The following is a 49,946-nucleotide window of genomic DNA, read 5'->3' as shown; positions in this document are numbered from 1 at the left end:
ATTGAGAAATTTTGGGCAAGACTCAAACACTATTTGAGAAAAACTCTTGATCAATTTGATGGTTTACAGGATGCTATCGATAACGCTTTGCACTTTTTGTCCTAACCAACTCTTTCTCTGCTATATTTACAGCCTTTATGCACTGGGGTATGCAGAGGTTTCCGAGTGGAGCCCTTTGCAGCCCACGGGCATTCCAGGGCAAGTAATTAGTTTTGTAACCAAGTCTTCGACTTGGCGTTAATAGGTTAAATTTCTGGGGGGTTTCCCCCCCGGTCAAATCGGGTTTGTTCGGGTAGGATCACATCCGGATTGATTCGGAAACTGATAGACATGACATAGCGTTTGTAGCACTGAAATAGCCGTGGATAGTATTTCTACGGCTATTTTTTTTGTAAGCATATGCGCTACGGGCACGCTGGGCGAACAGTTATCAGCACTCAGCAGTCAGCTTCGGATTGGGGCTACTTATGGGCTGAAATTATTACCTAGTATTGCGCAACTTATTAGTTGAGCACTATTGAGAACTACTATCCTGCCCCCCGTCTTTAGACCGGAGAGTGTCAACATAGGCTTGTCTTAAAGTTGTCAGATTATAGTCGTGTTTTAAGATTGAGCTGTCACGAACGTTGTACTTAATCTCTTCTAAGAAGAGCAGTTCAACCACGGACGGAGCCAATTCGGGGTTTTCCATGGCAGTTTCAAACAGCCACTTGGTGTCGCGGATGAAAAAGAAGTCCAACATAGTAATTGACTAATCAGTAAGATGCACCTGTGTGATCAGCTGTGCGGGTATACACAGCTGCTAATGGTTTATCTCATATTTGTAAAAAATCAGGAAAGAATGTGCTGGATATACACAGCTACTATTGATTAGGTTCAGGTAAAGTGGTTGAAAATTTCTTTATCTCATTTAACCCGCCCTTGGATTGGGATGTTGGTTTTTGTTACTGATGGGATAGCGTAGCGTGGCCGTAGGCCAATCGCTTTTAGCGCAGCAAAGCTGATCGCAAGGGGGGGGACGGTAGCCTCATAAGGGTAGGTTTTTTACAATTAAGAAGAGTTAGGAGAGAATGAACAGTGAAAAGTCTTGAAGGAGGAAGGTTTCAGACAACCGATAGTAATGGGCAAATCATTGAGTATAGCGCTACGCGCAAGGGCAAGAGGCAAGAGGCAAGAGGCAAAAGTTTACTACAAAAGCGTTTCAGCTTGTATCAATGTCCTAACTTTAATGCGTAGTGCTATAAATGCACCAGTATTGTTAACAAACCATTAACGAAACTGGAAAGTTGACGAACAGGACGATGATTGACATTAGTTGAGGATACAGAGTTTTTTTGTGCTTCTTGTGTCTGTGTCTGAGAAATAGGCTGTTGTGAGTCCAATAATGCCTGCTCATCTTCTAGATCTTGACTCAGAGTCCATAGAAGAGCAACAGCCATGGCCAGCCATTGACGTTCTGCTCGCTCGGGATTAGCTAAGCGAGTCTTCTGCCACTGCCAACAATCACGCCTTAGGTCTCGGTAGGAACATTCAATCCAACCACGAAGACCATACCAACTCGCATCGCCCTCAGTTGGACTCAAATCAGTAATGAGTGAACCTTGGGTCTTGATAGCCATGATCCCATCGAGCAGACCCCCCAGCTTCCACACCGGCTTGATTGCCTTGAGAAACTACCACGAAGCGACCAAATGATGCCGCTTCGGCAATGGGTAGTCCAAATCCCTCCCGGTCAGACAGAAACACTACCGCTGTTGCCTCTCGATACCATTGAGCCAAAATGCGATGAAGCGTTTCGGCAAAGCCGACGCTACGCGAACGCAAAGCGTGGCCTACGGCCTCAGCTTCCGCGCTTATGCGATTGGCCTTTGGCCACGCTACGCGAACGCACTATGTGACCATGATACTGAACCCAAGGCAAGCTCTCAATTGACTTGAGGAACGCTTCACCCCTAGTTTGGGTCGAAGTATTAATGGCTCTTCCGTACTTGTTATGCTAAATAAACAGTCTGTAACAGGGAACAGGGAACAGGGAACAGGGAACAGTGGTCAGAGGCCGTCTTCAGAAAATTTTGTTAGTTGAATAGCGTAATTTTCCTTATACAGTAAGCTTTCTGAGTTTTTTAACTGGAAATTTAGCATAAGAGGTACTGAAGAACCGTATTAATCCCTGCTAGGGCTTACCAAGTTTAGTTGGTGATCAGTAATTAGTGTACGGCAATTTTCCTGGAGTCCAGTTTTGAGTAAGTCCTGTTCCCTTGATGAGACCTAGGTATGGAAATTGGTTTCAGCTCAAGTGGGGCAAGGCTTCCATGATCTTGTTCACCCAATCGTCTAGGTCAGTTTTGTAAAGTTTTGTAAAAATAATCGCTGCTCGGGCATAAAACTTAGGCTGACCCCCGATAAGTTTATAGAAGCTAACAATCAAGGATTTTTCAGTATGCACACCAAGACCTACACACTCTACAGATCAAATTCTGATCTTCGTCAAAACTAAGTTGATGTTAGATCAAGTCTGGTTAATCACTTCCCAAATCAGACAACCCAATCTCAACGGCTACTGGTAGGGTGCGTTACTAAATCAACTTACCACTTATAGGGTTTGGATTCCAGTTTTGAGTAAGTCCTGTTCCCTTGATGAGACCTAGGTATGGAAATTGGTTTCAGCTCAAGTGGGGCAAGGCTTCCATAATCTTGTTCACCCAATCGTCTAGGTCAGTTTTGATAAGTTTCGAAAAAAAAATCTTTCTTCGGCATAAAACTTAGACTGACCCCCGATAAGTTTATAGAAGCTAACAATCAAGGATTTTTCAGTATGCACACCAAGACCTACACACTCTACAGATCAAATTCTGATCTTCTTCAAAACTAAGTTGATGTTAGATCAAATCCGGTTAATCACGTCTCAAATCATATAACCCAATCTCAACGGAAATAAACCATGATAATTGTCCTCAAAGCAGCCACTCCGACAGTCGAAATTGAACACATTAAAGACGAACTGTCCCAATACAAAGTCAGCGTCGAAAAAATCATCGGCAAACACCGAGTGGTGATTGGTTTAGTCGGTGAAACCGCTGAACTCGATCCCTTAAAAATTCAGGCTGTCAGTCCTTTTATTGAAAAAGTCTCACGAGTTGAACATCCCTTTAAACGGGCAAGTCGAGACTTCCGACATGGTGAACCCAGTGAAATTATTGTTGAAACACCGAACGGTTCTGTTGCTTTTGGTGAACACAGTCCCATCGTTCAAACTGCCGGTCCTTGTTCGGTTGAAAATGAACAGATGATTGTCGAAACCGCCCAACAAGTTAAAGCAGCAGGTGCTCATTTCCTACGTGGTGGAGCCTACAAACCTCGGACTTCTCCTTATGCTTTTCAAGGGCATGGTGAGAGTGGTTTGGAATTGCTGGCCATTGCACGTCAAGAAACCGGCTTGGGAATTATCACCGAGGTAATGGATGCCGCCGACATTGAAAAGATAGCAGCTGTTGCAGATATTATCCAAGTTGGTGCTCGTAATATGCAGAACTTTTCTCTGTTAAAAAGAGTTGGTGCTCAAGAGAAACCGGTTCTGCTGAAGCGGGGAATGTCCGCAACCATTGAGGAATGGTTAATGGCGGCTGAATATATTTTAGCAGCGGGAAATTCTAATGTTATTTTGTGTGAACGGGGAATTCGCACCCATGACCGCAAATATACCCGCAATACCCTCGATTTATCCGTGATTCCTGTCTTGCGGACACTGACTCATCTTCCCATTATGATTGACCCCAGTCACGGGACTGGTAAAGCCGAATACGTCCCGGCAATGGCAATGGCCTCAATTGCAGCAGGAGCTGATGCTCTGATGATAGAAGTTCATCCCAACCCTTCCCAAGCCCTGTCTGATGGCCCTCAATCCTTGACGCCTCATCGCTATCAAGAACTGATGCAAGAAATGGCAGTTATTGGTGAAACAGTGGGTCGTTGGCCGGAAAAGTTAGCCTTCACCCCTTCATCCCATCAAGCTACCCAAAAATTCAGTGCCATTGTTTAAAATTTGTTGTGAGTTGAAATAAAAATTGAAGGCTAACATGGAATTGATTCAACTCACAATATCTCATCAAACAAGTCTTTTTGCCCAATTCTAGAGAAATAATGCAGATGAACGCTCAAACCCTAGTCTTAAGGCCAATTTTTTCCCAAAACTTTCCGAGAAAGCGGAATTACATCGAACCTGTATTACTCAGCCCATTTCAACGAATATTGCTCACGACAAACGGCACTGTTACAGATATGATTGAAGCATATTCGGGGGAAGCAATCAAAATCAAAAAGCTGTTTGAAGACCAGATTACAATCACAGAAGACATCCTGCCGATGAACCTCAAAAAAGGCACAGAAGTTATCGCTCGCAAAGTGTTACTTCAAGGTAAGATGAGTGACCGCACCTATGTCTATGCCGATTCAATTTTAGTTCTCGACAGACTGAATGAAAAAATGCGAACCCAACTGTTAGAGACCAAAACTCCCATTGGGAAACTCTGGGTCGAGAACAAAGTGGAAATCTTCAAAGAAAATGTCGAACTTGGCAAAGAACATGCAGGTGATTTAGCCGATTATTTCCAGATTCAACCCAAAGACAATCTCCTGTATAGAACCTACTGCGTCATCTCCAATAATCAGTACACCATGATGATTACAGAGAAGTTTCCGGAAAATAATTTTAGGCGAAAGCTCTAATAGTATCGGTTGTTCAGGTTCCATAGAGGTAAAGTTATGATTATTAAACAGTTGAAAGAAGCGGCTCATTCCTTTCCAAAACATACAGCGATTGTCTATAATGAGTCCCGAATTAGCTATGAAAAACTTGACTCCAAAGTTCAAGGATTAAGTGAGGGATTAAGTTCTCTAGAAATCGGTCAAGGTGATTGTGTCGCTTTCGTTTTACCCAACTGTCCTGAGTTTGTTTATAGCTTCTATGCTGTTGCTCAGTTACAGGGAATTGTTCTGCCTATTAATCATTTATTCAAAGCTGAAGAACTGAGTTATTGTATTAGTGATAGCCAGGCAAAAGCAGTAATTACTGACCTCAAACGTGCCAAAATTTGTCAGGATATTATTGCAAATATTGACCGAAAAATTGATTTAATTGTTGTGGATAGTGTTTATCCTAAAAGCCACTATCTCTACCATCTAATTCTACCAGTAAAATCTCAACATCAAGAGTATTCAGAAAACGCTCTTTCTTCTGAGCTTCTGTATCAATATTCATCCGGGTCAACGGGGAAACCAAAACGAATTGCACGGAGCCAAGGGAGTCTTTACCATGAGGTTAAAAACTTCGCAGAAACCACCCAACTTCAGCCCTCAGACAAGATTCTTTGTGCAGTTCCGATGTATCATGCCCATGGGTTAGGAAATTGTCTCCTCGCAGCAACTTGTAATGGTGCAACCTTAGTTATTTTAGAACAAGTTTTGCAGAAGGATGGTACACCTGTTGAGGTTCCCTTTGTCTTCCGGTGTCCGCGAGTTTTTGAACTGATTGAAACAGAGAAGATTACAATTTTTCCAGCAGTGCCTTATATCTTCAAGGCTTTAGCAGAAACTCGAACAAAAACCTCGGTGAACCTATCTAGTTTGAGATTATGCTTTTCAGCTGGAAACTTCTTGTCAAAAGACATTTTTGATCAGTTTTGGCAGCGATTTAGGATTCCTGTTCGACAGCTTTATGGCTGTACTGAAGCTGGATCTGTGGCAATTAATTTAGAGGAAAACATCAACAAAATTTATCACTCTGTTGGGTTTCCGCTCAATAATGTTGAACTCAAAATTGTTAATGAAAGTGGGAATGAACAACCCATGGGAATGAGTGGAGAAGTTGTGATAAAAAGTCGTTCTCTAACCCAAGGTTATATTAATCAGCCAGAACTCAATCAACAAGCCTTTAAGGAGGGATGTTTTTATACAGGTGATTTAGGTAAAAAAGATGAGTTGGGTCGAGTGTATATTACCGGTCGCAAGAAGCTGCTCATTGATACCGGAGGTCGCAAAGTTGACCCGATAGAAGTAGAGGATATTTTGATGAATCATCCTCACGTTAAAGAAGCTGTTGTGGTCGGTGTAAAAGGGTCTTATGCTGGCGAGTTGGTTAAAGCTGTAATTGTCAAAAAAAGTCGGAAAAATTGTGAGTATCAAGAGATTCTTTCATTTTGTAAGCAGCGTCTAGCGGAGTTTAAAGTTCCGAAAATCATTGAATTCCGCCCAGAGATTCCCAAAAGTCCACTTGGAAAAATTCTGAGAAAGGAATTAGTCTAAAACGATATCATCACAGTCCAAATACTGAAATTGTAAGGAGCATAACACCATGATGACTACTACAACAATTCAAGAACAAGTTCAAGGGTTAGTTTTGGAAGTTATACCCGATGTGACCCTAGAAGATTTGCAAGACGATGTAGATATCTTCAACTTGGGTCTAGATTCAATTAACACGATGACTCTAATTTCTAACTTGCAAGAGACTTTTGAAATTGAGTTAGATGTGAGTGAGATTAGTTTTGAGAACTTTCAAAATATCTCAACAATTGTGGAGATGATTGAAGAAAAGAAAAGTTGTTAAGTCTTTAAATTATATCTAGGCTGCGAGTATTTTTTACTCCAGCCGCCTCCTCACCAACTCTCTGGACAGTATCTAGGCTCTGATATGTCACTCGAAACATTGAACAAAAAACAACAGAAAACTTCTCCAGTTGCCAATAATTCAACTCAATCAGTGGCTGCTAAAAAGGAGCTATGGGAAGCAATTAGAACGGTCATTAGCTTACAAAATCAAGCTCCACCCTTAGTCTCTGTTTCCCGAGAAAATCCACTTCCTCTCTCTTTTCCTCAAGAGCGGTTATGGTTTTTACAACAGTTGGAACCAAGAAAAGCTGCTGCTTATAATATGCCGTTTGGGTTTCGCATTTCCGGCTCACTCAATCCATTGGCTTTAGAGCAAAGTCTGAATGAACTTATTCAACGTCACGAGGCTTTGCGAACGATTTTTACCTTAGTTGAAGGTCAACCCACTCAAGTAATTCACTCCTCGTTTTCCTTTCGTTTATCTGTAATTAATGTACAGAGATTCCCTCAAAAACAACGGGAAAATAAGGTAATGGAATTAGTGAAGGTAGATATTGAGCAACCGATTGAATTGACTCAACTGCCTCTGTTTCGAGGAAAACTTTTTAAACTTAATGAACAGGATTATTTTCTGTTACTGAATGTTCACCATATTATCATCGATGCCTGGTCAAAAGGAGTTTTATTTCAGGAGTTAGCAACACTATACGAAGCATTTTCTCTCGGTCAATCTTCACCCCTTTCAGAACTTCCAGTGCAGTATGCGGACTTTTCGGTTTGGCAACGTCAATGTATTCAAGGTGAGTTTAAAGAGACTTTGCTAAACTATTGGAAGCAACAACTTGGGGATAATTTACAAGCCTTAAAGCTGCCAACTGACCATCCTTATCCGACTAATCCTACCCATTCTAGTGGCTACAATAAACAGTTACTTTCTGTTGAACTCACGACTCAACTTAAAAGCTTCAGTCGAAAACAAGGAGCAACGTTATTTGCAACGTTATTAGCTGCATTTAAGGTGCTATTATATCGCTACACTGACCAAGACGATTTTTTTGTATGTAGTCCAATTGCGAATCGGAGTCGGAAAGAAACAAAGGGATTAATCGGTTACTTTGCGAACTTACTGATTCTACGGACACAGTTGAACGTAAACCAAACGTTTCGGGAGTTTTTGAGTCAAGTTCGTCAGGTTGTTTCCGGAGGTTACGCTTATCAAGATTTACCCATTCAAGAAATTATTAACGCTCTAAATTTGCTGCAAAGCCCTCTATCTAAGGTGATGTTTGCACTGCAAAATACAACAATTCATACCTTACAATTACCCGGTTTAAATGTCGAAACCTTCAATCTGGATAGCGGAACAGCGGATTTTGACCTCTATCTATATCTGATTCAAGAAGGTAATACTTTTGCTGCTATCTTCAAATACAATGCTGATTTATTTGAGGAAGCAACCATTTCTCAAATGCAGGAGCATTATCGTACTATTCTGGAAAACATTTTAATCAATCCAGAGCAGTCTATCTTGGAGGTACTCCCTTTAAGCGCAACTGAACAGCAACAATTAGAGGAGAAACGAGCCAATCAATCTACATTAAAACCATCCAGTAATTCGTCTAAACCTGCTTATATTGCACCCCGCAATTCAACTGAACTCAAACTCGTTCAATTATGGAGTAAAGTATTAGGAATTGAATCCATTGGAATTCGAGATAACTTCTTTGATTTAGGTGGACAGTCCTTAATGGCGATGAGTTTGTTTACTCAAATAGAACAAACCTTCGGTAAAACGTTACCTTTGGCAACACTACTAAAATCTCCAACCATTGAACAACTGGCCGAAATTCTTGCTGAAAACGAATCTTCTCTCCCTTGGTCTTCATTAGTTCCACTTCAACCTCGTGGCTCTAAACCGCCTTTCTTCTGCATTCATGGACAACAAGGAAATGTGTTGAACTTACGAGAATTAGCCAAATCTCTAGGTTCAGAGCAACCGTTTTATGGATTGCAAGCTAAAGGGTTAGATGGCAAACAAATGCCTGACTTTACAATCGAAGCAATGGCGGCTAATTATCTTAAAGAAATTCGCAGTGTTCAACCCCATGGCCCCTATTTTCTCGGGGGAAACTCTATGGGGGGTACCATTGCTTTTGAGATGGCACAACAACTTCAACAGCAAGGAGAAAAGGTGGCATTACTGGTGATGTTTGACACTTTCAATAAAAGTGCTTTTCCTCGCCTTGTATTCCGAAACCAACACTACTTCAAATACTTATCCCAATTGGGACTATCCAAGTCACTATTTGAGGAACTCAAAGAGGTTACTCAACGCCAACTGCAAGCTATGCTTTGCCAGCTTTATCTAGGTTTAGGAAAACCTCTACCTCATCATCTCAGTCGTGCTATCGTAGCTGAGGCTAATATGCAGGCAAAGTGGGCTTATTCACCACAAGTTTATTCCGGTAAAATTACCCTGTTTCGGGCTAAAAAACCTGCTAAATTCAACAAGTTTTATTTACCGAATCAAGCAGATTGGGAAACTCGTGATCCTGAACAGGGCTGGGGGAATTTAGCAAGCGATAAATTAGAAATTCACGATGTACCGGGAGACCATTATTCAATTTTTGATCAACCAAATGTACAGGTCTTAGCTGAGACTTTAAAGGCTTGCTTAGGTTAGTATCACTTTTTATTGAATTAAGGTTAACCGAAATAATGTTTACTCTCAATACAGCAGGAGATTTGACAATGAATACAATGACTTATGATGTAGCAATTTGCGGTGGTGGTTTAGCGGGTTCAACTTTAGCTAGACAGTTGAAGTTAACAATGCCTGATATTTCTATTATTGTCTTCGATCGTTTGGCTCGACCTCTACCTGAAGGTGCTTTTAAAGTTGGAGAATCAACGGTTGAAGTCGGTTCCTATTATCTGGCTGAAATACTTCAGTTTGGCGATAATTATTTCAAACTGAATCATATGCCAAAGTTGGGACTCCGTTTCTTCTTAGGTGATGCTCAAGGTAAATTTGAAGAACGTCCTGAACTCGGACTATCTAAATTTCATTCCCCTTCCTCCTATCAAATTGACCGAGGTAAGTTTGAAAATGATCTCCGAAACTTAAACATCGAAGCAGGAATTGAAGTTTTAGAAAGTTGCAAGGTTCTTGATATTATCCTATCGGAAAATAATCAAGACTTCCATGAAATTGTTTACACTCAAGATGACACAAAGGAAAAGAATACCATTCAAGCTAAATGGGTTATTGATGCGATGGGTCGTCGTCGATTTTTGCAGAAAAAACTGGGTTTAGCTCAACGGAATAGCTCTAAACATAGTGCGGTTTGGTTCTGGGTCAATGAACGGGTGGATGTCAGTGATTTTGTTCCCAAAAGTAACCAAAACTGGCATGAGCGTGTCCCGGGAAATCAACGATATTATTCAACCAATCACTTGTGTGGAAAAGGCTACTGGATTTGGATGATTCCGCTCCCCGGTAACTATACTAGTATTGGGATTGTCACTGATGAAACGGTTCATCCTTTCGGAGAACATAACACTGAGGAAAAAGCACTTAATTGGCTCCAAACCTATGAACCTACTCTAGCTAATCATCTTCAAGGGATTTCAACTCAAAAATTTATGAAGATGCCTCACTATAGCTATTCCTCTAAGCAAGTTTTCTCAAATAATCGTTGGGCTTGTGTTGGTGAAGCTGGAGTATTTCCCGATCCCTTCTATTCTCCTGGTACTGACCTAATTGGATTTGGAAATTCTCTCGTCACTCAGATGATTGAAGCAGATTTGCAAGGCAAGTTGACTTCAAAAATAGTAGCGGAAGCAAATCGCTTTTTACTCACATATGCCGAAGGTGTAAAAGAGAATATTCACAAAGTTTACTCCTGCTTTGATAAAGATTTGGTGATGACAATTAAGGTGATTTGGGATATCCTATCCGGCTGGGCATTTAGTGCGCCTCTGATGTTTAATTCGATTTTCCTTGACTCTGAAAAACGGGCAAAAATTTGTCAAGGTTCAGGTCAATTCTTTCTGTTAGCTCACCGGATGCAAAAGTTGTTTATAGACTGGGCAGAACTCTCCGAAAATCGGGGAACCTATGGGTATATTGATTACTTAGGAATGGATTTCATCAAGCAATGGCGATCGCGGAATTTACAATCCAATAAAACTGAACAGCAACTCATCGATGATCATATTGCTAGTTTGGAAATATTTGAGGAACTTGCCCAGGTTATTTTCCGCATGGCTCTTGAAGATACAATGCCTGAAAAATTAGCTGATTTTCCGGAGTCTGCCTGGTTAAATGCTTGGGCAATTAGCCTCAATGAACACCGATGGGAAAAGGATGGATTATTCCGCCCCAGAACTCAACCCCGTGACTTACATCCAATGACTCAACAGCTGCGACAAAAAATTCATTTCCATTCAGTTGTTAAGCAACTTGTCACGGTTTAAGTATTAACTTAATCTCAGCAATAAGGTGGGTATTTAACTCACCTTTAATTCAAAAAAAATGAAAAATTTTAGGAAGGAATTGACGATGAAAAATTCTACACAGTTAAAAACATCGGTCTGTATTCTCGGTTCTGGCCCTGCTGGTATTGTTCTCGGAAGTATTCTGCTGAGAAACGGGATAGACTGTATTATCATTGATAAATACAATCGTGAAGAAATTTATGCCAGAGGGCGAGCCGGAGTGATTGAAAGTACAACGGTTGAAATCCTCAGAAAAAATGACCTGGCGGATACCCTGCTCAAAAATGCTTATACTCACAGTTCTTGTGAGTTTCGCTATCCCGATAAAAGCCTAATTTTTGAATATGGAAGCTTAAGTGGAGGAGATGTTCATCATGTTTATCCTCAAAGCGATCTCAACGATGATTTGATTGAAAAATATATCAAAGATGGCGGTAAATTACTCTTTCATCATGAAGGCAAAAAGATTGTTCAAAGTGATGACAAAGTCGAAGTTGAATGTTCTGATTTAGATAGTCAAAAAACTGTAACCATCCAAGCAGATTTTGTAGCTGGATGTGATGGTTATCATGGGTTAGCTCGTCAATCTGTTCCCCCTGAAGCTGTAGACATTTACAGCAAACAATACAACTATCGCTGGTTAGCCATTTTAGCCTACGCTCCCCCTTCAGCCCAGCATACTCTTTATGGTGTAAATCCAGATGGTTTTGCGGGTCATATGCTTCGCAATAGCAAGATTTCTCGCTATTACCTTCAAATTCCCAGCATCGATACTTTAGAAGATTGGTCAGATGAACGCATCTGGGCTAATTTACAGCAGCGCCTTGCTAAAGAAGGATGCCCATTAAATGAAGGTGAAATCTTTCAAAAGCGTATTATGGAGCTGCGAAATTATGTGATGGAACCCATGGGTTATCAGCGATTATTATTAGCAGGAGATGCAGCTCATATTATTACCCCAATGGGTGGAAAAGGCTTAAATTTAGCGGTGCAAGATGCGGGAGTTTTAGCAGAAACATTAATTACCTACTATCTCGAAAACCATGATCTTTCTTATCTTGAGCGGTACTCCGAAATTCGCTTGCCCTACATCTGGCGTGCTCAAGAATTCTCTTACAGCTTGTTAACCATGCTGCACTCACCGGAAGGAGAAGATTTAGAAGATGTGCGTTTCCGACGCAAGTTAAGTGAATCCAAACTGTCTCAACTGACAACTTCATTAACTTTTGCTAAAAATTTTGCCCGGAACTACGTTGGTATTGTATAATTTTTAAAATTCCTTAGGAGAGCAGGGAATTTCAGACTATTACATTGTCAAAGTTTTTAGTAGGTATACCCATGAATCCCAAGACTAAGTCTACCGCATTTTACGTTGCTAGCTCATTTCTATTAACTTTGGGAATCAGTTTTCCTGCAGAAGCTCACTTGAGTTTTCATTCCCATCAGCATGGACAACAGGATTCTTCAAATGTTTCTTCTTTTACCATTCCGACCAATGCTACTGAAGCTTCAAATACTCTTGAAATAACAGCAAATGGTGACACTCCAGTTGTATTACCTGATGTAGATCGTCCAGGGTTTTGGCTATTCAGTGACAACGCAGAGTTTGTTGAAATCGGTGACAATACTGATGGGCAGTTAGCACTCTTTGATTTCACTACCTTACCGGGTGGCCCACTCCCTCACTATCACATCCTTGAAGATGAGTTTGTCTACGTTGTTGATGGAGAAATCACGTATCAACTGGAAGATCAAGTCTTTACTGCGACACCTGGAACCTTTATTTATAAACCGAAAGATGTTCTCCACGCTTTTGTTAATGCAGGTGAAAAACCTACCCGTCACCTAGAGTTTGTAATCCCAGGTGGAATTGATGGGCTATTTGAACAGCTGGGTCAACCGGGAACCTCTGATAATCCACCTTTTCCTCAACTTCCAACCCCTGAATTATTAGAGGGTGGCTTCCAAGTGTTCAGCGATTTTGGGGTGGTGGCACCTGACTCATTACTCATTACTCCCCCTCAATTTGGAATTACCCAAGAGGGTGATCCTGAACTTGTTGTAATTCGTCCGGGTGAAGCTGATGGAGAAGCGAGTGCGACACTGATTGTTAGTAATCCTGAAGATGACTCAACTGTTGCTGAAATTCCTGTTACCTTTGGGGATGGAGAACGCATTCAGAACGTAGAGATTACGGGTATTGAAGGTGCAGAAATCCAGAAGTTTGAACTGACCTTAGTTGATCCGATTGATACCAGTATTGCACTCCTACAAAATAAAGCCCTTTTAACCTTGGGTGAGGATAATACTTACACCTTAATTGATGGGTATTCTCCGGATGATTTTCCTCTGTTACTCCCTGATCCGAATCCGAATTCTTTTTGGTTAGGTGGAAGTAATTATACACAGGTTGCTAACGTGAATCAAACGGAAGGACTGCTCTCATTATTCGATGTGTTGATTCCCGAACAAAACTCAGGGCTTGAAGAATTATTAATAGCTCCAACTGATTTAGCACTCTACACTTTGGATGGAGAGCTAACTATTAATGTTGCCGATCAATCTTTTAGTGCTGATCCCAATACCTTTATTTACTTGCCAAAAGGAAGCCAGTATACTTTTAGTAACTTGGGACAATTTTCCGCTCGTACTCTACTATTTACAGCTGATAATCCGTCTAAATTAGAAGATTTTGTTATGACATTTGGTACTTTAGATGATCAAGACAATGTAAATATTCCTGAGCCTTCTTTGATTTCCGGTTTACTAATCATGGCTTGCAGTGCAGGCGCTCTGTTGAATAAAAATCGTAAATTATTAAATGAGAATATTAATTTTCGAGTCAAATTAATTGGATAAAGGTTTCCTATAGTGAGACCATTATAAAGGGTGCATCTCATTTTTGCTGTTTGACACGGTGGTGCGTTACGGGGCGGCCTGTCCAATATCTTGGAAATTTAGGGGGAATTAAATATTCTAAATTCCCCCACAATAAACAGAAAAACATGAGTCGTGTTTTTCCCAAAGATAAGCAAGATAAACTATGGTTTTCATATCATTAATCAACAAACAATAACTATCCCTCAATTTTATCTAGAATTACTTCCACACTTCATTGAGTCTACTTCAACTATAAAATTGAGTTAATTCCTCTGCAAAAGATCAAAAAATCGTCACTTTCTGATGCTCAACTGATTATATTTTTTTTGACAACTGAATAAAACTAAATTCACATTTTTTTTTACTGTTTTTTAAAGCAGTAATCACTGAAATATGTTTTTTTATAATTATTAAATCGTTTTTTTGATAATCAGATAAACGATCTTAATTATATTTGATAAAAAAATAAATTAAAAAAATTCTATAATTCTTGTTCGTATCAATCCACTTATCTTCAATAGTTTAAAGTTTATGTATTCATTATTTCAGTTTATTTTATCCCAACGTTCTATTCGTTATAGTCTATTGTGTGTACTCACAGTTTGGACAAGCTGGCTGATTATTATTGAACCCAGTCGAGCTATTTACAACCTGATTGAACATTGGGAATTTGCCTTCACAATGGTCTTTGGTTCCATGGTTGCAGGAGCCACAAGTATGGGAGGAGGCGCAGTTGCTTTTCCAGCTTTAACAAAGTGGCTTCACGTCTCTCCCCCCGATGCAAAACTCTTTTCTTTAGCCATTCAAAGTATTGGAATGAGTGCCGCATCTTTTACGATTTTTGCTATGAAAACTCCAGTAGAATGGAAGTTAATTCGTTGGGTGAGTTTAGGGGGAATTCCAGGTATTTTTATGGGAACAGCTTTTCTGGCTCCTTTACTTCCTGCCGAAGTCATTAAAATTTCATTTACAATGATGGTGAGCAGTTTTGCCCTCATTTTAATTCACTTAAATTTAACTAAGACTGAACGTAAATTGACGATTGAACACTGGGGTAAACGAGAAAAAATTTTATCTCTAGTCGTCGGATTAATGGGCGGTATGATTAGTGGCTTAGTTGGGAGTGGAATGGATGTTTTTGCCTACTCTGTAATGGTGTTACTGTTTGGCTTGTGTGAGAAAGTTAGCACTCCAACTTCAGTTATTTTGATGGCAATTAATGCCGTCACAGGCTTTTTAATTCATAACTTTATCCTGGGGGATTTTGTCACTCCCGTCAGTAATTATTGGTTAGCGGCGGTTCCAGTTGTGGTAGTGGGTGCGCCAACCGGAGCAATTCTTTGTAGTCTGATGAAACGCCAAATGGTGGTTTGGATTTTGATTAGTTTAATTGTAATTGAATTGCTGACTTCTTTACTGTTGATTCCACTTACGACATCCGTAGTTTCGGCTGGATTTTTGGCCCTGATTTTATTTACTTCATTTTATTATCTGATGTATCGCACAAAACTGAGACGCGCTTAATTGAGTGATTCTTGGTTTTATCATTCTCTTAAAATCATTCTATTATTCAGCAACGCCAGACCGCTTCCTATGAGATGCACCCCAGGTAACCTTACCCTAGGGTTAACCACCCAAAAACTTGCTCAACTGTTAGTTCTAACTCTACTCCATTGAGAATCGGTAACGTAGAGGTTGCTGAAAGGATTTCCAATCGTTGAGTCTGATCAATCACGATAATACTTTCTTCTTCCGGATCAATTAACCATCCTAGTTCGGTTCCATGACGCAAACAGTGGATGAGTTTGCTCAGGACTTTGGTTTGTCTTTGGTCTGGGGAAAGAATTTCGATTGCCCAATCTGGATGTATTTCAAAGCGGTTGGCAATTTTGCCAGTTGGTTCAATGGGGATGTTTGCCCAACGAAATACTGTGATGTCGGGAATAATTGATTCACCCCCAAAGGTACAGCGCAGTTCGGGGAAAGCCTTGGCAATTTTGTTAGGATTAGCGACTTGATTGATAGCTTGACACAATTCAATCTGAAGCAGACTATGTTGGCCTTGTGGCATGGGCTTAACAATGATTTCCCCATTGATAAATTCTGATCGGGGTTTGGTTTCTGGGAGTTTGAGGAACTCCTCTAAGGTTAGGGGTGGAGTGGCTGTGGTCATATAAGCTAGTCTTCATTTAAATTCTATTATTATCAGAACAGGGAATAACGAATCGCACCCCTATTTCCTACTCCCTACTCCCTATTGAGTTCATTAATCGCATCAGCATAAGCCATTGCTGCTGTTTCCCACTTGGGCAAATTACTACTAATCTCAGCTAATTGTTTTTCTTTCAAACCACCGATTACCTTCTCGGCTGCCTCCCTGGGCTGATCAGGATTAACGGTAATGATGGCAGAACCCCCCGCTTCTAAACCGGCTTGATTCCCTTGAGATACCACCACGAAGCGACCAAATGATGCGGCTTCGGCAATCGGTAGTCCAAATCCCTCCCGGTCAGACAGAAACACTACCGCTGTTGCCTGTCGATACCATTGAGCTAGAATGCGATCGCTTATGTGGCCATGATACTGAACCCAAGGCAAGGTCTCAATTGACTTGAGGAACGCTTCACCGCTAGCTTGGGTCGAAGTATTCATCCCTCCGACTAAATGTAATTCCCAAGGTTCACCACTAAGCTCTCTGAGTTGAGTGGTTAATGCCACAGCTTCCGGTAAACGCTTGGCAGCTGGGTCGATCCGACCTACGGATAACAAGAATGGTCCAGTGGGAGCAGGAATCGAGACGGTCGGTAACTTAGCTAGGGCTGAGTCTACTCCATTGGGAATAGTTTTCAGCTTCTGTTGAAGCCTTGGGTTAGGGCGAAAGTGTAGCAGGTCATTCTCCGTAGCTTTGCTGACCACGATAATCTGCTGGGCAAAACGAATCGAGGCATCCAGGTAAATTAGCGATCGCAAAGCCGTTTTTATGCGATCGCCATACTTATTAGCGGCTTTCCATTCATTGACATCATGAAGCACTGCAATAGTAGCTGGATGCCACGGCAGTACGATCGGGTTAGATAGCCAGACTAGAGCCTCTACTCCTGCTTGAGCACAATACCCACTCAAGCGAGTCGCTACCCAAGCATACCGCTTCGCTGGGGAGTAATCCAGCGGTGGTAGGATATTAACACTATCTGCCAACTCCTGTAGGGTAGGAGTATTCTCAAACGCATTCGGAGAAGCCAAGATTTTCACCTTAGTTCCTCGGCTGATCAGTTCCTCAACTAGAGGTGGTAGTAATCGATTGAGATACTGCCCAATTCCTAAGCGAGGACCAAGATAGTGGGCAATTAAGGCAACAGACATAGCTTATAGCACCGGAAACAGGGAACAGGGAATCGGGAATCGGGAATCGGGAATCGGGAATCGGGAATCGGGAGTAGGGAGTAGGGAATAGGGAACAGGCAAAAAATCCGTGTGTGTACTCCACTAATATGAAAACCGCTGTAGCTTAGATGTAGGCATAATTTCTAACTTAGTTACAATACCACTAAATAAAATCATAAAGGAACAGGCATTTAGAAAATTTTCCACTTTCCACTCCCGACTCCCGACTCCCGACTCCCGACTCCCTAATCCCTACAATGAACAAAATAATTGCCTGGTATCGATGGGCGATGCAAACAGGGCAGCTACCATTTGCCATAATTTTAACCCTCACCATCTACCAACCCTTTGAAGACTTTGTTCTCAACTGGCTACCCTTACCCTCACCGTTAATCGCATTAATACGTTTTGTTCCCGAAATTATCCTTTACATCCTCATGGTAAGGGTAATTTACCTGCGGCTATCCTCTGGTAAAGGTATACGAAAAACCCCCCTTGATATCCTAATTATTGCCTTTTTCATTGGTAGCATGATTTCCATTGTTGTTAATCATGCTGGAATTGCAGGCAGCATCAAAAACTTACGTACTAATTTTAGGTATATCTCAGTTTACTATACTGTGGTTAATATTGACATTTCTATCCAACAGCTTTCCTTATTATTAAAAAGTATTAGACTAGCCAGTTTAATCCAGGCAGGTATAGCCTCAATCCAATACTTTTTACCCGCCAGCATCAGTCAGAAACTCTTCACCAGGCAAGTCATCCACTCCGGCACAATGGCTGCAAAAAATGCTAGCATTGGCACCTTTGGCGACAGTGCCATCCTCTCAGGATTCCTGATGTTAGCAATTTCAGTATTTATTAGCCATGTCTACACCAACTCTAGTCATCTTATTCCCACCTTTAAAGACTCTGCTAGTATTTTAGTGCTATATTTCGCCAACTTTGCTTCCAAAAAGCGAGCTGGACTGATGATATCGCTACTAATTCCTATTCTAGTCTTAGTTCATCTCAACAGAAAAAGAGATACTGCTCTCATCCTCTGGTTTTCTACAGCAATTTTGATAACTGTAGTATTAATTTCTCCATTACTCAATCTTCAAACATCAGCCGCTTCAGTCTCTGAAGACGGTGAAATCCCTGATCTGACTTCCTATTTCTTCTCGATTTTTTCTCCAGATTACTGGCAACACAACTTAGAAGCTCAGCGGGGTTGGGCAGCCAAGACTATTGTTAATGGTTTAATGAATTCAGGAGGCTGGTTTGGCTTTGGTCCAGAGCCTGGTGCCTTACAAAGAGGAATAGAAAATTCGGTGATTCTATCCCCAGATGAACAACGGCATTTATCCTGGCATGTGGAACTCCTGGAAGATGCCTACTGGTTTGCCTTCTTGGGATATTTTGGAATTGTTGGTTTGGGAATTTTTTGGCTAATCTTGCTACGGCTTTACCAAACCTCTCAATCTCTGATTAAATCCTCTTCATCCCTGGAATACAAATCCCTTGGGGTGATGCTTTGTACTATAATTATTGTTTCTTTCTTTTACACCTTTGTGGAACGGACATTTAAATTGCGACCCTTTAGTTTTTATTTTTGGTTACTGGCGGGATTGGTAGTTAATTCCTGGTCTGCTCAACAGGAGAATAGGGAGTAGGGAATAGGGAGTAGGCAAAAGGCAAAAGGCAAGAGGCAAGAGGCAAGAGGCAAGAGGCAAGAGGGAATAGGGAATAGGGAATAGGGAGTAGGGAATCGGGAATCGGGAATCGGGAATCGGGAATCGGGAACTTCGGATAAATATAAAAGAAAGACAAGGATTTTTTTGCTATGCTGAATCCTTAGCGCTGATATACTACTTATCATACTGTTGGCAATTCCCCCATCACCCTATCACCCCATCAGCCCATCATGATTGATCATCAACCAAGAGTAGAACAAATATTTGTAGTGGAAAACTCCCGTAGTGGAACTACTCTGATGGGTCTAATCTTGGGATTAAATTCAGAGGTTTTCACCTTTGAGGAACTCCATTTTTTTGAGCAGTTATGGTCCGAGGAACATCGAGCCTCTTACCTGACTCAGGCAGAAGCAGAACAGCTAGCCGCTCGCCTCCTATCAATTCAGCATAGTGATGTTCTGCGTCCAGGGGATCCCAGTGACTTTAGTGAAGAAGCCAAAGCAATTATTTCCCAGTTTCCGGAGCAAAAGCTCACCTCTGGGGATGTCTTTAAGGTATTTTTGGGATACAAAGCTGGCAAAAACGGTAAGAAGATTCCTTGTGAGCAAACTCCGCGCAATGTTTTATACATAGCTGAAATCCTAGAGCTTTATCCCGAAAGCCGGATTATTAATATGGTTCGTGACCCCCGAGACGTACTGCTTTCACAAAAATATAAGTGGCGAATCAAATTCCTGGGTGCCAAGAATATTCCCTATCGAGAAGCCTTCCGGTCTTGGTGCAATTATCATCCCTTTACCATCTCAAAACTTTGGAATGCCTCGATTAACGCTGCTGAAAAGTTTGCCAATCATCCCCGATGTCGTACGGTGAGATTTGAAGATTTGGTAACAAATCCAGAGCAGACGGTGGAACAAATTTGCCAGTTTCTAGGTCTGGAGTTCCAACCTCAAATGTTGGACGTTCCTCAAAATGAGGGCGGTGTCTCATCCCATAAGCAAATCACACCAAAACGTCGGGGGATTGACCCCAATACCACTGGAAAATGGCGGCGTGGGGGACTTTCTGTGACAGAGATTCATATTTGCCAGCAAGTAACCTATACTAACATGCTCAAGCATGGTTACTCCTATGCTTCGATGAAGCCCAACCCCTTGATGTTAGCATTAAGCTGGGCATTTTTACCTGTAAAATTGACCCTAGCTTTGTTAATGAATCTTGACCGAACCCGAAACATTGTAGAAGCGATTCGCAGACGCTTGTAGATGGTAACCCTGCTATTAAGGTCTTGGGTTTTAGGGAGCAGGGAGCAGGGAGCAGGGAGCAGGGAGCAGGAGTGTCAAACAGCTTTTAGGAAATGCACCCAACCGGATTTGATCATGGTGATACTTCTAGGAGATGTTTAATACCTTTAATAAAGACTTGAAAACTGTGGGATGTATTGTCAGTTAAAGATAAATGGGGTGCAATTTTTTTAGAATCGCTTCCTGGATAGTATTCCTTAACTAAACGTTTAAGCTCTTGTTTGGCAGAATTAAGCTGATCGGGGTTACGGTATTTCTGTTTACTTTGTTGTTTACTGAGGCTATTAGGTTTCCTGTTATAGGCTTTTTCGACTGCGGCTAAGTCTCCTAAGAACCAGGATTCTAATTCATGGCAGACGATCCGAATCATCACATTATTGTCTTTTCCGGCAGTTTGACAAATTTCTAATAGTTCGGATTTGAGTTTTTTGCAATCATGGGAGTCTTGGTCATGGACGATAATGAATCTAGTGTCGGGACTATATTGAAAGGCTTTAATTTTATTGGGAATAGATTTCCATAAGTCCTGTTTGCCTTGGTGGGTACTACAAAGATAGGTGATTTCATTGGGGATAATTTTCGGTAGGAGTTGCTCTAAAACGTTTTTCATGGAGGGTTCTTCTAGCATAAAAATCAGGTCGTAACTCATTAGGGGGCAACTCCTTGAAACCAGCCTTGACTCCAGAGATAGCCAGGTAAGTCTCCAGCTTCGACTAGATTGACAAGGGTTGGGTCATCTTTAGCCCTTGAGCATTTGGTGATCCCATTTTCTTTGGTGAGCCAAAAGATGCTCTCTAAGGGAACGGCATTTAAAAAGTCAGGGGAGTGGGTAGAGACAAAGACCTGGCCACCATGATGGGCATAGCTGGCAAATTCTTCGGCGAGTTCATGTAAAAGGCTGGGGTAAAGTTGGTTTTCGGGTTCTTCGACACAGAGTAGAGGGTGAGGCTTAGGATCGAAGAGCAATATTAAATAGGCAAACATTTTCATGGTGCCATCGGAAACATAGCGATCGATAAAGGGGTCTTTAAAGGCTTGATCTTGAAATTTTAGGATTAGTCTGCCGTCTTCAGTATTTTTGGCTTCTACTTTGGAAATGCCGGGGACTCGTTCTTGCATTCGCTGGAGAATTTTCTCGAATATTTCGGGATGTTCTTGATAGATGTATTGGGCTACTAATGCCATATTATCTCCTTTGGGGGAGAGGTGTTCAGCATAGAGTGCGTCTTTGCTGCCTCTAGCTTCACTGATATGAAAGTCGGAAACATGCCAGTTTTCGATCAGGGAACGAAAGGCACTGGCGGCTTTGAAGCGTTGGAATTGTCCTAAGCCTTTTATGGCTAAAATGTCGCTGGATTCAAGTTGTTGTTCTTCCCGTTGTAGTTTTGTGTCAGCTTGGTCAAAGTTTTCTTCGTTAATAATAGCGTATCCTTTTCCTTTTCGAAAGTCTATAAAATGAAAAGGGTTACCGTGTGCGCCACGTTTATAACGCAGAATTTCTCGTTTTATTAACGGTCTTTTCTTCTCCTGTCCAATGATCAAAATATAGGTAACCAGGCGCTCATTTCCTAGAATTTTAATACGGAACTGAAGTTCTATTTCGATATCTTCTTGCTCTTTGCCTCGGGTGATAACTTCATTGAAACCGCCACGAACTCGGAGAGCTTGACGAATATTATTTTTGAGAGCATCGTGGATAAAACCAAATATGTCAAATAGGGTTGATTTACCGGTACCATTTGCACCAACGATAACAAAAAATGCGGGAATATTTTTGATTTCCAGGTTTTCAAATACACGATAGTTTTTAATTTTTATGGTAAGGATTTTCATAGTCTATGATTTACCTAAACAAACATTTAAGGAGCATCCATCCCGGGAGCATGTCAAATTTGTAATTAGGTACATAGATCCCCCCTAACCCCCCTTAAAAAAGGGGGGAATTAGATTGAAAAGTCCCCCTTATTAAGGGAAACGGGGGATCTGAATCAGGGATTAACAAAACTGACATGCACCCATCCATCCCTAACTAATCACAAAATCCCCTCGATCGTGGCATCAATTTCTACCAAATTGCGATCCACTTGCTTCAACTCCGCCGCCACCACCCCTAGATTAATCTCCGCTGACTGTTCCCAAGTCTGGCATACAGCCATTACAGCCCAATCAGGTTATCAAGGCTAGCTCTGTTTTTCGTGAGTACTAACCTACCGTTGGATATGTCTATCACGACTTACGCAAAGCCCCCTAAATCCCCCAATTATGGGGGACTTTGACATCATTACCCCCCAAGCGAGCAATCCCTCGCTTGGGGGGCAGGGGGGCAAAACCAACTAACTTCGTAAGTCCTATCTATGGTGCTTCAGAATCGTCTATCCTGTGATCGGAGGGGATCAATTTACCTAATTACAAGGGTAACATGCTCCCTACTAAGACGCCTAAGTCTGTTAAAATGTTACTAATTATCAGCTGAATTAATCAGGGAAAAAAAATCATGAATATCCTGATTTATGCTTATGGCTGTTCCCCAGTAAGAGGGTCTGAATATGGTATAGGTTGGAATGTCGTAAAACAAATAGCTAAGAACCATAGCCATAAGTGTTGGGTGCTCACTAACATAACTGATCAATCTCAGATTGAACAGGAATTGTCTCATTCACCTTTAGACAATGTCACCTTTATCTTTGTAGCAATGTCTGAAGGGTCTCGTAATTCAGGATTGTCCCATTATTTGTACTATATCGCCTGGCAGATTAGAGCATTTTTTGTGGCCAAAAAACTCCAGGACGAAATTGGGTTTGATTTGGTTCATCATGTTACCTATCAAAATTCCTGGTTGCCGACATGGATAGGCTGGCTAGGTGTGCCCTTGATTTGGAATGGTGGCGCTAAAGATAAAATTCCTTCGGTACTCTTGAAGACATTATCCCTAAAATCGGCCATGATGGAAAGGATTCGGATGGTGTCGATGAATGTCCTAGGTCGCTTTACCCAGTGGTGTGTGGCTTCTCGCGCCCAATTAATTCTATCTCGGGAAGCGAGCCAATGGTCAGATAATTTACCAGTTAAGGCTTTTCCTCCCTTTGGTCTTAATCAAAAGGATATTGAGAGATTAGCTCAACTGCCCCAGCGCCAGGAAGAACCATTTCGAGTGGTCAGTATCGGGAGATTTTTGGGTTGGAAAGGGTTTGCATTGGGCATCCGTGCCTTTGCCCAGTTCCATCGTGAACACCCCACTAGTGAATACTGGCTGATTGGTGATGGTCCTGAAAAGGAGGGACTACAGAAATTAGCTAAAGACCTTGGATGCGGTGATGCTGTACGTTTTTGGGGGAAGCTTTCCCGTGATCAGGTCTTACAACGGATGGCAGAGGTGGACGTGTTAATGCATCCGAGCTTCCATGATCATTGGCCGACGGTGGTGTTGGAAGCAATGGCGTCTGGTAGACCTGTGGTTTGTCTCGATATTGGTGGACCCTCGTTGATGGTTCAACAAGACTGGGGAATTAAAGTGCCTGTCGATAACCTATCCCAAGTGATCAATGATTTAGATCAAGCACTGTTGCAGTTAGCAACTAATGGGGAAAAACGCATATCTATGGGACTTAAAGGACGAGTGATAGTCTCAGAGAATTGGTCATGGGAGATAATCGGTGAACAAATGTTGAGTCTATATCAGGAAGTTATCAATTCGTAAGCTATCAGCTATCAGCTATCAGCTATCAGCTATCAGCTATTGCCCAAAAGCTGACGGCTGACAGCTGTTCGCGTAGCGTGAGCCAAAAGCTCACGGCTGAATGCTTAGGTTTAACTTAACAATTAATTATAGCAGTCGAAGTAAAGCTTAAAACATATTTCTGTTCCCTGTTCCCTGTTCCCTGTTCCCTTTAAAACAAAATACTGTGTCCTAAACTATACTTCCCTTGCTATAAAAATTAACTAACAATTACCTGATCTATAGAAGCCCTAATTTTCTGAGCTAGTAGCTCTACATGGGGGTCTTTGAGAAAACTCCCTGGTTGGTCATCTAAGTGCTTACCAGAGATTTCCAGGATTTCCAGGTTTCCAGTAACTAACTCTATCCAGCCTTTTTGGAGTTCTGGAGACTGGGAAATCCGCTCACTGGTCAAGAACATTGTTACTGGGTTTGGATAGTAGCGTTTGGCCACATAATTTTGTGAAGCGAAGGTGTTAGCTTCTTGGACTTTGATGATTTGGAGAGATTGCGGTAAGGAAATCCCAAGGAACTGATATAACTTAGAAATAAGCTTTAGGAATTGCTGTTTGATTACGTCTTGAAAACCTCTATGAATCAATCGCTCAAACAGTCCCTTTAATCGGTCACTATAGCTACGTTGATAGGGACGTTGGTTTTCATTTGTGGAGAATTCAACAGGACTAGGTTCAAGTAGAGCTAGCAGAGCAACTGTTTCACCGTCTAAGCGGAGCAGTTGAGCAATTTCCAGAGCAATCTTACTTCCAAAGCAGTATCCTGACAGAAAATAGGGACCGTTGGGCTGAATAGTACGTATTTCCTGGAGGTAGCAGCGAGCCATATCCTCAACTGTGGTCAGGGGAGTCTGTTTGCCATCGAGACCTAATGATTGGAGTCCATAAAAGGGTTGCTCTGAACCTAAATAACGTGCCAAATCTCGAAAGCTGAGAATGTTACCACCGGCTCCATGAATACAAAATAGAGGGGGCTTGGAACCATTGGGCTGAATTGGTACTACTGAAGACCAAGGTGCTGCTCCTTGGTCTTGGCGCAGCTGGTTTGCTAATTGGGCTACAGTTGGAGCCATCAGCAGAGAAGCTAAGGGCAGTTTTTTCTGGAAAACCTTCTCAATCTCAGCAAACAGGCGCACGGCTAGGAAAGAGTCTCCTCCTAGGTCATAGAAGTTATCTGTAACACTGATAGATTTGATTCCTAAGACGTTTTCCCAAATCTTGGTCAGTTGACGTTCTAAGTCATCTCGGGGAGCAACAACGGTGTTGGATGACTCTGGCTGAGGTTGGTCAGGGGCTAGCAGAGTACTGTTGTCTTTTTGGGCATCATCTTCTTGGCCCTTGTGCCTTGGGATGTCTTGCTGGTCAGGTGTTTGACCATGGCATCCATCCCAATCCACTGATACACCGGCTTCCCTGAGCTGTTCTACGGTAGTGAGCAAGAAGCTTAGATCCGATTGCTCCTGTCGTGGATGACGTACTGACGTTAGCACCAGCTGCTCAACGGCTTTCTGAGAGTGTCGTTTAGTTAATGTGCTCAAGGTTCGCCCAGGCCCTACTTCTAGCAGGATGGTCTCTGGTTGTTTCAACAGCTGTTGCACACCTTGAGAAAATCGCACAGTTTGCCGCAGATGCTGAGCCCAATAGCCTGGATTGACTGCTTGCTCCGCTGTAATCCAAGTGCCAGTAACATTAGATAGGTAGGGAATTTGTGGAGGCTTGAGACTAACCTGTTTTACCTGGTTGGTGAAGGAGTCCAAGATCGGTTCCATCATCTTGGAATGAAAGGCATGGGAGGTATGTAGCCTGCGGTACTCTACCCCTTGTTGATCCAATTGGTTTTGTAATAATGCGATCGCATCAGTAGGACCAGAAATCACGGATTGGGATGGCCCGTTAATCACTGCTAAGGATAGTTCCTGACCTAGCAGGGATTGCACCTCTTGTTCTGGTAAAGGAACAGCAAGCATGGAGCCAGCAGGCAGTTGTTGCATCATCTGCCCTCGAAGGGCAACCAGAGATAATGCATCCTCTAAGGAAAAGACCCCAGCTACACAGGCTGCCACATATTCACCAATACTGTGACCGATCATGGCTTGGGGACGGACTCCCCACGACATCCATAACTGAGCTAGGGCGTACTCGATCACAAACAGGGCTGGCTGGGTAATAGTAGTCTGTTTCAGTTGCTCTGTGGCCTGATTAGTCTGTTCCTGCTTTGGGTAGAGTACATGGCGCAGGTCAATGCCCAGATGGGGTTTGAGGAGTTCTGAGCATCGATCAATCAGTACACGAAATGTTGATATTTCATGGGTTAGTTCCAGCCCCATATTGACATATTGTGCTCCCTGTCCTGGAAACATAAATGCCACCGGCTGAAGCTTGGGCTGTTGGCCATTTATGAATAGTTGTTTGGGTAATTGTTTTGGTAGTTGTTTGGGTTGGCGAGTACTCGGTTCTAACACATCCCTGATTTCCCAGCGTTGCTTAATAATGGAATGATTTTAACAGTGAGGTAGAATAGGCATCTTGCGTGGAACTGGCATCTTGCCAGTTTCAATGTCTTGATGCAAAGCGCGAGTGGGGGAAACCACGGCAGTCGCTCATGGGGGAGACCCCCTTTGGCGGCACTGCCTCCCCAAGACCGCGCTGCATCGCTATATTTCCGGGCGGGCAGGATGCCCACTCTACGAATATTCATTCAAAGATTGAGCAACGCTGATTTCCCGGTTGCTGATTGGCTTACGTGCGGGAGCGATGATTGCTCAGATGTAACAGCAAACGTTAACTAATATAGCAAACCTTACTTATTAAACTAAACTAGTTTAGCTTTTTTTTATAATTTCTGCAACACTTAGTCTGATTTAATCAAAGATCATTTCAATAGGCGACAGCGTAATCTCGAAGTATTAAATTCGAGCGTTTGTGGGATGGGCATGCTACGGAAGGTTTATTTTAAGCTGACAGCTGACGCTATATCTTCAGGAGGCTACTTAAAGGATATCTGAAAAGTTTTTTGATACTGCATTTTGCCCCCCTAGCCCCCCAAGCGAGGGATTGCTCGCTTGGGGGGAAGAGTCAATTGGCTTCTAAAAGTCCCCCGAGCGAGGGATTGCTCGCTCGGGGGATTTAGGGGGCTTGGATGTAGCAAATTAGACTTCTCAAACAACCTCTTAAGCCCAGGCCAAGCGGCAATAAACAAGCATAAAATAAATAAAGGTATCATAGTATACCATATCCTTTTGATTTCTTGTTTGTTAAGTTTCTTAAAATCATGAACTTTTTTTTCGATAGTATTCAGAGAATACTGAAGGTTTTGGAGCTGTTCACTATTGGCCTTTAATTTAGTTTGGGCTTTCAATAGTTCTGACTCCAGGTTGTCAACTTGCAGCTGATTATTATTCCTAAGCTCAGTAAAACGCTGCTCAAAACTTTTCTGGGCTTGCTCATGGCCCTCTGTCAGTTCAGTAAAACGCTGCTCAAAACTTTCCTGTGCTTGCTCATGGCTTTCTGTCAGTTCAGTGAAACGCTGCTCAAAACTTTTCTGGGCTTCGGTGATTCCCTTGATTATCTCCTTTGATTCTGATTTTAATTCCTCAAAATTTTCCTGTTCTCGCTCATGGCCCTCTGTCAGTTCAGAGAAACACTGCTGAAAATTTTCCTGTTCTCGCTCATGGCTCTCTGTCAGTTCAGAGAAACGCTGCTCAAAACTTTTCTGGGCTTGCCTTATATCCTTTCTTATCTCCTTTGATTCTGAATTGAACTGTGAAACTTTTTCAACATATTCTTTTAATTTTGTGTAGGTCTCAGCAAGATTTTCAAATTGGCTTTGAATCTCATCTAAGTTTTTCAAAACTCGAGCTGCATTTGAAAAACGACTTCTTAGTTGCTCTAGCTCTTGCTCAATTTTCTCAAAATCAGTTGTCATATTTTCCATAACTTGTTTACTGATCTAATAGTTTATGAATGTGTTGGAAGCGGTCTTGTATTTTTTTAGTGTGTTCTTGAATAGAAATATAGTTGTCACTCAATTCCTCTAAGTCCTCGATTTGCTGGAAGACCCAGCTGATCCGATCGGCCTCTGCTTGTTTTTGTGGAAATAATTCAGCTAGCACATCGTAATTTTCTTGATTTTGTGAATTATCTATCTTTAGATGTGAACTTAGTGGATCTAGGAGTGTTACATCCAATCCTTGGCTATCGATTGAATTCAAAATATCCTGTAATTTTTCCCTGTGAAAATCTTGTAACTTTGATGATGAAAACCCTGAAGAATATAAAGTGCGGCCAAGGTCGATTAATTGATTTGTTATAAAAGCATTTTTTTGAAGCTCTACAGTGTCGGATAACTCCCCTAAGGCCGCAGATAAACTCTGGGCAATAGGTATAAGTTGTTGATCATATCGCATTTCCACAGCATTACAAAATTGTTTAATTAAATAGGAGCTGTTTTCTTTTAGAGGACTGTGTAAGTGTTTACCAGTCTCCAGTTGCTTAAGGCGTTGCCACAGAGCATCATCCCGTTGTCGATTTTCTTTGTCACTCAACCATCGCTGGTATAAAACTTCGATATGTAGGCTACGAAGCGCTCGTCGTCCTAAGTTTTGTGCTAATGTGTAAGCCTCTCGTTTCGTCTCTTCATGGTTGTCCAGTAGAAGTATCGCCATGATCGCAAATGCTGCATTAATTTCAGGTTTTGAGCCATTGTCCTTCTTCCACTGCTTCGCTGTTTTAAGCTGTTTTTCGGCAGGTTCGCTATTTCGAGCTTCTTTTCCATAGGCTCCATAGGCATCATTATAATAATGACAGAGGAGTCGATTGAGATGATTACTATAATCATCTTTAGAACTCATTAACTGTTCACTTTGTCTCCATTTTGTATAGTTGCTTAACGATAGCCGTTTCAGTCCAGGATCGCGAAGTTGCTTGGTCATCCAGGTAGGTAGGTCTAAAAACTTTCGCTTTTTACCAACTGGGACAACCGTAATTAACTTTGGATCTCCTTTAATGTGCCTTACAACTTCAACAGAAAGCACATCTCCCGGCTGTAGAGATTGGTCATCGTAGATTTCACAGTCTAGAATAGCTTGGGTCGTTAACGATTCTACCAGATATCGCTGTTCGCCTTTATTAACTGTCTCAGTATTCTCCAATACCTTCTTCTCCAATACCTTCACTTGCAGTGCTTTGCCAACACTCAGTTTCTTAGACTCTGCAGATACATCGGGAACAGCGAGTACAGAAACGTATACTCTTCGGGGAAGATGTGTTTCTATTTTTCTTACCTTAAATAATCCCTTTTTATCAAATACACGACGAAACTCTTCAACTGATAGAGTTGTCCATGCTGCTTGCTTAATCGGAAACCAGTAGAGGTTGCTTGTCTCAACAGATTGGCAGATTAATCCAGGGTCTTCCTCACCGTCCTTTTGTAAGACCATGTCTAAAGATTTGACAAAAATGTCTTGGTTTCTAGACTCATCGTTGAATCCAACCTTAAATTTGCTATTCTCCTCTCGGCGTAACCAGATAGAAACTTGAGCTTGTTTCAATTGTTCCACAGCCGTAAGGTAAAGGGATTTATCGAGTCCAGGAAAAATCTGTTTCATGGGCAGCGGAATTAACCCACCACCACATCGCAACATAGCCATGTATCGATCGGGTAAGAGACCCACAAACCGAGCTAGGCTGATACAACCCGGATCAATTAACCCGGCATCTTGCTGATAGCGCATTGAAAAGTATAGCAGATGCTGGTTTTGACTTTTGTGACAACCTTCAACAGTGACTGGTAAAGCTCCACCAGCTATACGAATCCAATTTTTTATCTGATCCGATTCAAGTAAAAATTTTTCCTGCTGTTGACGAACTAATCCACCAGTAATCGGATGATTTTTCCAGGATTTTGCCTTTTTTCGGTCAAGTAAGGGTGTCATTGTCTCAAAACCTAAAACAGTGACGTTGTCTTGAGCGTCAATTCCCAGAAGCACAATATCATTGCGTTTAAGCTGATCATCTGCGGGCTCAGATGTTGCCGGAATACCTTCCATACCATTATTTTGGAGAGTTAAGCACACCATCCGCCAGTTGGTATTTTGCTCGGCAAAGGGCAGTTTGAGTTTAAATTCACCGCAGCCAAGGGTTATTTCTCCTTGCTTTTCGTCTGGAGGCTCCAGGACTGGTAAAAAGCAACGAAGTGGTTCGATAGCATGGTGGCGAGCTAATCCGAACCCATTGCGGGGACCAGGTATCCAGTTTTTTAAAGCAACTCGATCAATGCTTAGGGGATCGGTGGAAACCAGTTCCAGCTCAACCCGATCCCCCGGTGCAAATCCCTGCCAGTACATCAAGTCGGCCAGAGATTTCAGTTTATCGTTTACACCGGAACGCCAGACAATGAGTTGGACTGGTAGCTCGACCAGGCGTCCTGGTGCTAGTTCAATCCACAGACTTGGCTCTGAAGATTTAGAAATTCCTGCTACTGGATAAGAACTCGATCCACCTCGTTGGTTCAGTGCATAAATTAACTCCTCAACTGGAAACCCAAATGTCCGAAACTTTGATTGAGTGTACCGCAGTTTCAGTTGTTGGTGATAGGATTCGAAAAAAATTGGTCCGGTCCAAACGCTGTGATTGCGATCGGGCAGCTCCTCAAAGTTAAAGTCTTGGATTTCTGGAACCCAAGTAAATGTTTCGTTGTCGTGATAACGCCACTTTTCTGTATCAGCTCGTTCGATAATTTTTTGTACCGATTCGTCTGCGAAGGAGAGTAAATGCCAAGAGAGGTTAGAATTTGCTGAAGTTTCAGGCTCGGAACTCAAAAGCTTGTACTGAACTGTTAAACTATTTTCGGTTCTGACTAGCCAACCGTAGGGGAATGTATTGGAGAGGGGCGCAATTCGGTATTTGTCATCTGGGTTTTTGGCTAAGCCCATGATCTTGGGATGATTTGTCGCCATTAAATCGTTTATTTCTTCAGATAGGCTGTTTCTCGACTGATTTTTGTCATAGCTACCGGGACGAGCAATAATATTTGGCAATCCACCAATTGTAAAGCTGCTGTTACTTAGCCAGTTTTTCGGTTCAATTCGCTGCACATTGTTTGTTGGCAGCACCACGACAGGACGAATGTCCTTTGAAACATACTCAGTATCTCCAAATGCTGCACGGGTGATGCGTAAGGAACCCTGAGAAAGTTCAATGCGAACAACAGTACCTCTTAGTAGCTTGTCGGGTCTTTCTTGAATCTCATCGTGCTTCAGTTGAATGAACACTCCAGGCTTGTATTCAATTTGCACTAGCCCTTGGTCTTCTGCTTTTACGATCGTTGCCAAGAGTCCTGCACTGCCAAGATTTGAAACCGCTCCTTTCAGTGCCGATGCTTTACGAGTTGGAAGTTTGTTGTCTTCCAGAAGCAAAAGGGATGTCATGCTTTTCTTATCTCTTTTAAAGAGTTTTATTAATAGCATATCATCTTTAAAATAGTCTTCACCCTTTGTTTCATCAACCTGCTTAAGAATATTTTCTCGAACTGAGAAACTCCGTCGCAATACCCTTAGCTTCTCCGCATCTTTGCCAACATCTTTTGGATCAAATCCTCTTGGGGGCTTGAGGGTCAGCGCCATATCGTTTTTGCCCGATTTGATGATTTTGTCTGCCATCAGGAAGACTAAATCACCCTCAAGCAAACAGGCACCATTTGAGGATTCGATAAATGATAATTGCACATGCTCAAAATAGATAGCTCTACCATTACTGTTCCTAAAACCCTCCTCATCTAAGCGTCCAAAAATTACAGGATCTTGTTTTTCATTATCCAGCCATTCTTGATACCGATTTTCCAATAATCTTTTTCGGCTCTCAGGGGTGAGGTAGGCACGGAATTTCTTGGTTTCAAACTTGCGCTTCTCAGCGATCGCGTTTTCGTTAAAACCATCAATATAGGAAATGTCTAACTTTGGCTTGTCTTTCTTGTCTTTGGAGATGTTTAGGTGAAGGAGGTGGACAATTTGATATTTGGTTCTCTGGGAATAAAGTTGTCGTGCTTCAGACCACTGGAGACCTTTAATATTGATGATATACTGGTTTTTTTGTTCTTCAGCTTCATTGATCTGCTTTTCTTTAAAAGAAATAACTTTAACTAGATCGCCATAAAATAGAGAGAACTTAGATTTACTGAATGGGCTGTCATTAAATTCCAGTTGACTTTCTGGAACTTGTAAAGTTTCTCCATATCCCATTTCAAAACGGTGAACTATTTCTGTCTCCTCGTTGAGATTATGTAGGTCTTCAGAATCTACAGGACCTACATAATATAGATGTATATCTTTATCTTTCAGAAATACCTTAGAATCTAAGGCAGGTGCTTCACAGTGATGGACTCTGAATTCTTCAAGAGTCATGGGTGGCACTGAGCGACAGGATGCCGATATTTTTTCCGGTTCTTGCCGTAAACAGATCCTAGCTTGATCTGAATATTTACCTTCTATGATAAATGTACCCTGATCTGGTGCTAGTGGTACCCACAGCGTCCATTTACGACCGTTGGAACCTTCTTCTGGAACTCGGATCTCATCCTGGTCATCCTTAGCAAGCCAAAACCCATATTTATTCTTGTGTTTAGCAAAGGTTGCTTTCAGAGGTTTAGGTGGTTGTCGGAAGTAGTCTTTTAGTTTTTGTCGCCACACATTGCTGTCACTACTCGTGTCTTGTTGTTTAATCTCACGTTTACTATCACGAATGGGACGCAAATCAAAGCGGCGTCGCAATACATATTTATTATCCTCTCGTTGCTCGCCCAATAATCCAATCCGACGAACCGTGACACTGCTATCGCTTCTTCCTGCTTGACAATGACCGACCAACAATTGCTCATTAAAGTTGAGGATTACTCGTCGGTACTCAGAGGAGAGTTCATCACAATAGGATCGAGGACGGGCAGTATTGCTTGTACGATTGTCTTTCCAGAAGGTATTTTCTTTAAACCTCAGTTCTTTAGATTCGTTTTCTTTACCTATCGCTAGATGATCATGCTCTTTAGGTCGATGGGGTAAGCACACTAGTTCACCAGGTTTTGACTGTGACTCTGCAACTTCCAAATGCTTTCCATCCCTAGAATCCACTGTCCCCAGATAGTATAGCTCGTTTGATTTACCACTTTTCCAAGGTTTGAGCGACCATAGTGCTCTGGCGCGAATGTGGGGTTCCTTAATGTGAAATATCCATTCACCATGACATCGTTCACCAATAATCTTGTAGCCAGAATCAATACGAAGTTCGTCAAGATTATCAATCTGTAGCCCCTGCTCCTCAGGCTTACCTTCCCTGACTTCCCAAACCACTTGACACTGGGTTCCCTGTTTAGGATCGGCTACATTCGTCAGAATACCTATACACTTATTATTGTTGATGGCATTAGGGGGAATGGTGACGTTGTTGACTTTAGGAGTATTGTTTTCATAATAACGCCATTCTATCCAGAAAATTTCTGCCTCTCGATTTTCGCCAATATTAGGTTTATCCCGATGTTCCAGGGGAAGCATTGTCAGGGATGCAGCTTGCACCCATACTCGCAGTTTTTCACTTGTGAGACAGGGAACAAATCCATCTCCTTCTCGATCAAGCCATCCCAACGCTCGTTCGTCGAGTGTAATACGAGGTCCTGCTTCGATGTACTTTTTTTCTGGCAGGTTGAGCCATCGTTGAAGGAAAGCAGCCCAGTCTCCATTTTGAAGGCTAATTTTGTGATATGGAGGCAGTTCAGCTATCACAGTAGGACTTTGCCCTGTGGCTTCATCCCACCGAGGGTTGAGCATATCTGCATTTTGTTGTTTGTATGAAGGTCTCTTATTATTATCAGCCCACTTAACTTTGATTTGATCAGGATAACCAGGAATAACTACTTTGTCTGGAATACGAAAGAACCAGTTACCTTTGTTGTCGTTTTCAGCTATTGCTCGTTCATTTAATTGCTCTAATCGATCGAACAATCCACGCCACTGAATGTTGCGATCATCAAAGGGACTGCTTAAATTAGGGTAAAACCTGCCAATTTTATCAGAATCGACAGCATCAGTTACTAACCTCAGTCCCACCTGACCAGCTTCAAAGTCTAGAGTGACGGATATCAGCAGTCCTACTGCCCCATCTGTGCAGTTTTCATAAGTCTCGATCTTATGGGCTAATGTCTCGGCATCATCACCCAAAAAATAATGCTGTTCAATCAGATAGTTCTCTCCAGGTTGACGAGAAAACCGCCATGCCTTCTCGCCAAATTGCCCGCTCGTTTCTTTAATTAAGGTCAATACAGCAACTTTACTAGGCTCCTGAGAATGAAATATTTTCGACAATAGATCCCTTAGTTCCCCATCGATTGGTATCCATCCTTGCTGCGCGTCTAATCTAGCCAATCCTTTGGGCCGCTTTACTGGTTGGGATTGTTCACAATGATAACGAGATATATCAGCATCCCAAAAACGGAAATTATCCTCTTTTTTTACGACTTTATCAAAAATAACTTCTTTGATATCCCCTATTGTTTCCTTGTGTGTTAATCGCTTGATTGGACTTTCCTTTACATACCACTTCTTAGTATCTTCCTGCTGCTGATAGATGGAGAGCTTAACGTAATCACCAGGTTGTAATTTATCCTCATATAAGTAGGGGGGGTATAGTATAAAAAACTTAAACCCACAGTCGAAAGTGTATTTCCACCGATTAGCTTGATCAGTCTCAATTACATCGACTACTACAGCTAATACATCAAGGGGAAAGTTATTTTCAGAACTCAGTTTATGAGTTTCCTGGGGAATTTTTTCAAATAAATTTGTGATTCCAGTAGTATCAAAATCTTCGTAGAATAGTGTGGCTGTGAGGCGATTAGGATCGTAATTGATAGCCTTGATTGCCCAGTCTGGAATTACCGGCTCATCGGAAGGTTGAATAAGTCGTTTTTGGTCATTTCGGATTTCTACATCAAACGTTTTTGCTCGAATTGTAGTATTAGCTTGTCTCTCCAATGATGCACGACGCAGATTTGCCAGAGTTTCACCCAGTTCACTAAAGTCGTCTGTGTTTTCGGGAAGACTGCTGAGATAGAGGAGTCTCGTTACCCATTTTCGGAAAATTTCAATGTCTTGGAACTGGTGATACTTGTGTCGTGGATCTTGAGGGTCACGAGATTGATTCCAATCATTTATCAAACCTTGATAATGTATTTGCTCCCTTGTATCTTTATCCAAACGATTGGATATCATTGGCAACAAGGCTATCTGTAATTCTTGACGAGCAGAGGTGGTTTCTTGGAATATTATATCCTCACTATCTATAGCTTCTATATCGTCGTTTTCAGTCCGATAAATCCGTCTAAACAGTTTGTTTAGTTCATAGATATTGCCATATTCCAAAAGCACAGAAGCAATTAGAAGTTGTTCCTTTGAGCGTTCGTTTAAAATTGGGCTATCCAAAAATTCCAGCAATCGCAAGCGAGTAAACCGATCTAGCTCCTTAGCCTGTCCCACACTATTGAGATAATACTTCAAGTCATCAAACTTTTGCTCCAAAGCTTCTGGCTCAATCTTATAATTGCGGTCATAACCGATGGCATCTAGAAGCTCTAATGTGTAAACAAGTCGATTCGATGACTCCTCACTGGGAGAGCTTCCCCAATTAACATTGTCATTCTCCCACTGCAATTCTATCCATTCCTCTGGACTCAACCGGTCCTTTGGGTTTAACCCATTTGTCAAGAGGAGTTTGCGATGATGCACTTTCCAGGTAGTTCCGCTCTTAGTATTAGATTGTTTAGTTTTCCAGTCCAGCTGATCGTCCAGCGAAAGATCGTGACGAGGATGCAAAAATCGGGTAACTAAGGCAGCTTTCTGTCTTTCTAGAGATTTCTGTCTTTCTAGAAATTTATTCAATTTCGGTCTTTTTGAAAATAAGTGGTGTTCTATGGTGTGGAGAGAGTAAACATACGAAATCAGATCGATCCTGAGCCATCGCCCTGAAAGATCATGGCTGACTGCACTAGGGTAAGCGTCAGTGATCCATGAAGTCATGACTTTTGGCAAAATTGAGTTCAGAAAAAACTTTTCCTCCATTGGGATGTTGAAGTCCTTGTCTTGACGGGATTTTTCGTTATCATAAAGATCGACAAAAATTTCAGGATCGACTGACTCAAATTGCCCAGTACCGACTAACTTAATCTGCCGCTGGGCAAACCGAAATAGTCCCATTAATGGAGGTGTGAGTTGAGGTGCTTCACCCTTTCTGCAACGCCTATCAACTGTGGCAGTCACATCTGAAGCATGAGCAATAAAACGAGCTGCAAATTCAACTTGATTCCAGTTATTCTTGTCCTGTGCTAACTTTTGCAGCAGCCGAATAGCGACAAATGCACTGCCCATCAAACGGACGAGTAGGGTTGGCTCATCTGCAGTCGGATATGGGTTGTAGTTAATTGTTAATCTAATCCAGGGGGACAAGAAAAGCCGCTGATACTGATACTTTATAAAAAATCTAGTTTTTGTTTCTACTGTTAAGGAAATTCCCTCAAAACCTTGCAGAGCCAAAAGAGATTCAAGTTGCCCTTTGACTTGTTTTGTGATATCCGTTATAGAACAACTTACGTTCAAATAGTTTGGCAACTTAGTTGGTGGATCCCAGAATTTTGCTAACTCATTAGCCGTTGTTGCTTCATCAATCCGTGCCGCCAGCTCCCATAGAGTGATCTGCCAGTAGAAAATCGGCAAACCCTCCGTTCGATTTGGTGTGTTCTGAATACCCACTCGACGGAATAAAGCATCAAGCACATGGCGATCAAGATCAAGTATGGGAGATTCTTGAATCAAATTACGCAGCTCACTCAGCGTCCGCGATTCGGAAATGATTTGCTGGCATAATTCTTGTGCTGCTTTAGAGTTCTGATTGCCAAACCGTACAGCAGCATAAGTGTGTAAAAGATCTGGCTCAGCTTGTGCTGCCACAGATGCCTGTTGCCCAATCAAAGAACGTACCTTCTCCAGAGATTCAGTCGATGTTAGAGAAACAATCAATGCCGAAAGCCGAAATGCTAAACGACCAAATTGAGACTCCAGCGCCGCTTGCAGGAATGAAGGAATAGGTGATAAATTTTTATCTTGATCATTTAACTCTGATTCATCTTGATCATTTAACTCTGAAATAAGTTCATCAATGAATCCTTCATAATTCTCAATTTTATCCGCCAGAATTGCCAGTACAAAGGTTTCTGTGAAAAACGCTTTCAAGTCCAGATAAGGTATGGACATTAACTGCCGCTCTGGTAAGTTTTGGCTATCTTGAATAAGTTTACTAATAACTTTGATGATATCTTTGCTGGCATATAACTGATTGGACAATGCCAAGTTAATAACTTGGTGGACTGCTTCTTCTACTTGTTCGGATATGCCATCAGCTAGGTAATTAAAATATTGCCTAATCTTTGTTTTGAGAGTTTTCGGAAGATTTTCTCGATGCAGTGATTTGAGTACAGCAGGCAATGCATAAATTTGCATTCTGTCTTCTATGCACTGTAGTTCGTCGTAGGCTATATAGAGCAACTGATGATTAGTTTCTGGATTTTCTAAAGTTTCCAGAATTGATAAAAAGGCTTCTGTATCTGACAAACTGGCGCTTATACAACAACAAAAATACCATTCAGCAAGCATCAATAATACCTCTAGGACTGATCAACGTTCAAAGTGAGTAAGAATAAATCAAAGGGCGTTTACGGCGACAATCTAATACTTGGCGTTCTTTATCCTGCCTTTTTTTAATTTTTTGCCACTCCTGGGGTGTACATAACCCAAAAATGGCACGCTTTTTGGGGTGTAATAACAAAATTTCAGAAATGCTACTTTTAGTAGGGGGACTGGCTGCTAGTAGCCAGCAAATGGCAGTAGGGACATAACTAACTGGAGCAGCTTTAAATTTTTCTATTGCTTTTTCGAGCTTGATATTTGCTCGAAGGGCAAATTCAAATTGTTTAGCATCATTTTTACACAAAAATGAATCTTCCTGTTCCTTTGTGTTTTGACAAAAATTATTAAAGTCTTGAAGAGTGGGGTAACTCACAACTAGCTTATTAATAAGAGCTTTAAGACTACTATCAGGTTGATCATTGTATTTTCGGAAAAGCGCCAAAGTCAAGTTTTCTAATTTTAGATTTTTGGTCTGGTGAAAATCTGGATTGAGTATGCCATCTTGACAAAATAAGTTGAAATCAAATTTATCAAAATCAATGGCATTAACCCAAACATACATTAGTGTATCAGAGAGTAAGTCGGCTTCGGATATAACAACCAATGCTGCACGAACTGCTTCCAAGACTTCGCTCTTAACATAGTCCCTAACCCATTCATGAATACACTTACTTTTATATTTTAAAATAAAGCGAAGCAACTTTTCATAAAGTTTTGTTACTTTCTCTTCGGAGGTGATTGCCTTTATGTCTAAAACAACATCTATCGCTGTGATGCTTCCACAGCATTCTTGCAATTCTTCTTCGGAGTACTGATTTTTTAATTGTTCGTATAATTGGATTATGTCTTTATCTAAATCTTTTTGTGAATAGCCACACTTAATTAGCTCTTGATCAATCCATCGACAAAATAAAAATCCAGGTTTTAAGTCCCTAATTGAAAAATTATTGCTTTCAGGTTCTAAATATGATTCATTTTTGTGTTCAAAAAACCGCCGATAATCTAGATGCATTAACTCGATAGGAATTTTTTGTCCGCAAACTTTTCTCAGTTGACTTTCAATATCTTGAAGACTATGAGTAATATCTTGAACACTCTGAGGGATATTTTCATCACTGGAATAAGTGATATCGATAACAATTGCTACTGATTCATTAGGAAAAAGCTGACTGTTCAGAGCTTCGCACCAATCTTGAATTTTGTGCAAATACTTGTTTATTTCTTGATAATTAATCTTGAATAAAAAACCGGGTATACTTAAAGGAGGAAAGTCATTTACCTTTAAGCTATTAGCTGCTTCACTACTAAAATTGACTGCTACATCTAGAAGTTTAGACTTCTTATCGGGAATACCATAGGACTTACTTAAATCAAGTTGAATCCATTCTCTTGTGGGCGGTTCCGTAGTCAAGCCATTAGCTTTTACTGCTTTAGATAAAACCAATTCAACATTTCGCAAAGTTTCATAAATTTCATCTTGCTCAAAACCAGCTAAAATACCGATGAAGCTACTACGCTGTAACCCCCAAATTGTCCCTATGTCGAGAGGCATTAGTCGGAAAACTCGGTTATCCACAAAATAGGCTGGTCTTGCTTTGGGTTGAGAAGGTGTATAGTTACCTAAACCTAATATAGCTTCTAAATACCGTAGTTTTTGATGATTACACGGTGACGATGATAATAGTTTTAGAATTGACCAAAGTATTTCTGTATTTCTACTTTGAACTAATCTATAAATTAAATCAACAATAAAATCATGTTCTGTTATCTCTACATTATTGTGTTCGGGTTTTAATTCGATTTGAATTAAAAATGTTCTGCGACTAGAGCTTGAGCTGCACAAACCAGAGGATTTAATCAAATCCACCAATTTTTCTTGATCTTGTCTATCCAGTAACTCTGCCATATCAATCACAGTTTAGCTTGTCTTTGATGGAGTTTAATTCAGACTTAAAACCAGGAACGTTAGGAGCAATTATCTGACAAAGCTTACAGAGTACCACAAAGTTTTGAGTATTGTGCAGTTGAAAAACTAATTGCATTGCAAAATCACGAGGACTAGTATTTTCTATGAACTCTATATCAGATGGATCGAGTTGTATCGATATACATAACGCTCTTCGTGAATCTACTTTACTCACTCTACCACTTCTTTTCAGAATATCTGCTAACGTTTCAAGATCGGAATGATTCAATTCTTTTATTCCTTCTACTAAAACCGGACTCTGAGACTCACTGGTTGAATTTTGGCCAGAACCTACAGTCTGGAACAAATAGCCATCTCGCACGCCCATGAAGATTACAGGTGTGGCAAAATCTCGCTTTCGATATTGCGTTGAATTCAGTGCAATCGTGCGCCGACCAACCTGTGCTGCTATATCCACTGGATCGGTTTGTGCTAATTGTTGATAAAATCGACAGGCAAAACGACTGGCTGTAATGTTAGAGACTGCGTACTGCATTGCCAAAACCACTGGAATATTTTGCTGTACCACCATGGAAGCTAAACCAACGAAAGCCTGTGATTCAGAAAGCATTCCCCCTTCGCAAGCTTGTAACAAAACAATTCCAGGTCGATGTTGGTTAAATAGTTCGCTGAAGTAATCTGCGTCAACCCACATGGATTCGCCGTAGTCATCTACAAGGGCAAGTTGCCCAACTTCCCGGTTTTCTTCATTCTTAAAACGACCATGCCCGATAAAGTGAAAAATATGCGGCTCTTTAGCCAAAATAGCATCAATAGCTTCAGGATTAGCTGGATTAACAGTGGGTAATAGCTCAATTCTATCTTTTTGGGCTAATTTTTGTAAAGCGACTTGTACTTTTTCATAAACAACTGGCGACCCATCTTGAGGTGCAGATACAACCAAGGCAATCCGCAATTTTTCATTTTCTTCTAACTGAATCGACCGAGGAGGCTGCCACTGAGAACTACGACGATAAAAAATAAGATTAGGTGCTGTTGCCAACCAAATCGTTCCTGAATTCGCACGTTGGGGCAAACATATAAATTCCCAAGGCAATGCTGCGATGTCTGGCAGACTTTGTGCGTCAATTTCCAGCTCGACCCGTAGCAGCCGATCGTCCTGATGAACAACGCGATTGTAAAAGTCAACAAAATCCTGACGAAGTACATCATCAAACAAGACATCAAACAAGGCTTCTCCCAGCACTCTCACCTTACCGGAATCGTTTAACTCATCATTCTGGGCAGATTTCAGTAATGCCTTGACCTGTTCAGGGAATTCATCTAAACGGCGAAGTGCTCCAGAAGGGCGACCTAGAGATTGATTTTGAGCATCCCACTTTTCAACTTGTACGCGATCGCGATTCGCCACACGGATATGATAGGTGTGGTAGGTCATTGCTGACTCCTTTGCAAGCACTTTCTTCGGTCAAGTTTTGGGAAGATCTAAGGACCATTCCTCAGATATCCCACGAGCCAACTGACGGGCTGCTTTGTCTTTCTGTTGTAACAAATTTTTGAAGCGATCATCTAGTTCGCGAAACACGTCACCCAGATTGGCAGTCAACCAGTTCATATTCGCTTCTGCCCAAGCAATCCCCCGCAACTTGATAGAGTCTGTTCCTTGAGGAACCTTAAACACCGTAGCAAATTCAACGGTTGTCTTCTTTAGCATCTCTGCATCCTGGATGTACCAGTAACAGGTAGAACCCCCTTCACCCACAGCAGTTATTTCCGAGCGACCCGCCTCATAAGTGAATTCTGGTACAACAACAAATCCCTTTAGCTTATTTTTACTAGCAATATTTGCCTTCCAGTGTCCAGCAAGATTGGCAAGTTCAGTCTCTTGAGTCCCATCAACCCCGACACTCCAATTCAGGTTTTCATTAAGACCCAAGGTCATTCCCACGCCCCATTCCATCACAGTTCGCCATTCGCTTTGGGGGAAAATGGTCTGGACAATGGGTTCGCTCTTTCCTTTAGGACTAAAGTCTAACTCGCAGCACAACCACCTAAATTGTGCTCCAGGTTGGGGACGCAGATTTACAGTGAGGCTCATAGAGTAAAAGTCATATTCCCCACGCATCTGTTTCCGGAAAATCGGAGTTAATTCAACCCCAGCTTCTTTGAAGGCTTCTTCCGTCAGGAATATCAACTTATTCCTAGGGTTGCCAAAGCTGATCTCGGTTTGCCGCAGACCCTGGACTGCGGTGGCACCTACAGGTAGCTTGATACCACCAGCCAGCTGGCTTTCCCACTTGTTGACCTCTTCAAATAGTTCCCTCAGAAGAATATTGGCTGCTTCTAAATCAGGTGGAGAAATTCTTTTGGACATTTACTTGACTTTGCGCATGGGGGAAAAACCTTTCTCAACCTAACTTTAGCAAATTTTATACAACTGGTAACTAAGGATCAACAGTATTTTCGCCCTGTCCTGGAAACATAAATGCCACCGGCTGAAGCTTGGGCTGTTGGCCGTTTATCAATAATTGTTTCGGTAGTTGTTTCGGTAGTTTTTGGGGTTGGCGAGTACTCGGTTCTAACACATCCCTGATTTCCCGGTTGCTGATTAGGTTACTTGCTTTGCCGTTACGTGCTTAGGGATTACTTGCGAGAGCTATGATTGCTCAGATCTAACAGCAAACGTTAACTAATATAGCAAACCTTACTTATTCAAGTACTACAGTATAGCTTTTTTTTGGGATTTATTCAATACTTACCCTGAAAACAGCGATGCAGAGGTGCGACCCGTGGCGAATTTAATTCGCCTACGGAAAACGCACCAAAGCCCAACCTGCGGGGGTTTCCCCCACTCGCGCTTTGCATCAAGACAGGGTAAAACGATTTACTGTAAGCCAACTCAGCGCGCTGTTTGAGATTTTTTTTGAGATTTTTTTGATCAATTAGGACTTACCCATTGCCCCGGTTGCTCCACCAAACTTAGTATATTTTTTGATTACTACCCACCATATTTGGTGGGTTAGCAGGCCAAAACCAACTAAACTTCGTAACTTCTATAAATCCTGGAACTTTAATCATCAAATCTACGTCTATAGATAGTTTATTAATTTAAAATAGCTAATTGTTTACCCTACTCGATAGATGAGTTCACAATTTTTTCACAAAGTATGATTAACCTGTTAGCCAAGTCTGATTACTAAAGTCTGATCACTAATCAGATGTTGCTTCAGCTCAATTTAATTGTTGGAGGTTTGTCAATGAACTCGCTCAGTTCCACGTCGAGCATCGTTGAGTTGATTGAATGGGATATACTACAAGATGTAGCAGTTGATTGACAATTGATTGACCGCTGTTGACAACATTAACTTTTTTTAAAATCTTGAATTTTGACAGGGATTTTAATATATTGTGTGAAAGGTTGATTAAATAGCAAAGCCATCGTTAAACCGTTTGGAAAACTAATGGTGATTATTGCATCTATGGTCAAGTTATTCGTCATCAAAAATCCTGAAATGCTAACAGATTATGGCACTTTTGACAAGTTGGCACAACCGCTTCAACGACCGCCTAAAGTTCAGAGACTATTTATCACACAAATCCTAAATGTGTAGGGGACACAGCGTGAAGCGTGTCACATCCCCTCTGCTTGGTGGTAGTGTGTTCCAGAGAAAAACCATCAAATCAAGTCTGACATTTCTTGATGCAAAGCGCGAGTGGGGGAAACCACGGCAGTTGCTCATGGGGGGAACCCCCACATGAAGGCACTGCCTCCCCAAGACCGCGCTGCATCGCTAACAACCGCGCTGGAACGTATTATACTTAATGGTTTTAAGGGTTTGTGGATAAATACCATCTCAGTGATGGCAGGTGATAGTCTATTGTCAAACTGCGTCAAACTAACAGAGTTTTGACAAATCATGGCCTAGCCTTATCCTATAAATCTACTTGATTGATAAAGCAGCTTAAGGTAGGCAAAAGGTAGGCAAAAAAAATTATCGGGTTGATCTACCTCTCTTGATGCAAAGCGCGAGTGGGGGAAACCACGGCAGTTGCTCATGGGGGGAACCCCCAAGACCGCACTGCCTCCCCAACACCGCGCTGGATCGCTTTGATAGCCGTTTTTTATCGGCTGTTCGGTGCGTTTTCGTGATTAAACTCAGTTAGTCTAAGTAACTCGTGAATTGGGAAGGCAAATGTTTGCCGTTGTATACTGTTAGACTGGGGCATCTAAAATGTTGAAACTATCAATTCTTGGTATCCGTGGCATTCCCGCCCAATATGGTGGATTTGAAACTTTCGCGGAACGGCTGTCAAAATATCTTGTATCTCAGGGATGGGAAGTCACAGTCTATTGTCAGGAAGAGCACAAAAATCAGATGTTTGAAGAATACTGGCATGGTATTCGTCTGGTTCATATACCGGTCCCGTATGGTAACGCAATGGGATCGATAATTTTTGATTGGAAATCTACATTACATGCGCTCAAGCAAAAGGGTATCGTGCTTACCCTTGGCTATAACACAGCCATCTTCAGTATTTGGTATCGCCTCAAAGGAATTACCAATTTTATGAATATGGATGGTCTGGAATGGAAACGCAGCAAATGGAGGCTTCCTGAAAAAATTTGGTTATATCTCAATGAATGGGCTGGGTGTTGGTTAGCTAACAGTTTAATTGCTGATCATCCAGCAATCAAGAGTCATTTATTGACCCGAAAAGTAGCTTCTGATAAAATTACGGTTATCCCTTATGGAACCGAGAAAGTTGTTGATGGCGACTCACAACTTTTAACCGCGTATAATCTGGCTCCGAAGGAGTATGCTTTGGTAATTGCCAGACCTGAACCAGAAAACTCGATTCTAGAGATTGTTTCTGGCTTTTGCAGGCGACCTCGGGGTCTTAAATTGGTGGTGCTTGGTCGCTATTTACCTGATCAGGTACCCTATCACAAACAAGTTTTAGAAGCAGCCAGTGATGAGGTGATATTTCCTGGTGCTATCTATAATAAGTCAGTGGTTAATGCCTTGAGATTCCACGCACGACTCTATATTCATGGACATCAAGTTGGTGGCACTAATCCTTCTTTAGTAGAAGCCCTCAGCGCTGGTCAACCGGTTCTGGCAAACAATAATCGCTTCAATCGTTGGGTTGCAGGACCCGGTGCTCACTATTTCAAAAATGAAGCGGAATTGGACAAGAAACTGGAGATACTGCTAAATGATGGTGATGAACTGCAAAAAATGAAACTAGCGAGCAAAGAGCGCTACGATGAGGAATTTGCTAAGGATAAGGATATTAAAGCCTACGAAAGGTTGTTTTTATCCAAAGCTAAGCAGCTGCGTAAACTAGCTTTGTTAACTTCTCCAATCCCTGAAATAGAGTGATAGCCTTCATAAGTTGAGCTACTTAGTTGGGCTAGCTGCTCGGGGAAAAATTTGGGTTAAAGGGTAACGAGTAATGGGTAAAGGGTAATTTTAGAAACCTTTACCCATTACTTTATTTATTTTGAGCGGTCAGCGGTCAACAAGCCTTAATTACCTCTTCCAAGGTGGTAGTGAAGTTTGGATAGGAGATGGCAGCCGCTTCAGCACCGTGAATGGTAGTTGTACCTTGGGAATTGAGGGCTGCGATCGCTAAACTCATGGCAATGCGGTGGTCAGTATGACTATCCACGTCTGTACCGGTTAAGGGAGTACCACCGATAATTTCTAAACCATCGGGCAATTCAGTGACCTGAGCTCCCATCTGGTTCAACTGGGATGCCATCACGGCTAAGCGATCGCTTTCCTTAACTCGCAGTTCTGCTGCATCCCGAATGATAGTAGTTCCTTGGGCAAAGACTGCTGCTACTGCTAGAATCGGCACTTCATCAATCAGGCGGGGAATCAAGTCACCCGCAATGGTGCATCCTTTTAGGTTACTGTGACGTACCCGCAAATCTGCCACCGGCTCCCCAGCCACTACTCGCTCATTTAACCGCTCAATATCAGCCCCCATCATGGATAGGGCTTCTAAAATACCTGTACGGGTAGGGTTGACACCGACATTTTCCACAATCAGTTCTGAACCCGGTACAATAGCTCCGGCTACTAACCAAAAGGCAGCTGAGCTAATATCACCAGGAACAATTACGGTTTGCCCTTGCAACTGAGCCGGTCCTGTGACGGTAACACTATTGGTTTTTGGGTCAGTAATAATTTGAGCGCCAAAGGCTTTGAGCATCCGTTCGCTGTGGTCACGGGAGAGGGCTGGTTCAGTGACAGTTGTTTGTCCTTCGGTCATTAAACCAGCGAGGAGAATACAGGATTTTACTTGAGCTGAGGCGATGGGAGAGTGGTAGTGAATTGGTTTAAGAACCGAGCCTTTAATGGCCAGGGGAGCGAGCGTTGCACCTTCACGCCCCCAGATGCTTGCTCCCATTTGTTGTAGGGGTTTCACCACACGGGACATCGGACGCGATCGCAAAGACTTGTCACCGGTTACAGTAAAAAATCGGTCAGCAGCAGAAGCGAGTAGTCCCAGCATCAGACGTAGGGTAGTACCCGAGTTACCTGCATTTAAGACATCAACCGGTTCTTGCAGTTTCCCTAGTCCTATACCCTTAACAATCACTTGTTCAGTATTAAGTTCCGAGATATCTGCACCCAAAGCACGAAAGCAGCTAGCAGTGCTTTGGGGGTCTTCTCCCAAAAGTAACCCTTTAATGGTAGTTTTTCCTGACGCGATCGCTCCCAACATTAAGGCTCGATGGGAAATCGATTTATCCCCTGGTATCCTTATAACTCCCTGCAAAGATAGACCAGATGTTGGGGGATTTATGGTTAACGTCTGTTGATTTTCGGTGGTAGTTAGGGTGACTAGATTTGCTGGCAAGGGCATAGACTTCGGTTACATTACCGTGCTGAATCATAACCGATTTTATCAAAATTCTAGGTATTACTGAGATCTGGCACCCTTGTGGTTAATCCTACGGTGGGCAGTGCCTAGCAACGTGCAAAGCCCAGCTTGTGAATCTGTCTGATCCACTGCCCACCCTACATGAACTGAGATCTGGCACCGTTGTGGTTAATCCTACGGTGGGCAGTGCCTAGCAACGTGCAAAGCCCAGCTTGTGAATCTGTCTGATCCACTGCCCACCCTACATGAAGTTGCTGCCCAGAAGCAATCACCGTTGCTCAAGCCAAGGTTTCTGGACAATATCCCAACCCCATGGTAAATTGCTCGCAAAAAGCTTCTATGTCGCTCTGGTTTGGACTACCATGAGAAACCACAGCAACTTGGTAGCGACGCATGACCTCTACCGGTGACTGTCCGGTTTCCAGACTCCACAGAGCCATTTGCACACGAATGTCTGGGCTGTAGGGAATCCCCAACTCGTTCATATAAGCCCGAAAGTCTCCATGTTGTTGAGCGGTTAAGGGTGTGTCCATCTTAACCTTAACCACCCAGCCATCAATCCGATGAATCACCGTGGCAAATTTGATAGGTAGCTGGGGCGAGTCTTTTAGATACTCAACGACTCGCAGAGTTAGACTGGCATTAGCTAAAAAGTAAAGGTAATCCATAGAGAGGAGTTAGTTAGTAACCAACTGAGGCTTGATATCCTATGCTATATCTTTATTTTCGCAAGCCAGGATTGCTCACGGACAGGGGATATTCCCCCGATCTTAGATAGGGGATATTCCCCAATTTACGAATAACAGCATGACAGGGATTGACAAACAGACATCCAAGCACCAAATCGACCAATTAGTCTCGAGCTATGACTATGAACTACCCGAAGAGCAAATTGCCCAAACACCCTTGAGCGAGAGGGATGGTTCACGACTGTTGGTGGTAGATTCACCAACTCACCATAGCCACCATATCTTTAGGGAATTACCTGAGCTATTGCAACCGGGTGACCTATTGATCCTCAATAACACCAGGGTTATCCCCGCTCGACTCTATGGGCGTAAATCAACTGGTGTGCCTGTGGAGATTTTGTTGTTAGAAGAGCGACCACATCAAGAACTACAGGAGGGACAACACCAGAGTTGGCTAGCTTTAGTCAAACCAGGTAGGCGTCTTAAGCCAGGAGCAGAGATTTGGTTTACTCCCTCATCCGACCTTGGGCTCAACGATAGTACCGTATCAAAACACCTAACTACCCCCCTACCTCCTCTTAAAGCAACTGTTCTGGCAACAGATGAAGCGACCAGTGGGCGGATATTGCAGTTTGATTTCCCAGAGGGAGTATCCTGGGAAACCCTGTTGGAGTGGTATGGCCAGGTTCCTCTACCCCCCTATATCCAAGACTCTCAAGCTACCCCAGACCAGTATCAGACTATTTATGCTCAAAAGAATGGTGCTGTTGCTGCTCCCACCGCTGGACTCCATTTCACCAATCAGCTGATGGAAAACTGCCGCCAACGGGGAATTCGGCTAGGGTATATCACCCTACACGTGGGGGTTGGTACATTTCGACCTGTAGAAGTGGAGGATATTACCGAGCACGACATGCACGGAGAGTGGCTAGAAGTCCCCCAATCAACTGTGGAGCAAATTCAGGAAACTAGAGCAACCGGAGGTCGAGTGATTGCTGTAGGCACAACGGTAGTCCGTGCTTTAGAGGGAGCCGTTGTGGATGGGGAATTACAACCCTATTGTGGTAAGACTAACTTATTTATCTACCCAGGCTATCAGTGGCAGGTAGTGGAGGGATTGATTACCAATTTCCACTTACCTCGGTCGAGTTTATTAATGTTAGTTAGCGCCATGGTAGGCAGAGAGCGGTTACTGACCTTGTACCAGGATGCGATCGCTCTTAGTTATCGCTTTTATTCCTTTGGTGATGCGATGTTAATTTTGCCAGAAGCTAGAGATGTCCCCAGGGAACAGGGAATAGGGAGTAGGGAGTAGGGAATAGGGAGTAGGGAGTAGGGAGTAGGGAGCGGTGCGACCCGTGGCGAATTTAATTCTTAATGGGTCAAGCGCACTCCCTGGGAAGAGGTAAAAAATCCTTGTACCTGGTTACTATCAGAAACCCTATCAACAATAATTCAATTTTGAACTTATATACCAGATTTTTAGCAAAAAAGATAGATCCAAGCGCTGGGTTTTTTCCCGAGTTTCAACGATACCGTAGCTATGGCCGTTAAATTTGAGTAGGTGATACCACCAAAGAGAACTATGTCTAAAACCATGACCTCTGCTGTTGTACCTGATACTCCTTTACTGCCAACTCAGTATGAACTTCCCTGTGATGACGGTATTCCGATGGAAACTGAACGACATAAACTCCAGATGCAAATGCTGATCGATCCCTTATTGCCTTGGTTGGCCGAGCGGGAGGATGGCTATGTGGGCGGTAATATGTTTCTTCATTTCAGTGAAGCACAACTTAAGAATCAAGACTTTCGAGGTCCAGATGTCTTTGTAGTGCTTGGAGTTCCCAAAGGCGAACGACTTAGTTGGGTAGTTTGGGAAGAAGGTAAAGCACCTGATGTGATCATTGAACTAATTTCTGAGAGTACAGCCAAGACCGATAAAACTACCAAAAAGCTAGTTTATCAAGACCAAGTCAGAGTACCGGAATATTTTTGGTACGACCCGTTTAATCCAGAAGATTGGGCGGGATTTAGCTTAGACAATGGAGTCTATCAACCTTTAAGTGAAGATGAACAGGAGCGACTAGTTAGCGAAATATTAGGGTTAGCCTTAGTGCGTTGGTCAGGCTTTTACAAGGATGTGGAGGCCACTTGGCTGCGTTGGGCTACCTTGGACGGAATTGTGCTACCTACTCCTGAAGAACAAGCAGCGATCGCTCAAGAACAAGCAGCGATCGCTCAAGAACAAGCAGCGATCGCTCAAGAACAAGCGGCGATCGCTCAAGAACGGGCTGAAAAACTGGCTGCTCGCTTACGAGCAATGGGAGTGAATCCAGATCAAGTTTGAAGAATCACAAGAGGCAAAGGGCAAGAGTCGTCACCTAGTCGAGTTGATTAATAATAGTAGTTATGAGCAATTACTATGATCATCGATTTTGGCAAAATTAGTAAATCTTTAAAGTCTTTGAGCTGTGACATTTTCAACACCTAAAAAACTATAACTAAAACCAACTTTTGCCTCTTGCCTCTTGCCTCTTGCCTCTTGCCTCTTGCCTCTTGCCTCTTGCCTCTTGACTCTTGCCTCTTGCCTCTTGCCTCTTTCCTCTTGCCTCTTGCGATTTGAAGAGCAC

The 49,946-nt window shown here is 42.2% G+C and carries 34 protein-coding genes; 17 read left to right on the top strand and 17 right to left on the bottom strand.

Annotation, left to right across the window (positions count from 1 at the left end):
- The first annotated feature begins 1,077 nt into the window (after positions 1-1,077).
- Positions 1,078-1,236, top strand: a complete 159-nt coding sequence (locus F6K46_RS20365; protein WP_293053757.1) for a hypothetical protein — start codon at positions 1,078-1,080, stop codon at positions 1,234-1,236.
- A gap of 2 nt (positions 1,237-1,238) precedes the next feature.
- Here the strand turns inward: F6K46_RS20365 and F6K46_RS20360 are convergent, their stop codons facing one another.
- Both F6K46_RS20360 and F6K46_RS20355 read right to left on the bottom strand, forming a co-directional pair.
- Complete coding sequence (locus F6K46_RS20360) at positions 1,239-1,619, bottom strand: hypothetical protein (RefSeq protein ID WP_293072891.1); 381 nt, start codon at positions 1,617-1,619, stop codon at positions 1,239-1,241.
- On the bottom strand, positions 1,585-1,824 hold the full coding sequence (locus tag F6K46_RS20355; RefSeq protein ID WP_366510666.1) for a glycosyltransferase: 240 nt from the start codon (positions 1,822-1,824) through the stop codon (positions 1,585-1,587). The genes F6K46_RS20360 and F6K46_RS20355 overlap by 35 nt, the downstream gene beginning before the upstream one ends.
- Here F6K46_RS20355 and F6K46_RS20350 point away from each other — a divergent pair.
- The 10 genes from F6K46_RS20350 (at position 1,786) to F6K46_RS20305 (ending at position 15,510) form a co-directional block, all read left to right on the top strand.
- Positions 1,786-1,938 (top strand): hypothetical protein, encoded by a 153-nt coding sequence (locus F6K46_RS20350; protein ID WP_293053748.1) that lies wholly within the window; start codon positions 1,786-1,788, stop codon positions 1,936-1,938. The two genes, F6K46_RS20355 and F6K46_RS20350, sit on opposite strands and share 39 nt — an antisense overlap.
- 1,003 nt (positions 1,939-2,941) lie before the next feature.
- Positions 2,942-4,039 carry a 3-deoxy-7-phosphoheptulonate synthase gene (gene aroF / locus F6K46_RS20345; protein ID WP_293053745.1) on the top strand — a complete coding sequence of 366 codons (1,098 nt, stop codon included), beginning with the start codon at positions 2,942-2,944 and terminating at the stop codon, positions 4,037-4,039.
- Positions 4,040-4,119: 80 nt separating this feature from the next.
- Complete coding sequence (locus F6K46_RS20340) at positions 4,120-4,725, top strand: chorismate pyruvate-lyase family protein (RefSeq protein ID WP_293053742.1); 606 nt, start codon at positions 4,120-4,122, stop codon at positions 4,723-4,725.
- 36 nt (positions 4,726-4,761) lie between these two features.
- Positions 4,762-6,300: a class I adenylate-forming enzyme family protein gene (locus F6K46_RS20335; protein WP_293053739.1), complete on the top strand. Its 1,539-nt coding sequence runs from the start codon at positions 4,762-4,764 to the stop codon at positions 6,298-6,300.
- A gap of 49 nt (positions 6,301-6,349) precedes the next feature.
- Entirely contained in the window at positions 6,350-6,604 is a 255-nt protein-coding gene (locus tag F6K46_RS20330; RefSeq protein WP_293053736.1) for an acyl carrier protein, read from the top strand.
- A gap of 84 nt (positions 6,605-6,688) precedes the next feature.
- On the top strand, positions 6,689-9,289 hold the full coding sequence (locus tag F6K46_RS20325; protein ID WP_293053732.1) for a condensation domain-containing protein: 2,601 nt from the start codon (positions 6,689-6,691) through the stop codon (positions 9,287-9,289).
- A gap of 68 nt (positions 9,290-9,357) precedes the next feature.
- Entirely contained in the window at positions 9,358-11,085 is a 1,728-nt protein-coding gene (locus tag F6K46_RS20320; protein WP_293053729.1) for a tryptophan 7-halogenase, read from the top strand.
- 85 nt (positions 11,086-11,170) lie between these two features.
- Positions 11,171-12,373 carry a 4-hydroxybenzoate 3-monooxygenase gene (locus F6K46_RS20315; RefSeq protein ID WP_293053726.1) on the top strand — a complete coding sequence of 401 codons (1,203 nt, stop codon included), beginning with the start codon at positions 11,171-11,173 and terminating at the stop codon, positions 12,371-12,373.
- 71 nt (positions 12,374-12,444) lie between these two features.
- Positions 12,445-13,965, top strand: a complete 1,521-nt coding sequence (locus F6K46_RS20310) for a cupin domain-containing protein (protein ID WP_293053724.1) — start codon at positions 12,445-12,447, stop codon at positions 13,963-13,965.
- A 552-nt stretch (positions 13,966-14,517) separates the two neighbouring features.
- The gene (locus tag F6K46_RS20305; RefSeq protein WP_293053722.1) at positions 14,518-15,510 is read left to right on the top strand and encodes a sulfite exporter TauE/SafE family protein; all 993 of its coding nucleotides are present in this window, start codon (positions 14,518-14,520) and stop codon (positions 15,508-15,510) included.
- A gap of 91 nt (positions 15,511-15,601) precedes the next feature.
- On the opposite strand, the gene F6K46_RS20300 is transcribed toward F6K46_RS20305, so the two are convergent.
- Entirely contained in the window at positions 15,602-16,159 is a 558-nt protein-coding gene (locus tag F6K46_RS20300) for a Uma2 family endonuclease (RefSeq protein WP_293053720.1), read from the bottom strand.
- A 74-nt stretch (positions 16,160-16,233) separates the two neighbouring features.
- A complete protein-coding gene (locus tag F6K46_RS20295) occupies positions 16,234-17,349 on the bottom strand; it encodes a glycosyltransferase (protein WP_293053718.1) in 1,116 nt (371 codons plus the stop codon).
- Positions 17,350-17,627: 278 nt separating this feature from the next.
- Between F6K46_RS20295 and F6K46_RS20290 the strand changes: the two genes are divergently transcribed.
- Positions 17,628-19,028 (top strand): hypothetical protein, encoded by a 1,401-nt coding sequence (locus F6K46_RS20290; protein WP_293053716.1) that lies wholly within the window; start codon positions 17,628-17,630, stop codon positions 19,026-19,028.
- Here F6K46_RS20290 and F6K46_RS20285 read toward each other — a convergent pair.
- Positions 18,991-19,185, bottom strand: a complete 195-nt coding sequence (locus tag F6K46_RS20285) for a hypothetical protein (protein ID WP_293053714.1) — start codon at positions 19,183-19,185, stop codon at positions 18,991-18,993. The genes F6K46_RS20290 and F6K46_RS20285 overlap by 38 nt on opposite strands.
- 94 nt (positions 19,186-19,279) lie before the next feature.
- On the opposite strand from F6K46_RS20285, the gene F6K46_RS20280 reads away from it, so the two are divergent.
- Positions 19,280-20,314 (top strand): sulfotransferase, encoded by a 1,035-nt coding sequence (locus F6K46_RS20280; RefSeq protein ID WP_075898892.1) that lies wholly within the window; start codon positions 19,280-19,282, stop codon positions 20,312-20,314.
- A 112-nt stretch (positions 20,315-20,426) separates the two neighbouring features.
- Here F6K46_RS20280 and F6K46_RS20275 read toward each other — a convergent pair whose 3' ends face one another.
- The 3 genes from F6K46_RS20275 to F6K46_RS20265 form a co-directional block, all read right to left on the bottom strand.
- Positions 20,427-21,002 (bottom strand): DUF4276 family protein, encoded by a 576-nt coding sequence (locus tag F6K46_RS20275; RefSeq protein ID WP_293053711.1) that lies wholly within the window; start codon positions 21,000-21,002, stop codon positions 20,427-20,429.
- The gene (locus F6K46_RS20270; protein ID WP_293053709.1) at positions 21,002-22,186 is read right to left on the bottom strand and encodes an AAA family ATPase; all 1,185 of its coding nucleotides are present in this window, start codon (positions 22,184-22,186) and stop codon (positions 21,002-21,004) included. Before F6K46_RS20270 ends, F6K46_RS20275 begins: the two co-directional genes overlap by 1 nt.
- A 200-nt stretch (positions 22,187-22,386) precedes the next feature.
- On the bottom strand, positions 22,387-22,509 hold the full coding sequence (locus F6K46_RS20265; RefSeq protein WP_293053707.1) for a hypothetical protein: 123 nt from the start codon (positions 22,507-22,509) through the stop codon (positions 22,387-22,389).
- A 338-nt stretch (positions 22,510-22,847) separates the two neighbouring features.
- On the opposite strand from F6K46_RS20265, the gene F6K46_RS20260 reads away from it, so the two are divergent.
- A complete protein-coding gene (locus tag F6K46_RS20260) occupies positions 22,848-24,050 on the top strand; it encodes a glycosyltransferase (protein WP_293053705.1) in 1,203 nt (400 codons plus the stop codon).
- Between the two features lie 238 nt (positions 24,051-24,288).
- Here F6K46_RS20260 and F6K46_RS20255 read toward each other — a convergent pair whose 3' ends face one another.
- The 7 genes from F6K46_RS20255 to F6K46_RS20225 all read right to left on the bottom strand — a co-directional run bounded on the left by F6K46_RS20255 (position 24,289) and on the right by F6K46_RS20225 (position 42,312).
- Positions 24,289-26,544: an alpha/beta fold hydrolase gene (locus F6K46_RS20255; RefSeq protein ID WP_293053703.1), complete on the bottom strand. Its 2,256-nt coding sequence runs from the start codon at positions 26,542-26,544 to the stop codon at positions 24,289-24,291.
- Between the two features lie 572 nt (positions 26,545-27,116).
- A complete protein-coding gene (locus F6K46_RS20250; RefSeq protein ID WP_293053699.1) occupies positions 27,117-28,016 on the bottom strand; it encodes a hypothetical protein in 900 nt (299 codons plus the stop codon).
- A 7-nt stretch (positions 28,017-28,023) separates the two neighbouring features.
- Positions 28,024-37,767, bottom strand: a complete 9,744-nt coding sequence (locus F6K46_RS20245) for a hypothetical protein (RefSeq protein ID WP_293053697.1) — start codon at positions 37,765-37,767, stop codon at positions 28,024-28,026.
- Between the two features lie 28 nt (positions 37,768-37,795).
- Entirely contained in the window at positions 37,796-39,715 is a 1,920-nt protein-coding gene (locus F6K46_RS20240; RefSeq protein WP_293053695.1) for a hypothetical protein, read from the bottom strand.
- Complete coding sequence (locus F6K46_RS20235) at positions 39,708-41,165, bottom strand: CHAT domain-containing protein (protein WP_293053693.1); 1,458 nt, start codon at positions 41,163-41,165, stop codon at positions 39,708-39,710. Before F6K46_RS20235 ends, F6K46_RS20240 begins: the two co-directional genes overlap by 8 nt.
- Before the next feature lie 30 nt (positions 41,166-41,195).
- The gene (locus tag F6K46_RS20230) at positions 41,196-42,101 is read right to left on the bottom strand and encodes a hypothetical protein (RefSeq protein ID WP_293053691.1); all 906 of its coding nucleotides are present in this window, start codon (positions 42,099-42,101) and stop codon (positions 41,196-41,198) included.
- A 70-nt stretch (positions 42,102-42,171) separates the two neighbouring features.
- Positions 42,172-42,312: a hypothetical protein gene (locus F6K46_RS20225; RefSeq protein ID WP_293053689.1), complete on the bottom strand. Its 141-nt coding sequence runs from the start codon at positions 42,310-42,312 to the stop codon at positions 42,172-42,174.
- A gap of 1,647 nt (positions 42,313-43,959) precedes the next feature.
- On the opposite strand from F6K46_RS20225, the gene F6K46_RS20220 reads away from it, so the two are divergent.
- Positions 43,960-45,111: a DUF1972 domain-containing protein gene (locus tag F6K46_RS20220; RefSeq protein ID WP_293053683.1), complete on the top strand. Its 1,152-nt coding sequence runs from the start codon at positions 43,960-43,962 to the stop codon at positions 45,109-45,111.
- Positions 45,112-45,247: 136 nt separating this feature from the next.
- On the opposite strand, the gene aroA is transcribed toward F6K46_RS20220, so the two are convergent.
- The gene (aroA, locus tag F6K46_RS20215) at positions 45,248-46,600 is read right to left on the bottom strand and encodes a 3-phosphoshikimate 1-carboxyvinyltransferase (protein ID WP_293053849.1); all 1,353 of its coding nucleotides are present in this window, start codon (positions 46,598-46,600) and stop codon (positions 45,248-45,250) included.
- A gap of 302 nt (positions 46,601-46,902) precedes the next feature.
- Positions 46,903-47,292, bottom strand: coding sequence for a hypothetical protein (locus F6K46_RS20210; protein ID WP_008188520.1), 390 nt, complete (start codon positions 47,290-47,292; stop codon positions 46,903-46,905).
- A 139-nt stretch (positions 47,293-47,431) separates the two neighbouring features.
- On the opposite strand from F6K46_RS20210, the gene queA reads away from it, so the two are divergent.
- Together queA and F6K46_RS20200 are read left to right on the top strand one after the other, a co-directional pair.
- Positions 47,432-48,628, top strand: coding sequence for a tRNA preQ1(34) S-adenosylmethionine ribosyltransferase-isomerase QueA (queA, locus tag F6K46_RS20205; RefSeq protein ID WP_293053680.1), 1,197 nt, complete (start codon positions 47,432-47,434; stop codon positions 48,626-48,628).
- 270 nt (positions 48,629-48,898) lie between these two features.
- Positions 48,899-49,663, top strand: a complete 765-nt coding sequence (locus F6K46_RS20200; protein ID WP_293053678.1) for a Uma2 family endonuclease — start codon at positions 48,899-48,901, stop codon at positions 49,661-49,663.
- Positions 49,664-49,946 lie beyond the last annotated feature (283 nt).

Source organism: Moorena sp. SIO3E8, assembly GCF_010692445.1.
Classification (GTDB): domain Bacteria; phylum Cyanobacteriota; class Cyanobacteriia; order Cyanobacteriales; family Coleofasciculaceae; genus Moorena; species Moorena bouillonii.
Note: the sequence above shows the minus strand (reverse complement) of the source record. Positions and strands in the feature narration are given on the sequence as shown.

Excerpts from the sequence above, each read along its gene's own strand:
- F6K46_RS20360 (WP_293072891.1), bottom strand. The coding sequence starts at position 1,619 with ATGGCTATCAAGACCCAAGGTTCACTCATTACTGATTTGAGTCCAACT.
- F6K46_RS20350 (WP_293053748.1), top strand. The coding sequence starts at position 1,786 with ATGAAGCGTTTCGGCAAAGCCGACGCTACGCGAACGCAAAGCGTGGCC.
- aroF (WP_293053745.1), top strand. The coding sequence starts at position 2,942 with ATGATAATTGTCCTCAAAGCAGCCACTCCGACAGTCGAAATTGAACAC.
- F6K46_RS20335 (WP_293053739.1), top strand. The coding sequence starts at position 4,762 with ATGATTATTAAACAGTTGAAAGAAGCGGCTCATTCCTTTCCAAAACAT.
- F6K46_RS20330 (WP_293053736.1), top strand. The coding sequence starts at position 6,350 with ATGATGACTACTACAACAATTCAAGAACAAGTTCAAGGGTTAGTTTTG.
- F6K46_RS20325 (WP_293053732.1), top strand. The coding sequence starts at position 6,689 with ATGTCACTCGAAACATTGAACAAAAAACAACAGAAAACTTCTCCAGTT.
- F6K46_RS20320 (WP_293053729.1), top strand. The coding sequence starts at position 9,358 with ATGAATACAATGACTTATGATGTAGCAATTTGCGGTGGTGGTTTAGCG.
- F6K46_RS20315 (WP_293053726.1), top strand. The coding sequence starts at position 11,171 with ATGAAAAATTCTACACAGTTAAAAACATCGGTCTGTATTCTCGGTTCT.
- F6K46_RS20310 (WP_293053724.1), top strand. The coding sequence starts at position 12,445 with ATGAATCCCAAGACTAAGTCTACCGCATTTTACGTTGCTAGCTCATTT.
- F6K46_RS20305 (WP_293053722.1), top strand. The coding sequence starts at position 14,518 with ATGTATTCATTATTTCAGTTTATTTTATCCCAACGTTCTATTCGTTAT.
- F6K46_RS20300 (WP_293053720.1), bottom strand. The coding sequence starts at position 16,159 with ATGACCACAGCCACTCCACCCCTAACCTTAGAGGAGTTCCTCAAACTC.
- F6K46_RS20295 (WP_293053718.1), bottom strand. The coding sequence starts at position 17,349 with ATGTCTGTTGCCTTAATTGCCCACTATCTTGGTCCTCGCTTAGGAATT.
- F6K46_RS20290 (WP_293053716.1), top strand. The coding sequence starts at position 17,628 with ATGAACAAAATAATTGCCTGGTATCGATGGGCGATGCAAACAGGGCAG.
- F6K46_RS20280 (WP_075898892.1), top strand. The coding sequence starts at position 19,280 with ATGATTGATCATCAACCAAGAGTAGAACAAATATTTGTAGTGGAAAAC.
- F6K46_RS20275 (WP_293053711.1), bottom strand. The coding sequence starts at position 21,002 with ATGAGTTACGACCTGATTTTTATGCTAGAAGAACCCTCCATGAAAAAC.
- F6K46_RS20270 (WP_293053709.1), bottom strand. The coding sequence starts at position 22,186 with ATGAAAATCCTTACCATAAAAATTAAAAACTATCGTGTATTTGAAAAC.
- F6K46_RS20265 (WP_293053707.1), bottom strand. The coding sequence starts at position 22,509 with ATGGCTGTATGCCAGACTTGGGAACAGTCAGCGGAGATTAATCTAGGG.
- F6K46_RS20260 (WP_293053705.1), top strand. The coding sequence starts at position 22,848 with ATGAATATCCTGATTTATGCTTATGGCTGTTCCCCAGTAAGAGGGTCT.
- F6K46_RS20250 (WP_293053699.1), bottom strand. The coding sequence starts at position 28,016 with ATGGAAAATATGACAACTGATTTTGAGAAAATTGAGCAAGAGCTAGAG.
- F6K46_RS20245 (WP_293053697.1), bottom strand. The coding sequence starts at position 37,767 with ATGCTTGCTGAATGGTATTTTTGTTGTTGTATAAGCGCCAGTTTGTCA.
- F6K46_RS20235 (WP_293053693.1), bottom strand. The coding sequence starts at position 41,165 with ATGACCTACCACACCTATCATATCCGTGTGGCGAATCGCGATCGCGTA.
- F6K46_RS20230 (WP_293053691.1), bottom strand. The coding sequence starts at position 42,101 with ATGTCCAAAAGAATTTCTCCACCTGATTTAGAAGCAGCCAATATTCTT.
- F6K46_RS20220 (WP_293053683.1), top strand. The coding sequence starts at position 43,960 with ATGTTGAAACTATCAATTCTTGGTATCCGTGGCATTCCCGCCCAATAT.
- F6K46_RS20210 (WP_008188520.1), bottom strand. The coding sequence starts at position 47,292 with ATGGATTACCTTTACTTTTTAGCTAATGCCAGTCTAACTCTGCGAGTC.
- queA (WP_293053680.1), top strand. The coding sequence starts at position 47,432 with ATGACAGGGATTGACAAACAGACATCCAAGCACCAAATCGACCAATTA.
- F6K46_RS20200 (WP_293053678.1), top strand. The coding sequence starts at position 48,899 with ATGTCTAAAACCATGACCTCTGCTGTTGTACCTGATACTCCTTTACTG.